58 protein-coding genes (1 of these 58 only partly in view) are annotated in these 56,901 nt (G+C 50.3%); 7 read left to right on the top strand and 51 right to left on the bottom strand.

All coding sequences use genetic code 11. The features are described from left to right. From PHE17_RS18225 to PHE17_RS18210, 4 genes are all read left to right on the top strand, one after another. A protein-coding gene (locus tag PHE17_RS18225) for a hypothetical protein (protein ID WP_301017342.1) crosses the window boundary here: on the top strand, positions 1–56 show its 3' portion. It extends 175 nt beyond the left edge of the window; the window shows 56 of its 231 coding nt (coding positions 176–231); the start codon falls outside the window, past its left edge; the stop codon is at positions 54–56. Next, positions 56–238: a hypothetical protein gene (locus tag PHE17_RS18220; protein WP_301017341.1), complete on the top strand. Its 183-nt coding sequence runs from the start codon at positions 56–58 to the stop codon at positions 236–238. Before PHE17_RS18225 ends, PHE17_RS18220 begins: the two co-directional genes overlap by 1 nt. A gap of 93 nt (positions 239–331) precedes the next feature. Beyond that, the gene (locus tag PHE17_RS18215) at positions 332–499 is read left to right on the top strand and encodes a hypothetical protein (RefSeq protein ID WP_301017340.1); all 168 of its coding nucleotides are present in this window, start codon (positions 332–334) and stop codon (positions 497–499) included. Continuing rightward, positions 493–780, top strand: a complete 288-nt coding sequence (locus tag PHE17_RS18210) for a hypothetical protein (protein WP_301017339.1) — start codon at positions 493–495, stop codon at positions 778–780. The genes PHE17_RS18215 and PHE17_RS18210 overlap by 7 nt, the downstream gene beginning before the upstream one ends. Positions 781–858: 78 nt before the next feature. On the opposite strand, the gene terL is transcribed toward PHE17_RS18210, so the two are convergent. From terL to PHE17_RS17955, 51 genes are all read right to left on the bottom strand, one after another. Continuing rightward, positions 859–3,033 (bottom strand): phage terminase large subunit, encoded by a 2,175-nt coding sequence (gene terL, locus PHE17_RS18205; RefSeq protein WP_301017338.1) that lies wholly within the window; start codon positions 3,031–3,033, stop codon positions 859–861. Next, positions 3,005–3,490, bottom strand: a complete 486-nt coding sequence (locus PHE17_RS18200; protein ID WP_301017337.1) for a hypothetical protein — start codon at positions 3,488–3,490, stop codon at positions 3,005–3,007. The genes terL and PHE17_RS18200 overlap by 29 nt, the downstream gene beginning before the upstream one ends. 41 nt (positions 3,491–3,531) lie before the next feature. Then, positions 3,532–6,489, bottom strand: a complete 2,958-nt coding sequence (locus tag PHE17_RS18195; RefSeq protein WP_301017336.1) for a hypothetical protein — start codon at positions 6,487–6,489, stop codon at positions 3,532–3,534. An 8-nt stretch (positions 6,490–6,497) separates the two neighbouring features. Next, on the bottom strand, positions 6,498–6,785 hold the full coding sequence (locus PHE17_RS18190) for a hypothetical protein (RefSeq protein ID WP_301017335.1): 288 nt from the start codon (positions 6,783–6,785) through the stop codon (positions 6,498–6,500). Continuing rightward, on the bottom strand, positions 6,752–6,940 hold the full coding sequence (locus tag PHE17_RS18185; protein ID WP_301017334.1) for a hypothetical protein: 189 nt from the start codon (positions 6,938–6,940) through the stop codon (positions 6,752–6,754). The genes PHE17_RS18190 and PHE17_RS18185 overlap by 34 nt, the downstream gene beginning before the upstream one ends. A gap of 159 nt (positions 6,941–7,099) precedes the next feature. Beyond that, the gene (locus PHE17_RS18180) at positions 7,100–7,750 is read right to left on the bottom strand and encodes a hypothetical protein (RefSeq protein WP_301017333.1); all 651 of its coding nucleotides are present in this window, start codon (positions 7,748–7,750) and stop codon (positions 7,100–7,102) included. Next, positions 7,747–8,010, bottom strand: coding sequence for a hypothetical protein (locus PHE17_RS18175; protein ID WP_301017332.1), 264 nt, complete (start codon positions 8,008–8,010; stop codon positions 7,747–7,749). Before PHE17_RS18175 ends, PHE17_RS18180 begins: the two co-directional genes overlap by 4 nt. A gap of 277 nt (positions 8,011–8,287) precedes the next feature. Further along, the gene (locus tag PHE17_RS18170; protein WP_301017331.1) at positions 8,288–8,779 is read right to left on the bottom strand and encodes a hypothetical protein; all 492 of its coding nucleotides are present in this window, start codon (positions 8,777–8,779) and stop codon (positions 8,288–8,290) included. Continuing rightward, complete coding sequence (locus PHE17_RS18165) at positions 8,776–9,195, bottom strand: hypothetical protein (RefSeq protein ID WP_301017330.1); 420 nt, start codon at positions 9,193–9,195, stop codon at positions 8,776–8,778. Before PHE17_RS18165 ends, PHE17_RS18170 begins: the two co-directional genes overlap by 4 nt. A 205-nt stretch (positions 9,196–9,400) precedes the next feature. Then, on the bottom strand, positions 9,401–10,258 hold the full coding sequence (locus PHE17_RS18160; protein ID WP_301017329.1) for a GNAT family N-acetyltransferase: 858 nt from the start codon (positions 10,256–10,258) through the stop codon (positions 9,401–9,403). Between the two features lie 38 nt (positions 10,259–10,296). Further along, positions 10,297–11,580: a hypothetical protein gene (locus PHE17_RS18155; RefSeq protein ID WP_301017328.1), complete on the bottom strand. Its 1,284-nt coding sequence runs from the start codon at positions 11,578–11,580 to the stop codon at positions 10,297–10,299. Then, on the bottom strand, positions 11,580–17,702 hold the full coding sequence (locus PHE17_RS18150; RefSeq protein ID WP_301017327.1) for a hypothetical protein: 6,123 nt from the start codon (positions 17,700–17,702) through the stop codon (positions 11,580–11,582). The genes PHE17_RS18155 and PHE17_RS18150 overlap by 1 nt, the downstream gene beginning before the upstream one ends. Beyond that, positions 17,702–19,369 (bottom strand): hypothetical protein, encoded by a 1,668-nt coding sequence (locus PHE17_RS18145; protein WP_301017326.1) that lies wholly within the window; start codon positions 19,367–19,369, stop codon positions 17,702–17,704. Before PHE17_RS18145 ends, PHE17_RS18150 begins: the two co-directional genes overlap by 1 nt. Positions 19,370–19,380: 11 nt before the next feature. Further along, positions 19,381–19,815 (bottom strand): hypothetical protein, encoded by a 435-nt coding sequence (locus PHE17_RS18140; RefSeq protein WP_301017325.1) that lies wholly within the window; start codon positions 19,813–19,815, stop codon positions 19,381–19,383. A gap of 9 nt (positions 19,816–19,824) precedes the next feature. Next, a complete protein-coding gene (locus PHE17_RS18135; protein ID WP_301017324.1) occupies positions 19,825–21,720 on the bottom strand; it encodes a hypothetical protein in 1,896 nt (631 codons plus the stop codon). An 18-nt stretch (positions 21,721–21,738) separates the two neighbouring features. Next, a complete protein-coding gene (locus PHE17_RS18130) occupies positions 21,739–22,617 on the bottom strand; it encodes a hypothetical protein (protein WP_301017323.1) in 879 nt (292 codons plus the stop codon). Positions 22,618–22,629: 12 nt separating this feature from the next. Beyond that, positions 22,630–23,262: a hypothetical protein gene (locus PHE17_RS18125; protein WP_301017322.1), complete on the bottom strand. Its 633-nt coding sequence runs from the start codon at positions 23,260–23,262 to the stop codon at positions 22,630–22,632. Positions 23,263–23,290: 28 nt separating this feature from the next. Then, positions 23,291–23,650: a hypothetical protein gene (locus PHE17_RS18120; protein WP_301017321.1), complete on the bottom strand. Its 360-nt coding sequence runs from the start codon at positions 23,648–23,650 to the stop codon at positions 23,291–23,293. After that, positions 23,620–24,462: a LamG-like jellyroll fold domain-containing protein gene (locus tag PHE17_RS18115; protein ID WP_301017320.1), complete on the bottom strand. Its 843-nt coding sequence runs from the start codon at positions 24,460–24,462 to the stop codon at positions 23,620–23,622. Before PHE17_RS18115 ends, PHE17_RS18120 begins: the two co-directional genes overlap by 31 nt. 3 nt (positions 24,463–24,465) lie before the next feature. Continuing rightward, positions 24,466–24,849 (bottom strand): hypothetical protein, encoded by a 384-nt coding sequence (locus PHE17_RS18110; RefSeq protein ID WP_301017319.1) that lies wholly within the window; start codon positions 24,847–24,849, stop codon positions 24,466–24,468. Further along, positions 24,846–28,517, bottom strand: a complete 3,672-nt coding sequence (locus PHE17_RS18105) for a hypothetical protein (RefSeq protein ID WP_301017318.1) — start codon at positions 28,515–28,517, stop codon at positions 24,846–24,848. The genes PHE17_RS18110 and PHE17_RS18105 overlap by 4 nt, the downstream gene beginning before the upstream one ends. Before the next feature lie 12 nt (positions 28,518–28,529). Next, positions 28,530–28,889 (bottom strand): hypothetical protein, encoded by a 360-nt coding sequence (locus PHE17_RS18100; protein ID WP_301017317.1) that lies wholly within the window; start codon positions 28,887–28,889, stop codon positions 28,530–28,532. Positions 28,890–28,899: 10 nt separating this feature from the next. Continuing rightward, positions 28,900–29,640, bottom strand: coding sequence for a hypothetical protein (locus tag PHE17_RS18095; RefSeq protein ID WP_301017316.1), 741 nt, complete (start codon positions 29,638–29,640; stop codon positions 28,900–28,902). After that, positions 29,637–30,743 (bottom strand): hypothetical protein, encoded by a 1,107-nt coding sequence (locus PHE17_RS18090; protein ID WP_301017315.1) that lies wholly within the window; start codon positions 30,741–30,743, stop codon positions 29,637–29,639. The genes PHE17_RS18095 and PHE17_RS18090 overlap by 4 nt, the downstream gene beginning before the upstream one ends. A 117-nt stretch (positions 30,744–30,860) precedes the next feature. Further along, positions 30,861–32,252, bottom strand: a complete 1,392-nt coding sequence (locus PHE17_RS18085; protein WP_301017314.1) for a hypothetical protein — start codon at positions 32,250–32,252, stop codon at positions 30,861–30,863. A 9-nt stretch (positions 32,253–32,261) separates the two neighbouring features. Then, positions 32,262–33,656 (bottom strand): hypothetical protein, encoded by a 1,395-nt coding sequence (locus PHE17_RS18080; RefSeq protein ID WP_301017313.1) that lies wholly within the window; start codon positions 33,654–33,656, stop codon positions 32,262–32,264. Next, entirely contained in the window at positions 33,649–35,829 is a 2,181-nt protein-coding gene (locus tag PHE17_RS18075) for a hypothetical protein (protein WP_301017312.1), read from the bottom strand. The genes PHE17_RS18080 and PHE17_RS18075 overlap by 8 nt, the downstream gene beginning before the upstream one ends. Positions 35,830–36,450: 621 nt before the next feature. After that, a complete protein-coding gene (locus tag PHE17_RS18070) occupies positions 36,451–36,651 on the bottom strand; it encodes a hypothetical protein (protein ID WP_301017311.1) in 201 nt (66 codons plus the stop codon). 15 nt (positions 36,652–36,666) lie between these two features. Next, positions 36,667–36,900 (bottom strand): hypothetical protein, encoded by a 234-nt coding sequence (locus tag PHE17_RS18065; RefSeq protein ID WP_301017310.1) that lies wholly within the window; start codon positions 36,898–36,900, stop codon positions 36,667–36,669. Positions 36,901–37,037: 137 nt separating this feature from the next. After that, a complete protein-coding gene (locus PHE17_RS18060) occupies positions 37,038–37,220 on the bottom strand; it encodes a hypothetical protein (protein ID WP_301017309.1) in 183 nt (60 codons plus the stop codon). A gap of 151 nt (positions 37,221–37,371) precedes the next feature. Next, complete coding sequence (locus PHE17_RS18055) at positions 37,372–37,914, bottom strand: class I SAM-dependent methyltransferase (RefSeq protein ID WP_301017308.1); 543 nt, start codon at positions 37,912–37,914, stop codon at positions 37,372–37,374. Then, positions 37,911–38,474, bottom strand: coding sequence for a class I SAM-dependent methyltransferase (locus PHE17_RS18050; RefSeq protein ID WP_301017307.1), 564 nt, complete (start codon positions 38,472–38,474; stop codon positions 37,911–37,913). Before PHE17_RS18050 ends, PHE17_RS18055 begins: the two co-directional genes overlap by 4 nt. Before the next feature lie 115 nt (positions 38,475–38,589). Next, the gene (locus PHE17_RS18045; protein WP_301017306.1) at positions 38,590–40,347 is read right to left on the bottom strand and encodes a hypothetical protein; all 1,758 of its coding nucleotides are present in this window, start codon (positions 40,345–40,347) and stop codon (positions 38,590–38,592) included. Then, on the bottom strand, positions 40,323–40,940 hold the full coding sequence (locus tag PHE17_RS18040; protein WP_301017305.1) for a hypothetical protein: 618 nt from the start codon (positions 40,938–40,940) through the stop codon (positions 40,323–40,325). Before PHE17_RS18040 ends, PHE17_RS18045 begins: the two co-directional genes overlap by 25 nt. A 138-nt stretch (positions 40,941–41,078) precedes the next feature. Further along, positions 41,079–41,837 carry a hypothetical protein gene (locus PHE17_RS18035; RefSeq protein ID WP_301017304.1) on the bottom strand — a complete coding sequence of 253 codons (759 nt, stop codon included), beginning with the start codon at positions 41,835–41,837 and terminating at the stop codon, positions 41,079–41,081. After that, complete coding sequence (locus tag PHE17_RS18030; RefSeq protein ID WP_301017303.1) at positions 41,834–42,184, bottom strand: hypothetical protein; 351 nt, start codon at positions 42,182–42,184, stop codon at positions 41,834–41,836. Before PHE17_RS18030 ends, PHE17_RS18035 begins: the two co-directional genes overlap by 4 nt. Positions 42,185–42,206: 22 nt before the next feature. Next, the gene (locus PHE17_RS18025) at positions 42,207–42,404 is read right to left on the bottom strand and encodes a hypothetical protein (protein ID WP_301017302.1); all 198 of its coding nucleotides are present in this window, start codon (positions 42,402–42,404) and stop codon (positions 42,207–42,209) included. Next, on the bottom strand, positions 42,405–43,412 hold the full coding sequence (locus PHE17_RS18020) for a radical SAM protein (protein ID WP_301017301.1): 1,008 nt from the start codon (positions 43,410–43,412) through the stop codon (positions 42,405–42,407). It lies immediately after the preceding gene. A gap of 501 nt (positions 43,413–43,913) precedes the next feature. Then, complete coding sequence (locus PHE17_RS18015; RefSeq protein ID WP_301017300.1) at positions 43,914–45,929, bottom strand: FkbM family methyltransferase; 2,016 nt, start codon at positions 45,927–45,929, stop codon at positions 43,914–43,916. Next, on the bottom strand, positions 45,926–46,066 hold the full coding sequence (locus PHE17_RS18010; RefSeq protein WP_301017299.1) for a hypothetical protein: 141 nt from the start codon (positions 46,064–46,066) through the stop codon (positions 45,926–45,928). The genes PHE17_RS18015 and PHE17_RS18010 overlap by 4 nt, the downstream gene beginning before the upstream one ends. A gap of 15 nt (positions 46,067–46,081) precedes the next feature. Next, the gene (locus PHE17_RS18005) at positions 46,082–46,588 is read right to left on the bottom strand and encodes a hypothetical protein (protein ID WP_301017298.1); all 507 of its coding nucleotides are present in this window, start codon (positions 46,586–46,588) and stop codon (positions 46,082–46,084) included. Continuing rightward, positions 46,585–46,818, bottom strand: coding sequence for a hypothetical protein (locus PHE17_RS18000; RefSeq protein ID WP_301017297.1), 234 nt, complete (start codon positions 46,816–46,818; stop codon positions 46,585–46,587). The genes PHE17_RS18005 and PHE17_RS18000 overlap by 4 nt, the downstream gene beginning before the upstream one ends. 2 nt (positions 46,819–46,820) lie before the next feature. Next, the gene (locus PHE17_RS17995; protein WP_301017296.1) at positions 46,821–47,090 is read right to left on the bottom strand and encodes a hypothetical protein; all 270 of its coding nucleotides are present in this window, start codon (positions 47,088–47,090) and stop codon (positions 46,821–46,823) included. Next, positions 47,087–47,437: a hypothetical protein gene (locus PHE17_RS17990; protein ID WP_301017295.1), complete on the bottom strand. Its 351-nt coding sequence runs from the start codon at positions 47,435–47,437 to the stop codon at positions 47,087–47,089. The genes PHE17_RS17995 and PHE17_RS17990 overlap by 4 nt, the downstream gene beginning before the upstream one ends. Before the next feature lie 210 nt (positions 47,438–47,647). Then, positions 47,648–48,991 carry a DnaB-like helicase C-terminal domain-containing protein gene (locus PHE17_RS17985; protein ID WP_301017294.1) on the bottom strand — a complete coding sequence of 448 codons (1,344 nt, stop codon included), beginning with the start codon at positions 48,989–48,991 and terminating at the stop codon, positions 47,648–47,650. Beyond that, positions 48,988–49,653, bottom strand: coding sequence for a hypothetical protein (locus PHE17_RS17980; RefSeq protein WP_301017293.1), 666 nt, complete (start codon positions 49,651–49,653; stop codon positions 48,988–48,990). The genes PHE17_RS17985 and PHE17_RS17980 overlap by 4 nt, the downstream gene beginning before the upstream one ends. 180 nt (positions 49,654–49,833) lie before the next feature. Next, on the bottom strand, positions 49,834–50,553 hold the full coding sequence (locus tag PHE17_RS17975; RefSeq protein WP_301017292.1) for a radical SAM protein: 720 nt from the start codon (positions 50,551–50,553) through the stop codon (positions 49,834–49,836). Positions 50,554–51,230: 677 nt separating this feature from the next. Further along, entirely contained in the window at positions 51,231–51,638 is a 408-nt protein-coding gene (locus PHE17_RS17970; protein ID WP_301017291.1) for a hypothetical protein, read from the bottom strand. After that, the gene (locus PHE17_RS17965) at positions 51,626–52,864 is read right to left on the bottom strand and encodes a DNA cytosine methyltransferase (protein ID WP_301017290.1); all 1,239 of its coding nucleotides are present in this window, start codon (positions 52,862–52,864) and stop codon (positions 51,626–51,628) included. Before PHE17_RS17965 ends, PHE17_RS17970 begins: the two co-directional genes overlap by 13 nt. Then, complete coding sequence (locus PHE17_RS17960; RefSeq protein WP_301017289.1) at positions 52,861–53,049, bottom strand: hypothetical protein; 189 nt, start codon at positions 53,047–53,049, stop codon at positions 52,861–52,863. The genes PHE17_RS17965 and PHE17_RS17960 overlap by 4 nt, the downstream gene beginning before the upstream one ends. Further along, complete coding sequence (locus PHE17_RS17955) at positions 53,049–55,061, bottom strand: hypothetical protein (protein WP_301017288.1); 2,013 nt, start codon at positions 55,059–55,061, stop codon at positions 53,049–53,051. Before PHE17_RS17955 ends, PHE17_RS17960 begins: the two co-directional genes overlap by 1 nt. A 135-nt stretch (positions 55,062–55,196) precedes the next feature. Here PHE17_RS17955 and PHE17_RS17950 point away from each other — a divergent pair, with 135 nt between their 5' ends. The 3 genes from PHE17_RS17950 to PHE17_RS17940 all read left to right on the top strand — a co-directional run bounded on the left by PHE17_RS17950 (position 55,197) and on the right by PHE17_RS17940 (position 56,653). Then, on the top strand, positions 55,197–55,382 hold the full coding sequence (locus PHE17_RS17950; protein WP_301017287.1) for a hypothetical protein: 186 nt from the start codon (positions 55,197–55,199) through the stop codon (positions 55,380–55,382). Between the two features lie 216 nt (positions 55,383–55,598). Then, on the top strand, positions 55,599–55,769 hold the full coding sequence (locus tag PHE17_RS17945; RefSeq protein ID WP_301017286.1) for a hypothetical protein: 171 nt from the start codon (positions 55,599–55,601) through the stop codon (positions 55,767–55,769). Between the two features lie 683 nt (positions 55,770–56,452). Continuing rightward, positions 56,453–56,653, top strand: coding sequence for a hypothetical protein (locus tag PHE17_RS17940; protein WP_301017285.1), 201 nt, complete (start codon positions 56,453–56,455; stop codon positions 56,651–56,653). Positions 56,654–56,901: the final 248 nt, after the last annotated feature.

Here is a 56,901-nt window from a genome sequence, read left to right as displayed (position 1 = left end):
AATGCGGTTGGCCGAGCGAGGCTCCGTTTTTTTGCATGTGCGAAGAGGTAAAATAATGCAAAAACCAAAAACAACAAACCAAACCGAGGTGGTAAAAATCCGCCTCGGTTGCGAAATAAAAGCAGAACTGCAAAAAATTGCAGAAAAAGAATACCGCACATTTTCCGATCAGTGCCGTATGGCGCTGGCCGAGTGGGTAGAAGAAAAAAACAAGAGGCGCGCAGGATCAAAAAATTAAGACCTAACAAGTTGGTTGGCTGGCCTGCCCGCGTAGGTCGCTTTTTATTTTGTCAATTATCTCATAGGGGAATAGTATACGGGGAGTAGAAAAATGCCTTACAAATCCGATGCACAAAGAAGGTTTTTTCATTCTGCCGGAGCGGCTAAGGCTGGCATTTCCAAGAAAACCGTAAAGGAATGGGATAAAGTTTCCAAAGGTAAGGCTCTTTCTCCCATCCGTCCGAAGAAGGCGCCGGAAAGAAAGGAAAAAAAATGCTAAGACTATTCAGGAAAAAACAGAAAAACATCTCGCCTTACATTTTGGAATTACCGGAGAATGCGGTTGAACAGTTTTATGTTCTAAAAGATGAATATGGATTATTAAAAGCCGGAACGGATTTTCATGCAAAATATCTTATGTGGAAATATATTGAAGATATATTTCCAGAAGTTAAAACGGGAGAATGGAGGCTCGACACGAGACATGCAACAAAAGTAAAAATAATAAGAGGCGCGCCGGATAATGAAGCCAATAAAACAAAAGAACCGGTTTCCGGATAACAAGGCGCTTCAACGCCGATTGAGAACCGCTACGGAGTAAGATTCGTATTTTAGGTTCTCAACGGGTTGAGCGCAACGTTAGAATTTCATCCATCCGTATTTATCCGGCATTCCCCCCTGCTTATTTTCTCCATAAACCGCCTGCGCTTCTCTGCTGTACGGCTTGATGAATTCCACCTTTTTTTTAATCTGCCCGCTTGTCCATATTGCCGCCACGGATAGGCATAGCGCCCGGCAGAATCCGCAACCTTCGGCGGTCCGATAGGTGTTTCCACTTTTCTCATACGTCCATGAAAGCATTTGCGATTTCAGGTTGTCGCAGCGCCGATGAACGGCAATGTTTTTCTGAACGAATAGCCTGCCGAGCCGGTTTATCGCGGTCGCTTCATCGTAATTCATTACTCGTTCGAGCCGTATTTTTTGAGCGGCATATTGCATTTGTATATTTCCAACGGCCTTCGAGTGCATGAGCTCGGAACCAAACCATTTTAAACTGCGGATGTCCTTAAAATCAACCTTTCCTATGGAGCGGAATATCAGGCCCATTGATCCGCGTATGGTTTCCGGAACTGATAACTCATTAAAATATTCCCCGAAAACATGGAGCTTGCCTTTATTCGGGTTCCAAAGAGACATTATGATACTGCTTTGCTGGTTCCTGTCCATCCATTGCGATACGATAATTTGAGATTCCCGGTCGAGGTTTTTCAGGCCGACTTCAAAGTTACTCGTTTCTCCACCATACTGAGAAAACACCCGCTTTGTCGAGAAGAAATAATTGATCGCCTGGCTCGTGGTGTCCACCCATTCGTCGTGCGTGCCGCGGTCGAATACGGCCATTTCCTCGATGTAATCTTTGATCCAAGGGCAGATGGATGGGTGAGGTAGATAGATGTTTCCGCTTTGCGCGAGCCGGGCGGCCGGGATTGCCCTAGTCTTTTTATCCCCCAAGGCGTTCTTTCCAATAATTCCCGGCTCCTTTGTTTGCAGATACCGTATGGTATCACTTCCTCCGGTAGCATCCTCAATGATGGTCGCCGAAGTATTTGGGTGCTTTCCTCGCAGTGCCAAAACTTCTTCTTCCTTCTGAAGCGCCGTATAAAGTCCACGATTCCCGTCCAGAAGGAAAAAATTGTTCGGCGTTCTCGTCCAATGCGCTCCAACACAAGGGTCGTTTTCGTCGCCTCCCTTGAGTCCCATGTCCCACGAGTCTATTTCGTCGTCAAAGGTTCCCGGCAGATCAATGGTCCGGCAGGTGTAGGGTTTTCCATCAACCTCAAGCATTACATCGGGCAAGTCGCTCCCCGCCGGTCGCCAAAAGCGCCACCAGTACCGCTTGAACATGCCGCCTTCCGGCGCCGTGGGCCGCTGGTTCACCTGGGCATGAAAATCATTGCCGAGAATGCCTTTGCGGGTTTCAATCTCTTCCTGATTCAACCTGGCTGGGAAAGCCAAGCCGTTCACGTAATGCTTTCGGAGTTCCGGAGGGCTGATATTGTCGCCCTCTTCACCGGGGATGCAGAACAGTTTGTAGTCGCCCGGATAATTCTTGAGAAGGTATCCCGAAAGATCATCCTCGTGAACCCGCTGCATAACTATCATGCGGAGGGCATAGGCATTGTTCACCGACTGCCAGATTGAGCGGGTGTACCACGAGATGCACTCCAAAAGCTTAACCTTGCTGCGCCCGGCGGCCTTCTCCGGGTCAATCGGGTCATCGATGATGATCCAATCACCCCCCTTGCCACCCCCGCCTCCACCGACCGCTGTAGTGATTCTATATCCGCCGGCAGAGTTCTTGTAGAGCGATTTTACGTTCTGGTCAATCTGCATCTCCCAATTTCGGCCCCAATGCATCTGATACCACCGGGATTGTATCACTGTCCGGGAGTCCAACGCGTGTTCAAGGGCCATCGGAAGGTCGTAGGAAGCCCCCACAAAGCGTTGTTCGGGGAACCTGGACCAAACGTAAGGAACGAGAAGCTTGTTATCGATGGTGGTCTTACCGGATCGCCGAAAGATATTTACGATGATATCGTACTCGCGCGGTTTCTTGGCGGCAATGCGCTCGGCCTGGTGCTGAAGCTCATCACAAAGTACATCGTAATGCCAGTTCCAGACAAGCGGCGTGGCAGGCTCAAGGATGGGCCAGGCATTGGCAAAAAAGGCCCGGTAATTTTTACAATCTTCTTTCTGGGCCTTTAATGCCTTTAGGAGAAATTCGTCACTTATTATTTTGGGTGATATAGGCATTCGCTATGCCCTCCAAAAGTTTGCGGCGTTCATCCTGCGGCATTGACCGCGGATCTTCATCTGCTTGTACCAACTTCATCCGCGTGGTTCCGTAGGCTCCGGCTCCTTTGAGTTTGAAAGCCATGATGAGGCCGCTGATGCAAGTCGAACTTTTTTTTATGTTTTTGACAACCATTTTAACGAGTTCCCGGTCGCCAAAACCCTGTTCGGCAAAAAGATCATCGTAGCTTCTCTTCAACGATTCTGCAATGGCTTTTTGAGAACGGTTTTTGTCCCACTTTTCTTTTGCGGCCCAATCCCTGATCGATTGAAGGCACGGGTATTCTAAAAAAGTAGTACGGGCCTTTTTGTAAAGAGCTTCAACTGAGGGGAATTCCCCGCTTTCGTACCATGCTTTAATCATGGTTTTTATACGGGGTGAACATTGCCTACGGTCGCCCTTTCTGAGCTTTGGCATACGAACCACCTTTCTTCGGTGTTTATTTTATTCCACCCCTTTTACCAGGGGTTGTTTTGAATAATCGGACGACATCTCCACCACAAAGTCGCGGAGTCGTTCGTGCCGCTTACTATTATCACTCTGTAAAGTCCGTTTATCGTATCAAACGGCATAAATTTCGCCTGCGTATCGGTATATCCGGCATCGATGGAACAGTTATGGCCGTTCTCGATTATATGCAGGCCGGAAGTGCCGAGGCCGGATGTTGCACGGGCATATATTTTGATATGTTTTCGAGATGAAACCGGATCAAGGCGAGCACCGACGATTGGAACAGACGCGCTTGTATACGTCCACGCCGCGCTCGCTGAATCCCCGACACTGTTATGCAGGCCCAAGATCGCCGCCCCTGCCGACCCCGCAGGGCTTACCGCGCTGGCTGAGTCCGCGGATATCCGTACCCATGAGGTAAGTGCCGATCCGCCAATGGAGCCGCCCGTGCCGGTGGCTGTGAGGCCGCCCGGCCAGTAGATATGTAAGACGGTTCCGACGGTGCCGGTGGCGGGGGAGGCGGTGCAGGTAGTTCCGGCATGTATAGTAATCGTATCCACCGCCGCACTATCGCAATATTTCGCCCCTCCGCTCTGGTTATAGGCATAGATTTTGTCAATGTATGTCCCTGCTGTTGTGGGAGTGCCGGTCCAAGCTCCGGTCGAAATCCCAAAGGATAAGCCCGCTATGGCTGCGCTCGCTTTCAGGGAGTCCGCCGTACAACCTGAATTTGTGCGGGTGTGTCCAGTGATTGCTTTGCCAACTGTATCGGTAATTATTTTTACGTGTGTGAATGGCCCAGTGACAGGATAGGATATAGTCTGGAATGTTGCATTGTTGTTGGTAGTAATTGTCGGGGAACAGGTAGTGGCCGCAATATAGGCTCCCGCGCCGTAGCCGAATTTAACCGTTGCTGCGCAAGAGAAATTGCCCGCAAACAGGATCACCGCGCCTGCTCCGAGTACCACGGAATCACCGGCATTATTAAACGTCGCGTCAGTTACCCGCGCCGTATCCCCCGCAGGCAGATAAAAATAGCCGCTCGTTACGGTGAGGTCGCCGGTGCCAGTATTGAGATTTCCAACCAGCGTCAGATTATTCGCCGCGCTTCCGGCAGTTTTTACTACGTCAACATCATAAACTGTTTTCCCAGACGGTGAGAATGTGCTGGTTCCGGTGCCGATAAATTGGATGTTGGTCGTTATGTGCGGTCGCGTCAACGCCCCGAAGGTCAGGTTGCCCGTAAGCTGCGCCTGGTGCGTAATATCAACTGAATCCAGCAGCCACGCATTCGCCGTGCGTATCCCGTAATTGGTTGAGAATGTCGCACTCGTAGTCGAATCCCGAATATCGGCGCAGTTGAGCGAGTCGCCCATCGTAGTAGACCCGGTGCCGGTTAAAAGAATATGCCCCATCGGTGCGGTTGAGGCAACAAACGCATGTGCATTCGTCCCGCAAAAATGCACAGTGCCGGTGTCCCATTTTTTAACCGCCGCGCCGTTGAATATCCCATTACCGGATATTTTCCGGGTGCCGTTTACGGTCTGAGTGTCGGTTGCATTGGTTGTACTGTCCCAATGATTAAGGCAACTGTCGCCATTATTACCATTAGTAAACTTTCCCTTTATTTTCAAGTTGTTGCAATACAGATCATTAACCTGCGTCAATAGTTTTCCTGCGGAAAGGGCAAAATCAATATCGAAATACAATTGTTTATGGGCTGCGCCTGTTTGCCCAGTTGTAAATGATTTTGCGGCAGTCCCCTCCATGTAAATATGCCCGGTGTGGTTTTTAATCGTATCCGTATTTAACATTTGCCAGTTACCGGTTACGTGTATGGCCGCACTCCCGAGCGAGTCTATTACCCCGCCGGTACTGGGGTTGTATTGACCCCAATCAGTAACATATACCGGGGCGGAATCCAGCGCCAATGTAAATGTCCCCGTCGCTACCGTATTACCATACTGAAACGATCCTCCGCGCATTTGATGTCCGTTCGTTTTAAACTTACAAACTTTCCCGGCTTTGGCATTTGTAGGCTCCCAGTTATTTATCCATGATATCGAGTCGTTAAGGATTATCGTATGTCCATAGGTGCTCGGAACGCTACTCCAATTAGTCGCTGCGGTGGGGTTATAATTTATCCATCCCATTGTTGTAACGGCGTTGTCGGTGTATGGATCAATATGAATTCCGCCCGCGCCCGCTCCAGTCCATACAAAATCTTTCGGCAGACTCCACAATGTTCTTGAACCATTCGGGCCAAAATTAAACCCAAGGTACGATTCATTTTGTATGGTATCCGACCCATAAGCAACCAGCATCGGGGAACTCGACATATTTTGCAAATACACACCCGAAGCCGTGCCGGTATAATAAGCATAAAAGTACGAGCTGCTATCCAAAACAACCTGATATAATTGCAACGTCTTAAATTGTTTATATGTAAAGTGCGTTTTGTGCAACCATAACGTCATTTTACTGCTGATCGTGCCATTATTCGCAGCGTTTATCAGCGTGGTATTTGCGCCTATAAAAACTATTTTCTGCGGATAATCGCATCCACCGGTTACGCTACTATCAATGTAGGCATAATACAAAGTGCAAAGTGGAGTTGTTTGACTACCCTGTGACCCGAAGAGATAATGCAGGCCGGTATACGACGGTTTGAACATTAATGCATAGGCCGTAAAAGATTGCCCATCACGGAAAACCACCTGACTTACAGAACTATCTCCGGTAAATATTAGCCAGTCGGTGGAATCGGTATTTGATCCACGGGGCGGAGAAAAATTGTCTATACGAGTGATGGTATCGCCGTAGGATGGTTTCCAATAATGGGTATCGGCATAGCATGGCGACAAACCCGGCCAATAGGTGTTGCTGCTGTGCATGGCGGGTTGTTGCCACACCAGCAAAAAGCAAAACAGATATAGCAGTACAATCGGTATGATAATTTTTTTCATGGTTTCCTCTATCGTTTACATTCCGTCCATTTCGTCGCAAGATCGAAACCCTCTTTCGCCTCCATGTATTTGCTGCCCCACAGAGAGTCATTGCGGAGCAATATCATTCGCACCCGATCCCCGGCGCGAACCGGCATACGGTTAATGTCCTGATGTCCGTATGTGGTTTGCACAGTGTCAACAATTTTTCCCGGACGCGCTATTTGCTGCGCGGGATGCCCGTTGATGAGTACCGCTATTGTTGCCGCCGCAACCGCGCCGACTATGCCGCCCGGAAAATGTTTTTTAACGTCCATCGTTTTTTCCTTTCGCCCCAATAGTTGTATCTGTAAAAGCCGCCTCGTGTCGCCCATGCATAGCCGCATACCGCAACAATCACCACCGCCAGCGTGTAGGGTATCATGCCGATAATCCGGCACAAGTCCAAAGTTTTAAGCAGAAGTGTTTTCATGTTAATACCTATTATTGCGCGGATGCCGGATCAAAACGCCTCCTTCGCGCTCCCCGGCCCGCTCGTATAAACCGATTCCACGATTGCATTTGCAATAAGCGCCGCGTAAGTCCGCCATTCAAGGCAATCGCATTGTTTACATTTCGTAAATGGCATTCTTCACGCCTCAATTTCCGTTGTCTGGTAATCGTCCGGCACTTCCCGGCAAAACGGAACGCCCCACCTCATTGCCGCGCCCCACGCCTGAATATCCAGCGGGGAGACGTTCCAATCCGTGACCCATGATTTTGGGTAAACAAAACTGTAATCATCACTAACACCGCCGCCGCTCATGCCCCGGATAAACATAGCGGCGAACATGGAGCAAACGGGCCGCGCCGGGTCGCAGGGAATTTTGAATAGGTCACGAAATAAGTTTTCGACACCGTATTGGAAATGTTCTTTCTGTTGTTCTCGCAACCAGTCCCGCGCTGCTATTTGCATAAACTCGCTTGCAATAAGATCAGGATTCGTCAGAATCCCTACCAAATGGCTTTTGCTCCACTCCAGGCAGTCGGTTGTTAATTCCTCCGCATAATAATATTCTCCGTATGGTGTGCGCGGCCAGCTCATGCCATGCCGCATTATGATACCGCTGTCCTTGACCTCCAATATGTCAACGTGGCTTGGCGTCGTGTGGAATGAATCCGGGCCGGGATGCAGCGCGTCCTCGGCCGCCGCGATTGCTCCGCTTATCACATCCCACGGCGCGCCCTTCCAGAGAGCGATGGAGCCGGTGACAATTCGGGAAGCATCAAAAATCGTTTTCATGGTTTTGCGTCCGGTATCTTATTCGGATCAATCGCGGAGCTTCCCAATAATTTCAGCTTCCCGGAATAAATTGCCGCCACGGCAATCAGCCCCTTGAGCGTCTCCCCGAGAGCCACAGCCAAGGCCGCAGTGATCTGTGCCGATGTCGGCAGGTGGCCGGCAGACAGCACCGGAAGGAGCGGCCCGGCGAAAGCTATGAGGCCGAGCAGGAGCGCGGACCCGGCCGCCATGAGAATGATATGCAAAACGGTTTTGTTCATAAATCCCCCTATTGTTTAGATGTTTTCTCATCATCCATTTTTAGCATGAAAAGCCGGTGAGTGCAGGTATTTACATTGCGCCGCATGGAAACCGGAATGTCATCAAAAGCCAATTCACAATTTCCATTTACGTTTCTCTGGCAATCATTGATTGCGCAAGATACCATTATTCACCTCCATAATAAATTGACAGAATGAAATAGAACCATAAGGCCGAAGCCCAAGATAAGAAAAAAAGTAGCGATAAGCAATAACACAGTTCGATCATATTTAGACCTCATGCGTGCAACCCCAGATAAAGCCGTGTCCCGCGAACGATCACCGTTACATCCTCCAATAACTCAACGGCTGACATCGCGCGCGCGTGAGCGTCCGCCGGCGCGGTGAAGCAGCCCCGGCTCCCGCGCCATTCCGGCGAGCTGTGCAAGCCCCCCGGATGGAAATAAACGCCGTTTAAAATAAACTGCCATTCGTGATTGCTGTTCGGCCAGACACTCGGAAGCGTTTCGCCATTGTTAAGCAAAAGGCATTTCCCATACTCGGGATGTTGCACGCACCGCGCCGCATACTGTCCGAGTTCTACCCCGGCATAGGCCGCGTAGTACGGCACTCCGTCAGCCGGCCGCGTCGGATTCGGCCAGGTTGAGCAGGGTAGACCCGCCATGATTATTTTTTCCGGCGACAACGGACCGCTTTCGAGCACCTTGAGTTCGTCCTGGTATCCCGGTTCGTTCGGGAGTGATTGCCGGAGGAAATCAAAGATTTTCACGGTTGACCTCCCATTTTCAACATCGCCTCAATTTTAAGTGAGTCATTGCGGAAAGCCGCGTCCGCCGCGTCCACCATACCCTTTGTCAATGTTTGTTGCTGTCGTTTCTCTATGCGCATTGCGGTAAACATCATCGAGCGGTTTATTATCCGCTGCGATTTAAATAAAGGCCCATTTACGGAATCGTTCATTTTTTCAAAACATTTCAGGTGATATGGATATGTTACCCGCTGCTCGTAAGAATCCCGAGCCTGAATCACCGACAAATAAGAAACCGCGATAAATCCGACTCCAAGAATAATCCCGTAGATTTTACGCGGCCAAGTCCACCATTCAGGATTGAAAAGGAAATGGCGACTGCGTTCGCTTCGGTGTTCCGCTGTGCGCCGCTCCGGACCCTTGTAGTGGTCGCTCATTTCCCCGCCTCCTGCAAAGCCGCTTCCGGTTTAAACCGCTGCGAGATAATCTCCCACCGTGGCAACTCCCCCGCTATTACGGCCGTCACGTTCTTACCATAAACACATATCGGCGGCTGCCCTTCGCCGTTGTCGTTGACAATGACAATGCAAATCTTCGGCGGACAGGCCATGCAGCGGTATCGGGTCTCGTAAGGGGTCATACTCATAGGAGATATAACCCCCACCGTTTTCCGTACCGCTTACTATGCCAGTTCTTTTCAAAGTCTTTCCGCCTTACCGTTACGGCCTTCCCCACCCAAGGGTCGAGCATTGAAACGGTTCTCCGGGTCGAATGAATGATGACAGAATAATGTTCGTCTTTGTCATCCATGTATCGAACCAACATTGGCCGATGATTCGTAAGTTTCTGGTGATTTCCGAAAGCGAACGATATCCGATTTCTCCTCATAAAATAAACGATGCTCTCGCATCCGGTTCCATCTCTTTGCGCCGGCTTCAGATAAGCCGAAATGTACTTTTCGGTAAATACCGGAGAAAGGTTTTCAATCAGGTACAGAAGCGCGAACACGCCGCAATTATAATCGGTCGTCTGCTTGTATCGAAGCGTGTTGAACATCCTGATTTCGCAGAACCGGGCCGTGCGCTTCGTGCCGTACCAATTCTTATGAACGCCATCTTCGGTGAATAGTGCTCCGAAGTCATGGCATAGTGCCTCCATTCCAGGCGCCGTGCAATGACTCACCACGAGCGGGTATCCCTTGGAGGTCAAATAGCCCAGGTGATAGGCAAAAAGCAGCTTGCCAAGCCCCTTGCCTTGGTATGCGGGGAGCGTGGTGAACGAGTAAAGATAGGAGGTTTTTTCGGTGAGGTAGCGCGGATCATCGATGTCCGCCATTTCATCCTCTTCCATGTCGCAAAGTTTTTTTACTTCGATGGATTGCGCTTCCCCGGCCAAATTGCCATTGACGAAGAGCCACGAGGTATCACCTTCACGCAACATTTCGGCCTTATCCTTCAGGTCCGAGCGAAGGTCCGGTTCATAAACACCCTCAAAGATCATGGACTCTTTGGAAGTAACGTCGTGTCGAAAGGTGATTATCATACCATGCTCATTCCCATTTTATCAGCCTTCTCAAGCTCTTCCTCGATCTCCTGCACGATATTTTTAACGTCTATTTCCAAGGATTGCCCCTCAATACTCTTTGCCGCTTCCTTCACCATTTTCGCGGCATCGTCTATTGAACTACCCCACCCCACCACCGCGCCGGCCGTTTCATCGCCGTCGTAGTCCAACGGCAGAACCGTATACGTTCCGTCGATTTTAACGCAGGAATGCAGCTTGATATTTTTCCGATGTTCCTCCGGGAAATAAATGGCCTGCGGTTCCTTAAAGAGCAACCTTTCCGATGTCATCATGATTTCGATACCGTACTTGGCAACCGGTTTCATATCAACCAGAACACCGTTCGCACCTTGCCATACCCGTTCGGCTATGTTGGTATCCATCTCCTGAAGCAACTCGCCCGGCGGGACTCCTTGGCGCATCGTGAGGTCAATCAAATAGGGCTTCCCGTCTTTCCCAACCCGGACCTCGGTACAGAAATCTCCGCGCATGTCATAGTCCTTCAAAACGGGAGCGAGCTTGTCGTTGACTTCCTGCAATGGCTTCGGAATGTTTTTGTATTCCCGGATTTTCGTGAAGTATCCGCGGTTCTTTATTTCAAGGCCGCAACTCACAAACTTCGCATATTTTCCGTCAACGACGGACGGGTCGGTTCCGATTTCAACTTTGTCCTTCAGCCGCTCTTCTACGAGGAACGGGATAACAGTTTTCAGCGGGCCGAGCTTGTAGGCGACGGCATCAAGGATAAGGTCACTGTTCTTTATGTTGAACGAGCGGAAGGTTTCGATCAGCCCGCGCCACTTGCTCACCTTGATATAGACTTCCTTATGGTCAACAAGGTACTTCCGCAGAGCATCTACACCGACAACAGGCTTCGACGGTGCCGTGGGTAGGCCGATCTCTTTGAAGACCCCAATGGCCTTCTCCCGGTTCAATTCCAGTTCTTCCGCAAGCCCGGTTCCCCAAGTGGCCTTCCCGTATTTGTGCTGCGCTTCCCACTGGTAATAGCCAAGGCCCACGCTTGGGTAGCAGATTAAATCCACCGCGTCAAAATGGTCGCCGTGGTAAGAATGTACCACTTCGATTTCATCCATGCCGTACCCGATGTAAGAAGGCTGCGGCATCGGCGCGGAATCCTCGTTGAACAGGTGGTAGTACACCTTCTTGAAGTCGCGGGCCAGGCGAAGGGCGTATTCCAAGAATAGGCCGGAATTGTCCACGACCATGCAGATTACATCGGACGTCTTCTTGAGCGCCATTATTTTTTACCCTTCGGAATGTAGCGTTTGCGTGGGGAGGAAGGTTTATATTTGTTATTGGTCAATTGGTCAAATTCATCATACCCTCCGGAAAGCGCCATGTGAGCGACATTTCTAATGTGCCCCGGTTCCATCGCATCAATTTCTTTTGACGTATAATTTGATCCGTAGTAATCATTGTATGCCATGTAAACATCTTGAGGGTATTTCTTGCCGCTTCCAATAGATTCTGATTTCCCTTTATATTGAATCTCTCCATTCACCACTTGGACATCTGATATGGGCAATTCTATTCGTATTACATTTTTCCCATATCCCGCAGCACCTTCATTACCAGTAACATCTTGGCCTCTTTGAGTTGTAGAAAGGAAATCACCGTATCGAAGTTTTTTAAGTATTCTTTTATCAATATTACCCCCTCGGTAAAGAACAACCATATCACCTTTTATTTCTGCTCCGGCATTTATTAAATCTACTTTTGCCGAACTACCCCTACTGAATTCCGCCATATCCCCAGCGAGTTGCCGGGCCTGCTCGTCGCCGAATTGACGCTTCTGAATCTGCCTGTAAACCTCCCGCCAGCGATTATTAATGTCTTGGGCGTCTTTATAATGGTGGCTATTGTCGAATTTCCTAAGTTTCATTTCGTCAAGGAACTTGGTTGTATAGGAAATCATGTACTGAATAATTTTCTTAACCGTTTCGGGAGCTTTTTCGTAAAGCGATTGCCACCATTCGGGATGAGACATTTGATAAGCACAATGGTCAACAAGGTGTTCCTTTACGGCATTCTCAAAATCGGCCTGCGTAGCATCACCGGTTCCCTTGGCACGCTCGTCCCTTGCCCGGCTCCACGCCGCCGCTTCCCCTTCGGGGGTAAGATTATCAATAACATGGCGCTCAAAGGGTTTCATAAGATCCATGTTGCCCCTTCGCAACGCCTCTATTGACTCGTGCAATCCGGTTACAATATAGGGGTGCGGAAGGTCAACATTGACAAATATTCTATTCATGTCCTGAACGCCGTAAAACTCACCTTGACCTTTTTTCATTTCATCACTGAATTTAAGAAATGTTACTCTCTGCTTCGTAATTGAACGGACAGCGTGGGCCATTCCACTTGCATCTGGTGACGTCGGTTCCACAGCTTCCATATCGCCAGGCGCATAATCCACACCAATACGAACACCGGCTCTTTTCGCCAGAGCTTTAGTAGCCGCCTGGTCAGCCACACTCGCTGATCGTAGGCGCTTTTCCGGTTGATCTGGATTTCCTCGTTCGGGTCGAACTCCTGCTTCGGCATCAAGGCCGCTTCGAGCCTGGCCTCCTCCATCCATTTTTTGTTCTCTTCTTCCGACATTACCGGGATCTCTTTCTGTATTTCCTGGTTCATTCGGGGTTCCTTTCTGGAACAACGGTTGACCTTCGGTGAGTACGGATTCACGCATTTCGGGGGTAATGGGGATGCTCATTTGATGGGATATTTCATCAGACCCATGATAACCCTTTTCTCCGGGATTGTCTATTGAAACTTCTTCTATCTTTGCGTTCCACTTCTTCCCGTACTTCGATAGGAACTGCGGAACCTTGACATTATACAAATTGTGCGCCCATTCCCCGCCGACCCTAAGATTTTCGCCCTTAAGTTCCTGTTCTATTACACCAAGATTTCTTTGAACAATTCTCTCTGCTTGATTTTTAGTTCCGATAAAACGAGATCCACCTGTCTCATAATAGGAGCCGTTTGGTTTTTTAACCGCGTAGGCATCTTCACCTTGAAAAGTTGTTTTCTCAATTGTCCATGCACGATTTTCCCCAGAGGGTTTTTCAAGTAACTTTCTCGCCGGTTCCTTACCTATATAACCTTCTATTTTCTCCGGCATGACATCGCCTTCGTCAATTACTTGTTTACCATCAAGATCGTAAGCAAGCAACCTTTTGTTTCCCGGTTGATAAACTACTCTTGATATTTGCTTCGATAGATCATACCTTGCCGCCGTCTGCTCCCCGTTGATCCACGCCACCCGGTCGTATCCCTCTTCTGCGGCCATGCGGAGAACGCGTTTCAATGCCAATTCAACAGCCTTTCCAGAACCACCAAAGGGCGTTTTCTCTTTTAAAAACCGTTCAGCATTGTCACCTTCGGAAGATATGGGTTGCACCTCTTCAACAAACAGCACCTTCTCACCGTTCGGCCCGGTGCGGTCGTCAAGGCGGACGTGGGCAAGGACGTTCGGTTCGGACCAGTGGGAGGATTTATAGAGTCCCGGAACATCGGCAGGGCTCTCTCTTGTCCTAGCAGCCACCATATTCCTAACGTCTTGTTGCTGTTCTTTGGTCAATTCCGCGTATGGAGAAGAATATTCGTATTGAGCCATTTTATTATAAAGATTGCCCTTATCGGTAGGCAACGTCAGCAGCACCTCCCGGTAATTTTCTCCGCCGGGGAGTTTCCATTGGGAGTATTTGGTTCCCCCTGCAATTTCGTCGGTTCCAACATAATCTTCTTTCGTGAACCCATACTCTTCTGCGGCCTCCTTGATTGTTGAGTTGGTATTCATCACATCGCCACGCTCATTAAATAACGTCCATTCTCCTTGCGCGTTATCTATTGTAAAAACATTTCCGTCCTCATCTTTAAAATTAAACCGCATGCCCGTCGGGGTATCTTCAGACGGTGTTTCCCAATACTTGTCTATATCCTCATGCCCACCTTTTTTAACCTCCTCCACCCTCACCTGATTCTGCGCCACGAAGTCTGCAATTTCCTGCTTCGTCACGCTCGGTTTGTCCTTCAGAAAATCGTCCAGGCCCATCCACTTCCACTCGGCTTCTTTCACGCCGGGGGTCTTGGTAATCATATTGAACATCTGTTCCCCGGTCCCGCGCTCCTGCTTCAATCCTTGAACAGCCTTGAGCGTGGGGGAATAGAAGGGGTCAGCGGCTTTGCGGGAGAAACCTAAATCACTGCCCTTCCCCGCAATAAGGCTGATGTCGCCGAAGGATTCAAAGGGAATATCCTTTTTCGTTACCGCGACACTCGGCATTGCGAGGCCGCCAAGTTCGTCGGCGTGAGCAAGTTTTGAATCGGTTATGTTGTGAAGTGCGACGAGATTTTTGTCCTCCGGTTGCGGCCCCTTCCTCGAAAACTCTAATTCCATCTGGTTCCCGTGTATGTCCGCGTTCTTGAACAACGGCAGGCCACCCAAGTCCTCTTCCCCGCCCTTCTGCTCTTCCTGCCTGCGCTTCACTTCAGCCCGGTCGAGTCGGGCCTTCTCCTCCGCTTCGAGTTGTTCAACCGGCTTCGAGCCGCCGAAAAGATCGGTCTGCTCAAGGCGCGGGGAAGGGGCGGACGGCTCGGCAGATTCGGCAGGGGCGCCGGAGAAGAGATCGGCTTGGCCGGGGGAGGGCTTACGTTGGAACATCGGCTTCCCGTTCTCGTCGAGGGGCGGCTCTTCCTCATCCGCTCCCGGTTCCCGTGGAGGCTGCTCCGGGCGGGTGTCGGGTTCAATCTGCTCTTCGGGCGGCTTCACTGTTTCGAACGGATGCGGGGCTTCCTGCGCTTGCCGTCCGACATCCTCGAAATCGGCAAAAGGATTTTCGGACATCCCGATACTGGTGAGAAAGTCCCGGCCCTCTTCGGTATTGTGATAATCGAACTCGTCTTTTAAAACGGCCTTTGTCTTATCGGAAAGGTGGATCAATTCGCCGCGGGAGTTGCGGATTTTCTTACCCATAACGTAATCCCACTGCTCTTGTCCGCCGGGCTGGTCGAGAATGGATTTTCTAATGCCGGACTTTACATCACGGAGAAATATTTGCTTGTTTACTACGGGGTCGTCGCCGTAAGGCTGATTTAGATTTCGTTCGGGGCGCTTCGGAGCATTCTTACCATAGTCTGCACCGCCGGGTCCTGGTGTTGGAACTTCTGCGGCTGCGCCCCCTGCGACGGGCTGTTCTGGAACCTTTGGGGCGATGGGCGCTGTTGGTTCTGCGGGTTCGGGCGGTCGGCCGGGAGGTTGGGTGCTTGACTCTGGGATATTGCCGCTTTGAACTTGTTCAACCGGTCTTGAAGCTGTTTCCTCGTCTCGGATAGCGGCAAGTCTGTCCTTATACCATGTCTCTTCAGGAGAGCCTCGCTTAACATACCTTCCCTCCTCTATCGGAAGACCTTCAGTATAATAATACTCATTTCCGAATTGTTTTTCAAGAGAATTAATTTCTTCCGATATTTTATCCGCATAGGTCAATTCTGATTGCCGCTTTTTTTCGGTCGCTTCCGCAACAAGACGATCTCTAATCTTGTCCCGAAGAGCTACATTCGCCGCAATATCTTCGGCTGGTATCGTGGCCGCACCACCACCGGGAGGGGTCGGCGGCTTTCCACCGGGAAGCTGGACGTATCCGCCATCACCGAGCGGGCCGGGTTTCGGCGGAGGGACCGGAGCGCCGCCCGGAGCCGGGGGCGGGGGTTCGGGGGGCTTGAGTCCGCGTTTCGCATCTTCGAGCTTATATGCGCGGTCCATCATCCTTTCAATGTATCTGTCGGGATTGTTCAGCCATTTGTACCAAGATTTTATCCCGAATCCGGTTGCACCTTTCAAAATCATCCCCGGATGTCCGGTGAGTAATCCACCTATCATTTCCCCGCCGGTAAAAATATCGGTGAGATCGGCAATGTTTTTCTTTGCACGACGGGCATTGACAAGAGCGCGTTTATTCACTTCCTTCTCAATAGCCTTCAATGCGCCGTATTTGTTTTTAAGTTGCTGATACCCTGGCCCGGTCGCTCGTGTTATTCCTTGATCAAGCTCTTCCCTTAAAGCCTGCGCGACCGAAGCGTCTACCTGTGCTTTCGCTGCTGTAACTCTGTCGGGATTTGCGTAAAAAGCCTTCAGGGATTGGTTGAGTTCGGTAATGCGGGCCTCGATGACTTCAGGTGATTGGCCGTGAAGCTCCCGAATGTCGTTTATCAGCGACTTCGCATAATCCCTGATCTGAGGAGAATGCTTGAGATCGGGTTTAATTACCCAAGATTTTCCATCTTCACTTCTTACTCCGGTTATATTTTCAAGTTTGTCAACAATAGGTTTTGCGTTAAAATTTGCTCCGCTTTCTCCGGCGGCTGTCGCCATAGAATGATACTGGCTGTAAATGTTTTTCTTCGCTTGGTCAATGGCTTGCGCCAATTCCGCCGAAGATCGGGGGTGATGGATTGCTTCACCATTTTCGTCAGTAATTTTTATCGCGTCTTTATGTTCGGCAATCGTCTGAGCGGCATTGCTTACGTTCTGATAAAAACCCTCCATCTTTTTGAGTGTAGGCTTTCCGATTACCGTGGGCTTTATTCCCTTACTCGTACCCTCCTCGGCGGCCTTGGAAAAAGCGGACGCTGCTTTCGCAGCAATGGCTTCGGGGGGCGGATTGATTACGTCTTCTATTTTTCCGGCAATTGCTTTCCCGGCACCGCCGACAGCTTTCTCTATCGGTTTTCCGATAATCGGAATAGGCGCGGCCATCATTGCAGCTTTGCCCGCGCTCTCGGCACCCGAAAGGTTCGCCTGCCCGGCCGGGGTCTGTGTGGCCTTGTACTGTTCATATACGGTTTGTGCTTTTTTAATAGGTTCAATGATCGGCCTTAATTCTTGAACGGGCGAAACAAGCGGCTCTTCGCCAATGGCTGAACGAATTGGATTTACTACCGATTCTATTCCGTGATATACTCCTCTGGCAGCACTCGTCGCTCCCCTGAAAATTGGTGCTACGGCTTCCCCGGCAATGTCCGCAGCGGTTCCAAGTGTTCCAGCGGCAAAGCGGGCTGCACGTTCCGGGATTCCAGCGTAGAGTTCTCCGGTCGAGCCAGGTTGAAGGTGAAGAATGTCGGTTCCAAGAACTGTCGGGGCGGCGACATTTTCTACCATTTGTCGCTTTGCACCTTCACCGATACGGCTTTCAGCATCTCGAACGTATTGATCGACACGACCGATAAGGCCGGGCTTCGGCGCTGGCGCGCTTCCTTGGTGCTGTGCGATCAGGGCATCAACATCATCACCCGCCGGGGATTCCGGCTCTGCAACGGCGGTTCCCTGGTGCTGCGCTATGAGTTTGTCGATGTCATCCATTACCACGGAATTCCTTGGGATTTAAGATAGTCCTGCGCCTTCACGTTCCCGCCGCGGGCCTTTTCGATAAGCGCATTCTCGGCGTTTTGCTTTGCTTCGGATGCCTCCGGTGTCTGTGCATCGGACTTAACGACCGCGCTTATCGGTTTATGTCCCTCATTTTTCCATTTCTGGAAATCGTCATAGTCGATGCCGTTGCTTTCAAGAACATTTTTAAACTCATCAGGCATACCTTTTTCAACATCGGCATATTTTGCAATGCGAGCGTATTGGTTTCTCTGAATCTGTTTTATGAAGGTTTGCTTTTCCCGCTCAATCGTTTCTCCCATTCTTTTTGTAAAATTCTGCTGATCGAGTCCGGTGGGGTTATTTGTCACCCATTCAACTATTTTTTTGGCGTTGCCCCACATTGTCTGAGGAACAAGGGCTTTAACCTGCTCCTGTGCTGATTGGTTTGCCCCTTGAAGCAGAGAATTGAGGCCGATAGCAAGCTCTTCTGTCTGCCTTCTGTCGAGATTAGGAAATTGATAAAAAAGTGACTGTAACCTTTCTGCGCGGTCGAACCCCAATTTTGATACTCCCATGGCTGTCCTTACAGTAGCGGCGGGGTCAATATCGGTTCCGAGCTTTGTAAGTCGGTCGTAAAGACGTTGATCCACCTGCTGCATTCTACCGTAAATGTTGGGGTGCTGCGCTTTATATCTATCAATTTCCTCCATGGCCTTGTTGTGCCGAGCCGTTTCATCCCGCTCCTGCTGTGTCATGCCGGCCGTCTGCTGCTTCTCAGCGGTATCAACAACCGGCTTTGCCACGGCCTCCGGCAGCCCTGCCTGCCCGGCTTGAGCCTGAACCGTTAATGGAGTAGCGCCCGGAGCCTGAGCGGCCTCTGCGGCCTGCCGCTGTGCGATAGGCGTGGTAATTCCGGCCTGCATCTCTTCGGGTACGTTACCCTGCTTCACGACATCCTGCGCCCGCTGATAGGTGTAAGGCTGGTATCCGCCGACTCCAGTGGGCTGGTCATCCGCCTTCATCTGCGCTATTTTTGCCGCGGTATCTGCCGGTTTCCCGTATTTGACATCGGTTCCGAACGTTGGCAAGGGTTCTACCTGGCCCGAAGGCTCCTGAATCCCCTGCATTTTCTGGAACTGCTCTTCTGTGTAGTTTTTGCCATACTTTTGATTGAACTGAGCGAGAGTCATGTTGCCGGACTGAAGATCGGCGTTCATATCCGGAGCCATCCCCCCGGCAATCTTTGTCTGCGCCTGCTGTGCGCTGAACCGGTCGATAAACCCTTTCACCTGTTCCCACGTCACTCCGGGTTGACCCAAAAAACGCTTGAGAGCGTGGGGATTCATGCCGCTCTTAGCAAGTTCATCCATGATCGCGGGCATTTGCGCCCCCAATCGGTGCGAATACTTATCACTCGGCTCGTCCTTCTGCGGTGCTAACGTATCCAAATCCACGTTCGCCGGTCCCGCCAGATGCCCGAAGGCATCCTTCAACTGCGCGTAGGCCACGCCGTTCTGGTAGTTGTTGTTGTGCCGGGCAACCATCGGGTCAATCACCGCTTGCGCCATCGCTCCGGTGTCTTGGGCAATGCCGGAAATGTCGCGGGTGATCGGCGCAGCTGCGCGAAGATAATCCATCGTTTCAAGCTGTGGAGGCATAGTTGATTCCTTTATACCTGAAATTTCTTCTGTTGCGAACCCGTGAAAGCACTCATAGCCGCGAGCCGGTCGATCCCGGATTGCCGGTCGCGCTGTTGTCTGGTATCGGCCTGCTGAAAAGCCACGTCCCTGCGCTTATCCGCATACTCCCGGTTGTAATACGCTTCCTGTTTCGCATTCGCGGCATCGGTAGCCTTCTGCTGTTTGCTCATCGCCCAGAGGTTCACCCCGGTATTGATGATGCCTCCTAAGAGGCCGAGGCCAGCGCCGATAACCGTCCCGAGGCCGGGGGTTATCATCGAGCTGGGCGAAGTCCCGGTTCCTACTGCCGATGCAACCCCGCCACCCGCTTCACTTACAAACCCGCTCGCACTATCGGGCATGGATAAAGCCGGAGAATACGCTGAACCGCCAGATACGCCTATTCCAAACATTCCATCTGCCATAGAGTGTCCTTATTGAGTTATTGTCTCATTTGTCGGCTTACCATTTGCATCAAGTACAACCCATCTATGATTTCCATCGGCCATTTGAATAGTTTTACCCGTTGTTAAATCGGTAAATACTTGTCCCGGTAACGTTCCAGGTTCTGATCCGCCAGAATATCCTTGCCAAGCAACTAAAATATTTTTTCCATTAACATTAACTCTCAATGGAGAATTGTTATTAAGTGCCTGAGCACCTTCTGGTGAATTATTTAGATCTGATATTTGTTTCTGGTTAAGTACCGGCATATTGGCGACTAGTTTATTGACAGCGGCAATATCCGATGGATTGCTTTTCAGCATTGATTCTATTTCGTTGGCATTAACTTGAGAAATATCAGTTACTTGTTTTGGAACTCCACCGACGTTTTGATATAGATTTCCCTTTGCGCTTGTAAATAGTCCATTTGCCGAACTTCCCGGTCCGCTTGTCGGAACACTTACTGTACCTCCACCGACATCTGTTACCGTATTGCCTTTACCTGCGGCATTTGCTATTATATCCTGAACAAAATTTCCTCCGGCCGTTGCTGCGTTTAGTGCCGAAAGATCATCCCCCTGTGTTTCCAGCATCGCCGTCAGGGTAGCTGCACTTAGATTGGGATTATTAGTCATCAGGGTAGCTATATCATTCATTGTTTTAAGCGCGTTCTGTGACTTTCCAAGCGCCATAACCTGCGCTGTGGTCATCTGTGTTCCTAATCCTTGGCTCATCAGACCGGCAATCTGTCCGGCATTCTGCGGCGTGATCCCCTGATTGATAAGCACCTGAGCCGCATTCAGCGCATCGGCTTTTATCGTTTCGCCTTGGTTGAATTGCTGTCCTTGGCTTTGAAGTCCGAGGCTTGCCGCTTGCTGTGCCGCCGTCTGCGCGTTCGCCTGTTCACTGGCAGCAATCTTTCCCTGAAGGTCGCTGCGTTGCCCGCGGACTCCGCTCTGTTCCTGGGCGAGCATGGATTCCTTCACGTTGGCCGGCACGTCGTTACCGAGGGCTGCGATCTGCTGTGCGCCCTGCTGAAGTCCGGTTGCCGCCTGTGTGTCGAACTGCCGGACCTGCCCAGCCGCGATGTTCTGGTCGGCCTTGCTGTTCCCCGCCGCAATCTGATCGATCCGGGAAATGTTCGCCTTGGCAATGTTCTGTTGATTCTGCCCCACGATAGGCTGCGGAACGTAAGGGTTTGGTGCCGCCGCGGTCGTGGTCGCCGGAGCCGCAGGAGCGGGCTGGTACGTGCTCATCACGTCCGCTTTCGCCTTTGGGAGAGGCCCGGCGGCCGCCACGGTCGAGGCTGAAGGGGTTCCAGTCGCTCCGGTCGTCGCCACGGATGGAAGTTTCGTCCCAGAAAAACCATAATCCGGCATGGAATATGGTGTCTTAAAGGTGCTGGCGAATCCAGCATCCAATGCTTTTGGAGTAGTCTGGTTGAACTTAGTGTCCACCGCCTGCCCGCCGGTTCCCGCCGCGAATCCCGGCTTCTCCGGTATTTTCAATGCCTGCCGCAGCGCGTTTGTATCAATCGTTCCCTCTTCAGCCTGCTTACTCAACTCCACGCGGATGTCTTCGGGAAGGTTCTGCGTCGCCTGTGCGCTCAAAACGGTTTCCCCTTCATGCACGTCGCCCGCCACGCGGTCGGGTTGCACTTCACCGTCCGGCCCGGCGCCAGTGTCCCTGCTCATCCCCGCGAGCATTTTCCCGCCGATAGGGGCAACCCCAGCCGACTCTTCCGGCGTATCGTCCACGGTTCCCTGCTTGCCGATAGGAGCGCGAAGCTTTGCGGTCCCGGTACGCAAGGGCGAGGCCGTTACAATAGTGATCTGGTCCTTGACCGGCTTTTTCATTTCAGCAACCCATGAGGGATGAGTCAACATAGTGTGTTCCTTATCAAATTAAAATGGAGTCGATACCGTATTTTGTGCCCCGTCGATTTTCCACCAGACGCGAATTGCAGAGCCCAGTCTGTTCTTTATTGACAATATCGCCGAGTTCGGCGGAGTCTGTTGCGTCGTAATGATACAAAATTTGTTGTCGCTAGAGGGGTCATTTGCAAGTGTACTTCCGATATAGGCGAGATCCCCATTGTACTCCGTATCGTGAAGCGGTTGAACGTAAAACTCCGTGTTGCCATAATAAAACACAAAGTCGGCAAAAACAACCGCCCCACATAAACTTCCGGTATCGACAATTATGGTTCCTCGTCCCATGAATGCGCCATTGTAATTCGCCTTGAAAAGCAACTCAAGCTCTTCATCATCGACAAGCGATTTTGCACCCTCGATATTGAACGGCCCGAACCGGGGGTCTCCGGCATCGACTGCCGCCCCTATCTGCGCGGGGTTATGAGCATCAACTATATGGGAACCGACAGACCGGACGCTTACCCATCCGTACCCATCGAAAACGAAATGCGTTTTCAGGTTGCCGACATAGACCACATTGCCTTTTGCGGGAGATATTTCCGTCCATGACAGGGTGGCGGAAACGTATTGGTAAATCTTGGTTATGCTCCACCCGTAGGCCGTTGCAAGGGCAATATACCTGTCACCATTCGCAGGAGCTCCCAATACCCCGCTCGTCGGATCATAAAACGCCAGCACCGGGGCGAGGAGCAGGCCGGTATCCAACGCCTGCCCGTCGGGTGCGCCGATCTTGTCAATCATGGCTTTCCAGTTCGCCACTTCCCGCGCACCGCATCCAATGTCCGCTTCAGTTGCCACAAACGGATCGCCGACGCTGTTTAATGTCCAACCCTTGTATGATTCCGGCATGTTCTTTCTCCTTTAATTCATTATCCCATGTAAATACATAAACCGTGGCACTCCGTTCTCGTCCTTTTTCACCCCGTAGTCTTGGCAATAAATGGATTCCATCGCTCCGCTCTCGATATGGCCGAGACAAAGGTGCCGGAAATATCCCGGCGGGATGAGATAAATTTTGTCGATCATCCCCCGAAGAAATCCCTGTGCCCACTCGATCTTTTTCATCGTCCGAACACGGTCTTCGTTGCCAAGATAACGGGCGAGTAGTTCCTTGAAAAACTCCGGGCAATCGTTCACGTAGAAAATGGACAGGTCCGGGTATCCCCGCGTGGTGCCGAAGTACGGTTTTCCTTTGAGCGGGAAGTCGTACCATTTATCAATAACCGTGTCCGTGTCCACCTTTAACATCTGCGGCCTCTCCGTGGCGAGCTTGAGTGATACCAGGTCCGCCGCCTGAATCATCGAATACGACTGCCGCTTCCCGAACTCCTTGTCGCCCCTGTCAATCGTATCGTCGATGGAAAGCGGGTCAATGGGAAACTCGTCGTGAAACTCGTATTCCACTTCGGGCGGCACTTTCGAGCGCACCTGATCGATGCACGTCTCCCGGAGGGGAGTGAGGGTTGCGGCGGTATGGTATTGGAGAAGGGTCATGTTACATTCCAACTTTGCAAAAGTCCTTTTATTGATCTGCTATCGGTAAAAATTTCCATGTTTTTGCACCGATTGTTATTGACAATGTATCATTCGCTCCATCAATCATTTTTATTGTATCGATTACCGAGCCGGTTGCTCCACCAACAAGGAGCTTTTTAATCCTTATCGAATCAAGATTGTTTTTCCTCAAGGTATCGGCCAAGTGACACTTACCCGAACTGTCCGCCGTCCCCGTAAGCGTTCCTATAAGACGAGTTATTCGAGACGTGTCGCCATAATATCTTTTTGCATAGTTTCCCCCTGTTATCGTGACGGTATCGGTTTTTGATCCGGCAAAAACCAATCCAACAATAATCAGGCAGTAATACGGTATTTTTCCACCCATAAACTACTTTCTAATCTGCAAAAGACAAGAGCGGTTCCGTAAACGGCTATTTTCCACGAACCATTAGTTGTCTGGTCGCCTATAAAAATTCTCTTATCAAAATTTCCACCGGATTGAGTGACCGCCTGTATTAATCCCTTAACGACACCCAAAACCGTTATCTGTCCATTTAATTGCGAACTTCCCGCAAGGTCATTGTTAGAAGGGGTAATTACTTCATCATAAAACTTCAATTCATCCATGTCACCGGCAAAATAATTTCGAGGATCAAAGCCGCCATCCTGTCCCCCAATAACATAATAAGTCTGTGGCGTTCCTATTACTTTTCCGGTCGTTGAATAAACAGAAATACCATTTATAAAAAATTCCCATGCTCCATTGTTATACGTTATCAACCAATCAGCCCACGTATCCAGGGCAAGGGATGCTATTGATCCGGTATTAAAATTACCTAAATAATAATTTACATATATTATTCCATTTTGCAATCCAATTATCCAACTCGCATTCGGATATGAATAATCAGCAAGAATAAAAGCATAATCGGTCCAGAGGTGAGGGCGCAGCCAAAATCGAATAGAAAACTTATTTGTACTAATGAATTTCAACGGATCAATATTTGAAAATCTTATTATTTTAGCCGTATATGGATTTGATCCGTTATAAGGAAAATGAAAGGCGTTTCCGACAACTCCGGCAACGTATTCTCCTGTTGTTGATCCGGTATAATTGCCCCAACCTCCGACAATGTTATTCCCCATGCTGTCAAGCACATTGTTTTCTGCTTTTAACCATGCAACAGGGGCGGTCATAAATTATCCTAAAATCGTTATAGGTTCTGTCAACCCTATCGTCTCCGCGCTTATCTGCTGGCCGGAAATTGACATATCCACCGTTGTTGTATCTGCCACCGTCACCGGCGGGTGCTCGTCGGCGATTACCCCGGCAATGCTTTTTTTGAGTTCCCGGTGCGTCGCATACCTCGCATCGTGGTCCGCATTGTCCGCCTTGTAGTCCGGCATCACGGAAGTATGCGTGAATGTCTGAACCGAACGCTTTGCCAGAATTTTATTGATTTCCGAGACCTTTAGAATCAAGTCGTTCACCCTGCTCTTCAGCCAGTTAATATCGTCCTGGTGCCCGTCCACCTTTTCGGGAAGGGGCTGTTTGTTGCTGTCAACTTTGTCAATCTCGCTCATGGCAACACGATCTTTCCCGAATTGTTTTTCACATCGTTATAGAAATAATCGGTCGCGTCATCGCTGATATTCGTACTGTAAAACCGGGCGTGGGCGATGTACCTGTTCGGCCCGCCGGGAGTGAAAATAATGTCGCCTGCGACTGAGGTGATGAATGCCCGATAGAGCGTCCACGACCCGGATGTCCCGATAACATGAAGTGTCTGCACCGCGCCGCCGATGGAGAGGACCACGGCCCCGAGCGACCAGAACAGGCAGCTCCCGTTTTGTCCGGCCCCGATGTCCAACGGCGCTGAAATACGAATCGCGCACGATTTCCGGGCTTCCGGTCCTTGGGCCGGGCGAGCATCATCGGAAGCTATCGTCTGAGCATTGTACCGGTTCAAAAGGGTGCCGCTGATAAAGTCCGGGTAGAGGTAGTATCCTGCGAGTTCCTTCTGTAATTCGAGTTCATAGGAAAGTCGCTTGTCCGGTTCCACCGCCCGCTTCGAGTTGTCATAGTACGACTGCCGATTCATTATCAGGTGGTCACCATCGCTCGAAATGAGCTCAAGGGCGATACGGTGAGCATCGACTTTCTTGTCGGTCTTCACCACGCCGTCGAACGGAATCTTGAGTGCCGTGGCCGCCGGCAGGAGTTCGCCGTTTTTATACAGGTTCAGGTCCACGGAAAGGTCCGTAGGATACCCGGCGGCATCGTAGCCGGTAGCTCCCTCATGGCTTTGGAGGTACGGCCGGAAATACGCCATGGCCTGAAGTATTCGGATAAACTCATGCTCGAAGGTTCCCCGGTCATCTCCAAATTTCACCAGCCGGCCGAAGGCATTGCCGCTCTTACCAGTCCAAACCTTCGACATATCCGTGCCCACGGCCCCGTCTCTGGTCGAAACGTCCCACCAGAACATATCCGTGGCATCGTAAACGAGCGAATGCGACTGCCCGTTTTTGTCGAACACTTCCAGCGCCCCGGCGCCGCCATTCCGCGGCATAGGCATATCCGCGGCTGGAACCTCATAGAACCCTATCCCCTGGTCCGGGTTGATCGCATGGCGCAGGCAAAGGTCTGTCCCTCCCGGCGCCGCTGACGGCACGAGCAGGCCGTCTTTGTAGAGCCCGGTGCCGTAGGCCATTTTTCCGTATGCCCCGGTGAACGTATCGTCGCCATCCGCAGCAACGCCGCCCGTTGTGGAGCCGTAGATCGTAATGCCATTGAACGGGTCGTACCCAATGGTGATGTCGGGGATAATGGTCTTCAGGATGTTCACACAGCGGTCTTTGGCAAGGTTATCGGTGAAGGTGGTGCCGTCGCATATCCTCACCCCGGGCTCGTTCGTGAAGACCCAATCCTGGCCGTTTGGGAGCTTCTTCACGCTCGAATAGGTGCGAACCCCGATGCCATCATTCCACTTGATGTCGTAGAGAATCGAAATATGGATTGATAGATTCACGTCGAACGTCAAAACCGAGGCCGAGTTCAGTGAGTACCATGAGTGTTTGCAATAAATAGCGCATTTCGAGGGGAACACGGAAACTTCCATTATGGTGTCCTTGAGCGGCAACACTTGGCGCGGATTGTAATAGCCGACCTGATATTCCTTCCCGGCAAAGACCTGTTGATAATAAAGGTTCGTTTCCCCACGAATTGCGGCGTAGAGAAATCCGGCATCGAATCGGCCGACGCTGCATTCCGGGAGAGGATCGTTGAACCGTTGCCAGAGCGAATAGTTCACCACACGCTGCCGGAGAATATCATCCGTGATCGTGTCGTTCCAGTTCCGGCACTGCGGGTCAAGAGCCCCAGGAATGCCGTCCGCCGTCGTGGTTCCCGCTTCAGCAACCGTAAGATGGTCAGCATCCACGTATCCGGTAACGCGCAAATAATAATAATCCGGCAGGAAAATGGTCTTCCCGACATCATCGGGAATAAACTCATCCCCGGCAATCCGGGTAATGGTTTTCATGGCCTGAGTAAATCGAAATACGCGAATGGCCTTTCCCAAAGTCTCATCCCCGCCGATTGCGCAGGGCTGCGAGGCAATGGTCGTTCCGCCTCCGGTCACGTATCCGAGATTGCTGGTTGAATACCCGGTAATCGTGACCTCGGTGCCGTCCAAAAACCGGAGCCGGGAGCCGATATCGCCGATGTCAATTGATCCGCTGGAAATGATAAGATTTTTCGCGTATCCAATGGTTTTCACTTCGGCTACCAAAACCTTTGCCGCCGCCGGCTCACCCGCAAGCATGAACTGTTCCTCGTTGTTGCCCTTGAGAATACCGTCATCGCCGAAGTCCAAGGACCGGTACACTGGTAGGTGCGTTACTTGGCGTTCAGGCTTTCCGGTAACCGGGTCTGTGGGAACGAAAAGCACCTGATCGTAACTCTCTCCTCCAAGTCCAACCGGTGAGTAATAATACTGGCTGGTAACGGTATCCAACTTCAAAATCGGCTGAAGGTCAACGCCCGCGGTGCCGGAGGTAGCTGCTTCGAGTTCCCCGCCATCGTTCGGGTTTGTCATCACGAAATGGTCGGTATCATAAATGAATGTGATGTATGGATTATAGCCCCGGAGCGCGAGTTCAATCAGGCGGGCGACATCGGCCATGCTCGATACGCCGGAAAAGTCTACGGCAATACAGCACGGATTTCCGTCGATGTTGATGTTGAATTGTCCGTTGGTAATAGCCGGGACTCCAACTGTCCCGCCCCATCCCGTCGGAATCTGATACCCGGCATCGAGCGTGCCACCGATAATCTGGTCGTAAGTGTCTTCCGAACTCGCCACGCCTACGGGCCGCTCGCTGTATTTCGTTCCGTAATCTACGAGCTTGTTATCAATGCCGTTCGCCGCGGTCTCATGGTCAATCGGATAAACCGTTCTGTCTTTCCCGTAAATCCGCGCACCGGTATAAAGATATTTGTATTTGAAGGTGGTCTTCGGCGTTGCGGTTCCATCGGGAACCCTCGTTGATGGAATTGCAATGTTGCATTTCCAATAGGTAACGAAACTCCAATCAACGAGGTTTATTCTGAATATCCCCCCGGAAACGCCTATCTGTTTGCAAAACAGAAAGGCGAAATCTCCCTGCTCTTCCACCACGGAAATGTCGTCTGAAAGTCCGCGATTGGAAAGGCAGAGACATTCCGTATAAGACTTCATGTAAACGTCGGAAATGTAAAGTCTGTTGCCTATATGGTGAAGAACCTTGTTGCTTTTCTTATGGAGAGTGGAGGAATTGAGTTGCCCGGTGGTCCAGCCGTTCAGAGTATCTTCAGGGGCCGATACGACGCTATCTACCTGGACGGTATTTTCGTTGATCCAGTTTTTTATTCGAGCGGGAATACCGGAATCGTTGACAACATAGTTTCCGATCTCATCTGGAGAGAACGTGCCATCTATTAAGACAATTTCATCGGATGTTTGTACAAACTCTATCCCGCTGCGGAATTGCGGGAACTGAACATTCGACCAGAGGGCGCACCCGCCGCAAGGTTCGAGCTTCCGGTCGAAAGGGATGTATCCGTTACTGAAGGCAATGGCATCGTTGGGAATTACGGGAATGTCGTTGAACATCCCGGACGAAAACCGCTTCCCCGTTTTTGAACTTCCCTGTTCGCGGGTAATAAGGTTCTCGTCTTGCAGAACCGTTCGTGGTGCGAACTGCTGCATGAAACGGGTTCCTTATCGGTGGAGTTTTATGCCATTGACCAATGATCCGTCCGCCATTGCCACCTGCGCCGCGGTGAGTCCGCCTCCCGGAGCTGCCCACGATACGATTTTCCGTATGTGGTACTCGGCCCCGGCAACCAGATACTTTGTCTCGATGGTCGATGCCGTTCCATAGGGGTTTACATAGGTAATAGTGGCGAACCCGTCAACATCAACGGAAATAGATTTGGCGTTCTGAATGATCTGAGGCATGAGATTTCCCGAATACAACATTTCGGTCTGCGTGTATCCGAGCAGGTGCGCGAGATACCACTCCATCGATTTGTTTTTGCCGACTTCGAGACCGGCAATTTCATCGCTTTCGACGCTCATTAAAAGCCTCCTACCAGTAAAGGGGTTCCGTGAATTTTTGGGCCGCATTCGCACCGCGGCGATACTCTCTCTGAAACTTCGGAATCCAGAAATTTTCAAACTTGGTCGCAAGGTCGCTGTCCGCCCCGTGTTCGCTCGCCTGTAATTGCGCTCGAACGAAATCCCGCAGCGCGTCTTCAAAGTCTTCGGGAATCATCAAGGGAATGTTTTCACTGATGAGCCGCGGGGGGAGAAAATTGAACTGGCAAAAGTAAATATCGGTCGAATCGCCCGGATCATCCTTGAAAGTGATATGCGGAGGTGTGCTTTCGAGCGCCGGGCTGCTGTCCACCGGAATGTCGCGGACGAACATCCTGTTGTTTCCCATGTAATACGGGTTCTGCTCTCCGTAAAGATAGGGCTCACCCATATACAGCATGTTAAGACCGTAATCTTCGGTCGAATCGACAAAAATCTTCAACACGGTATCCGGAGTGACTGCGTATACTGTTCCACCAATGGTCTTTTGAGGAGTTCCGCAGCCAAGGTTTGCAGCGATAATGTCGTAATCGTAAGTCCCGGCAACGGTTTTCAGATACGGCTCGAATCCCTTGTTTTCGGTGCCGTGAAATATGCGCTTGTAGCCAAGGCTTTTCCAAAGCCGATCTTGGCCTTTTTGGATGAACGAAAGCAAAGACCGGCTGCCCGTTGAGCGGGACCAGCCGGCCGGAAGGTCAATTTCAAGAAGGTCGAGTAATGAAGCTGTGCTCACGTAACGACCTCTGCGGTTTCAGGTTTCTTGGGCGCCGGGCCTACGGGTATTTTGGTTTCCCCATTCTGCGCCACCACTATCGCTTCGATCAGGGCTTCACGGTTCGGCAGAGCTTCGGGACTCTCGATGCCGAGTTCGTTTGCCCGTGCGATAAGAATTTGCTTGTTGAGATAATCGCCCCGGTGCGGAGACCGCATGTCTACGAGCTTCCGGGTATCCGCCGGTTCGGTTTGCACCTGATTTTCTTGGCGAGCCGCCGAAGCCGGGGGGACCGTCGGGCCGAGCTGGGCTTCCCGCAGCGCGGCCTTCATCTCCGGGCTCATGTTTTTTATCTCGTCCATGGTACGCGGAACAGCGATATCGGATGAACCGGTTTCCATCATGCTCTCCGCAATCGCCTTCTCGATCTCCGGGCGGATCTTGAAACGGAATTCAGTTGAGGAAGTCCAACCATGCTGAATGTTCCGGTTCTCCCTGATTATCCGTTCGCACTCTTCCGTCTTGTCCCACACGTTGTCGGTAAAAATCGTCGCGCGCGGGTAGAGTTTCTTCCCGGTGTCTTCGTCCGTTGAATTCATGAACTCTACGGCAGCATCATGGTTCCGGTAGCTGGTTCCTACTTCCCGGCCATCGCTTCTGATCACGCGGTAAAGCGGAAACTCTTTCCATAACCGGTCCCGGATGCAATCGAACCACGGACGAATTGACGATGCCGGCAGAACTCCGGTGGCGGAATGATAGGCGACCACTTCGTAAACCGAATTCAGGGGATCAGCGATAAGGACCCGGTTATACCATCCATCATCGTCAACGATGAATGCCACGGACAGGCTGCTTTTGGGGGAAACAGGCTCAAATCGTATCCCTGGCCTGTTGCTGTCGGTGATCCACTCAACCTTGTACCGCGGACCTTCCACGGAGGCCATGGGCGAGTCTTTATCCATGTCGGTGACACGGACATCGAACGGGCCGCGAAGTGTCTGGCCCCATTTGTGTTTGAACCTCAGACGGCACTCAAAAAAGGAAATGCCGTAATTGATGGCATCCTGGTACTGGTCAGGAACCGTAGCGAACTGTCCGAAAGTCCTTGTTTTCTCTTCCATAATTCCCTCTTACGCCGAGGTCCGCGGCGCTGCGGTGTTATTGGGTTATGCCCTTACTGCGGGCTTTGGAAAAGGGAGGGGAATTTCACCCCTCCCGATTATTTCACTGTGAAACGGCTACGATACGATGTTGAACGGCTGCACCCTGCCGACGGGAACGACGAAGCTGCCGCGGTGGATAAGCGTCGCGCTTGCTCCATCCGCTGCGCTGGCCTCGTCGAGGTCCCATCGCGGAATCTGCATACCCGAACCCTCATACGACCCAAGCCCCTTGATCTGCTTGTAGTTGTAGAACTCCGAGAGGTCGGTGTTGAGCGGGTCAACCAGATACTCCGCGAGCCCGTTGCCTCCGAGACCGATGATACAGTCGAAACTGTAGTTCGTCGCCCCGGAAGTGTTCGCCCATGCGCTCACGTTCTGCATGTTGTAATTACCCGGATACTGATAACCCGGAGTAACCGCATACGAACCGTTGGAACCGCTGATGGTCAACGTGACGTACCGCGTATCCTTGATGAGAAGGATGCTGTCTTTTATCCGGCCAACTTCGCCGGGGAAGCACTCGCGGTTCTTCGTCATGTAAACATCGGGCTTGTGCAGGTTCCCGATAATGTTGCCGCTGCTGTTGTTCGACGGGTTCATCGCCCAGTCGATGATATGCGGCGGGCAGAGCAGGAGCACCGTCGGAATACCGTCGATTTCGACTTTCTCGAACATCTGGACGTTCTCGGTGTACCATGCGATCATCGCCCACAGGTCCTGATTCGGCAGGCACAGCGGGGTCGATCCGGTGCCATTGGCCGCCATGAGAGCTTCCACCACGTCTTCAACGTAGCTTCCGCCTCCGGCGAAACTGCCGCTGGAATACCAGCCTTTTGAATCAGCCGCGCCGGTCGTTTTGGTCGGAGCGGTCTTGTTCCACAGAACCCGCGGAAGTGCCCGGTTCGGGATCAGGAAATGCGGGTTGAGCGTCTGGCTGAGACTCGTCGGGGCCGTGCAAAGCGCGTCCTCGGAAGTCATGACAAGCGCCTGGTGGCAGCGGAGGTCGAACAGTTCCGCCCAATACCGTTTGAGCGCCTGCGGGTTGCCGCTGTTCAGGTCGAGGTACTTGGTCTCGTTGCTGTAAAGGCCGTATTCCCACTGCTTCACGGCTTTTTTGATTTCCTGGTAGTAGAACTTCGCATACCGGAGATCACGGTCTTCCTCGTTGTTGAGGAGGATTGCGCCGGGACCGACGACCGGTGCTTGGTTGAGCGGCAGCGCCATGGTCATGATTACCGACTGGTCCGGCCCTTTGGACCCGCTGCCGGGAATCTGCATGATGCAGCCGAGATTTTCGACATCGATTTCCTTGCGCCTGTTAATGCGATACGACGTGGGAACGCGGCAAAATACGGAATCCTTTACCTTGTCCTCACGAAGCCGTTTTTCGTAGCCGATCTTACCGATTCCGGTTACGCCCAGGGAGGTAATATTCCTTGGGGTGCCTACTGCTACTGCGGTTGTCATAACTACTCCTCACTTTGGTTTACGAGGTGGAATGATCTGTTTTATTTCCTCTTCCGAATAATGCTCTTTCCTCATGGCCTGCTTGAGAATTTCGACTTCTCCGTCGGTCATCTCGGCATAAGATTTTCTATTCATAATCTCCAATGCCTGCGTAGCCAGTTGGTCATCATCCATCTGTCCCGCGCCCTGTCCTGCGGGAACTTCAACGGCTTTACCCCTGCGCTGGTCGAGAGCGGCTTCGAACTTCTGCCTGTCGCTTACGGCCTGCTGCAAGGGGTTTGCGTCGTTGAAAAATTCCGGGTATCGGGACTTCGCAATGGTAGCGGCAACATCGTAGGGTATTTCTACGAACTTACCATCTTTACGCACGCGGGTACACTCCTTGACGAGATAGATTCTCCGAAGAGCGTCCATCTCTTCCGGCGGTTTCACGTTGGCCTGCTCGGCTCGCGCTTTCATGCCGGTGGTGTCCGACGGATTGAAGTACGACAACACAACATCGTTGACGGGCTTCGTAAGGTTTCCGCTGGTGGTGTAAATGTCCCTGATCCCGCAGAGTCCGGCCAGCTTCTCAACAAAATCCGAATACTGAGCGTTAAGCGTCTCAATATCGGTTTTGGTAAGCAATTGGTTTGCGAACTGTGGATTGACCTGAAGCATACGAATTTCGTTGAATTCGTTTTGCACGGCCTGGTCAATTTCCTGCCGCGGGGCCGATTGTGGCGTTGCCGGGGGGGCGGGCGGTTGTGGCTGCGCTGCTTCTTTCTTCGCGGTGAGTATTTTTTCAAACGCCTCATCGCGGGCTGCCATGATTTTCTGATGCTCTTCGTTGAAGGGGTCGTAGTTCTCCGGGCGTTTCGGAATAACGATTTCTTCCGCCACCGGTTGTGCCGGGGGCTGCGGTTGTGCCGCTCTTTTTTCCAGTTCCGCCTTGAGCCTTGCGTTGTCCTCTTCGAGCGCCTTTGTTCGGACAGAGGAAGCTTCTATCGTCTGTCTCAACGAAGGAAGCTGGTGGTCCTTGAGGATCTTGATTGTCTGATCCTTGATTGGATAGCCCTTGACCATTTCGCGGATAGCGTCGGCCATCGTCCGGTCTTTCGGAGCGTAGTCGCCGAGATCCTTACGGCGCAGTTTAATATGGACTTCCTCTTCAGCATCCTCGGTTCCCGGTTGTGCCGGTGTTCCGGGTGCCGCCGGAGGTGTTCGTCCAGCTGCTCGATCCAGGCTATTTTTCTTCTGTGCCTCCGCGATTTCGTCAATGGTTTTCGAGTCCAGCGTATCGGAAACCTTGAGCGCAAGGGCCGGGTCTGTCCCGATTCTCGCGTCAAAATCCTCGACCGTTAAACCCTTAAGCTCGTTGGCGAATTCTACGGCGGTCTGCGGCGTTGCTGTCGCGTTATCCATGTGATCCTCCGGCCGCTTGTGGCGGCTTGGGCAGTGGCCTTTGTGGGGCCGGTTTTATATTCGCTGGCATCGGCGCTTGTGGCGGCTTCGGTGCCGGGATTTTCGGTTGTACGGGCGCGGCAGAAGGCGGAACAGCTTGCGGTGGCTGCGAAGGCATGGCGGAGCCTGCCGGTGCAGCTTCTTGCGGCATCCCCGGAGCTCCGGATGGCATTCCGCCCGGCTGCGGTTGCGGGTTCATCGCCTGCTTCTGCTGGTTCAGCTTAATCATGAGATCATTCGTCACCGCTTCGAGTTCCATTTCTCCCAACGCTTCGGCTTTCATCTTTTCGTCCGGGGAGAGCTGGTCAATCTTCGTGGTCAATGTGTTGAGCAGGAAAACAATGCTCGGCGAACTCGGTGGGACTTCCACGCGGGCCTTGATAAGATTGTTCAACACGGAAATGTCCGCAGCACGGCTCGTGGGCGTATTCTGCTTCTCGCTGATTATCACCATGCAGCGCATATCCTTGAGGGCCGACATATCGTTTTTGATGCCCTGGCTGCCGTCTTCGAGAGTCACGCGCTCGTTGAGCGTAATCGTGTCCTCAGAGTCATGACGATAGAACTGCCGCGGGATACTCATGAGCGAATACTGCTGTCCGGACTGAACGGCGTAATCAACGTAAGTCTCATGCCAGAAATTACGGAGGCGCCATATGGCGATGAACAATCCCATTTCTGCCTGGTTGACTTTGGAATCATGCAGACGCCCGCTTTCCGATTTACCTTCCGAGCGCCCAGACATTGCCGGGACGTTCCGGCTCACCAAGGGCCACATGCGATCAACAATATTTTCAAGTTCCTGAAATGCTTCGCTTGCGGCTGGACTTGGAGAGGAAAGGTCTTGAATCGCTTTGCCCTGGTACCCGGGAATGACCTCGAATGGCTCCGCGCCGGCGTCGTTATGTTGTTTCTTCGCGCGTTCAGCCTCTTCAGGAGAAGCAAACGCACCGGGGTCAATCTGTTTCGCCCCACCGAATCCTTCCATCTGAAGCCGAAACTGCTTCATCGACATCATGTAATTGACGTTTACCTGCATGTCCTTGACAGAATCGACTATTGCGTAAGGCTCGCCGTTCACCCGGTCATAAGAATAAACTTCAAAGGGCGGGTGCCCGACCTGAACTTCGCACTCTTCCTCGTCAAGAACTTCCTGAACGCTTATCCGCGGGCAAATGGTGGTTTTCATGCAGATGTTGTCGTAATCCGGCTTCTCGAATACCTGGTCCGGTTGCCAGCCGCTTTGTCCGAGCTTTTGATTGAGCCAGTTTATTTTATCATCCGGGTATTCGAGTTTCTTGGGTATGCGAACATCTCCTTTGTCCGTAATTACAAACTCGTATTTCGTGGGCTTTCGAATCATCCGGTACTCGTGAATCACCCGCTGCGCGTTGCCCCACGAATCACCCTGAACGTCAAACGGAACCGCACCGGTGGGCATACCGTAGGAGCCGGAGCCGCTCATAAACTGTTCGAGATCGAGCTTGAACCGCGGATTTCGGTCGCCCCATTTTTCATACATTGTGTCGGGGGTCAAAAACTGCTCGTGCCAGCAAATGCGCAGGTCTTTCATGTTCGTGGTTTTCCACATCGGATCACCGTACCACGAGTTCGGCAGGCACATCGAGAAACCGATATTTCCGAGCGGGTCCCACGTATCGTCAATGTCTATCCGCATCACCCCTTGAAATACAAGGCCCGCGATAATCATTTCTAAGAAGGTGTTATCCCAACTGCACCGCTCTTTATCGCAGTACATGATCTTTTTCAGGGCTTCGGTCAGGGTATTCGGCTCATCATCGACCGGAAGAAAATCCGGGTCATGCGGGGTCTGCGCGAGCGATGAAGCAAGGCGTTCGATGCTTACCTTGGCAAGATTGTACGTGAAAATATGGCGCCGCTTCGACAACATGAACCGTACCGCTTCCGCCGGCCACTGTCCAAGGCCGTATTCCGCATCGAGGCCGAGATACATGTGCCAGTTCTCAATGCTGCGGTCGAAATACCGCTGGTGAAACGCTTTGGCTCGCAAGGAACGCTCATAGACACGGTTGACCTCACGCGATATTTCCCCCTTATCGCGGAGCTTTTGAAGCTCGTCCATCGAGGTCTGTATCTGGGCCATTACCGGCATATTTTCACCACCATCGGAGTCTCATACCGTATCATACGCTTTTTCTTTTTTGAACTGATGACCTTTGAACTGATGATCCCGCCCGGCCCGGTTCTGAACTCCCACAGCGTTCTGCACGATCCACAGAAGTGTTGACTCGAATTCGGTGCGTCGATCTGGTGTCCACCGAGATAGGGTTTACCGGGGCAGGAGCATTCGACGCGAAGGAATTTCATTGCCCAACCACCGGAGCAGGCGCCCTCGCCGGAATCCCGCCTTTTGGTATCTGCGGGCCTATCGGAGCGAGACCGTATCCGTGCGCCATGCCGTATTTTTTCTTTTTCTTTTTGGTCTTCACTTGTGCGCCTTCTTCGGACGGATGGGAGAAAGAGCCTTACCTTTGGAAACTTTATTCCATTCCCCTATGAGATGATTGACAAAATAAAAAAGGCCCTACGTGTTTGCGCACGCAGAGCCTTTAGCGAAGAAGCCGTCCCATGAAGACGGATTTCTGGTATAATTGACATTGTTAGTTCATACCGTTCCTCCGCCCATTCATGGTTAGCCCTTCGCTAAAAGGACAAAATACTACCTGTTGCGTATATTATATAATTAAACGCAAGGGAATGTCAATACCAAAAATTAAAGCAGTAATCTTTCGGGGAAAAATTCAGCGAACATGGCAAACGGCTCTTCACAAGATTCGGGGTCGTATCCCATTCCGGTCGCCCATGCCTGGAAATCAAGCAGAGTCAAAAACGTCGGCGGGTCGATGCAGTTTCCCCAGAGCAGGAGTTGGAAAAGACGGGAAAGAGATTGATTCTTATCTTCGGTGTCTTCCATTGAATAGCTTTCTTGTTAAATTGGTTTCCAAGAAAATAGAGAGAGAAAGAAGTCACCGGAACAAAGAGAGAGAAAAAGAAAGCCCTGGGCAGAAAGAAAAATCCCTTGCTTTAACAGTCGGGGGTTGCCGGGGCACAAAAAGAATCGGCCTTCCTTGCCGATCTTTTCACTCCACTCTACACGCTTCCGGACGAGTAGAGGGAAGAAGTTGGCAAAAGAAGGCCGATTTTCCCGCACGCCGGAAGACATGCGATACTCTATTTTACTCTTTACTCCTTCAATATACCACAAAAACATTTAATTTGCAAGATATTTTTTATTCTCTCATAATCCAGTACAACCGACCGCATAAAGAACATTCATATCCGTCGTAGGTATGCCATCGCTCACTCGGCATCATCGTCTTCCGGATGGGTGTCAATGGTGTCCGGCTGCCCCACGACCGGCGATGGATGCCCGAAAATTCGCTGGTACTCCTCTTCCTCCATGCGCAGAAAACTTTTCCCTGCCGGTGCTTTCAGCGGCGGCGGGTTGGAGGAAGAGCCTTGGTTGATGTAGACTTGTCCCATTTTTTATCCTTTCGTTTTCTCCGGCACAAACTTTTCATAAGCCGGGCAATCATGTTCCCTATCCACCGGTTTAATCCCGCTGCAATTAGAAAAAAAAGGAGTCTTGCCACGGTTGAGCCATTGACAATTTTCACATTTCATAGAAGCTCCTTCACGCTACCCAACTGAAATCCGAATAAACTTTCCTCGGTTTCCCGAAGCAAGCATTCACCGCTTCGATGATACCAAAATTATATTTTGGCCGGGCGATATAGTCATGCCCGCACATCCAGCCGTCCGGTTTAAGCTTCGGCAGCCAGCGTAAAATATCATCTCTCACCGACTCAAAATGGTGGTCACCGTCAATGTAAACACCGTCAACCGAGCCGTTCTGAATCGTCCTGCAAACCACTGCGCTCTTGTCAAAACACTGCGTTATTTTGTCCGGGTAGCGCCTGCAAACCTTTATGGCCGCATCCCGCCACCGTTCGCTGCCGGGGAAATATGGGTCTATGGTGATTACGCGGCCTACGGTGAGAGCAAAGACTTCCGTGGATACTCCCATTCCGGTCCCGATCTCCACGACAAGAGAAGAGGGGTTGAAACAGTCGTGGATGAGATCGAGGAGCCCGGCGATACGGTTATGACCGTCATCGAGGACATCTGCCGGGAGTTCGACCCGCGGAAGGTCTTTCATTTCTTCGAGGCGAGTCATCCAACCTCCACGAGCCAGCACTGGTTAGAAACCAGCTTCACATTTGAACCGAATATTTCATCAACTGCCTTTTTTACTCCCTCGCTGTGTTCGGCGTAATCGTGTCCGCCGATGTAACCACCGGATTTTATTTTAGGCAACCACGCGGCGATGTCCTTTTTTACCGCCTCGTAAGAATGGTCGGCATCAACGAAAACGAATTGGAACGACCCGTCCCGAAACCCCTCTGCCGTTCCGGCGGAGTCGCCCGCGTAGATCGTGACTCGATCATAAATGCCATATCTTTTGAGGTTTTCGGTGAAGGCGTTGAGAATGCTTCCCCCGTGTTCCCGCACCACCTTGGAAACGTCCTCATTATTGCCGGACCCGCAAAAGTTGTCCACGGCCACGATGTTTAGCTTTTTCGCTTCGGCTATTGAGGCGAGATACACTAGGCTCCGGCCGAGGAACACACCCACCTCGACCATGGTGTCGCCAGGAGCGGCTTTCTCAACCATGAGGTCGTAAAGATCCGCGAAGTCGAACCAGCCGGGAATGTCTTCGCCGGGGATTTCGGTCATGCCCTTGCTCCCATTGCGTAAGGGGTGATCGTGTTCTTGGAAACGTGCCGATGCTTGCCGCCTATGTGGTTCCCGTGGATCCGGGAAAGCTGCGGGGAATGCGAATTCATGAAGTTCATATTTTCCTCCAAAGCTCGATTGTCTCCTTCAGCCCTTCCAGGTGTTCCCCGCACGCAGCCGCGAGGTCCATCCATTCCTTGTCGGCGAGCAGCTTGCGGATATATGACTGCTCGAATCCGTTGACCTGTGAATACCGCTCCTTGTTCTTTACCCGCATCCGCCAATCGCCGAGATGTATCCCATGGTGAGCCCAAAGATTCGGTTGCTTCGGCGGTTCGGGGAGACCGGATTCCTTGATGATTTTATATATCAGTGATTCATCGTACCACCATGCAGGGGAACCTTTTTCCATCAGTTCTTTGGCGTATTTCTCCCTGACCAAGCGCGTAATGTCCCACCATTCGCGGGTAACGAAATGGCACCCCGGACAGCGCGGATATCCCTCGGTGATGGACGAAACGTAGTTGTCGTAAGTTCGCAGGCCGTTCTTTGCCATAGATCGAAGGTGTTGCGTGATAATCGGTGTTTCCTCGGCCATGAGCAGCATATCGATGTCGGTGATGAGAACAGCGTCGAAATCTTTTGCGTTCGGTGGTTCATAGACGAAACGAAGGGCGGCGGTTGTGTAGCCATTGTCCGGGTATTTCAATAACCCCGAATCGGTAATATACTGCCCACATTCCGAATCCTTATCGGCGTTTCGCACAATAATAATCGGTTCTACCCCCGGCAATTCCTTCTTCACCCGATTCAAGAACAGCGGCGCATACCACTGGTAATTTCCCGAAACAATGGTCATTATCGCCAGTTTTTGCGGCTCCGGTGGTGCATCCATGCTCAGTTGGCGCAATTCTTCCTGATACGCCGCCCACTTATACCGTCTGGATGGCATGGCCTTGTAATCCGGGTGGTCCGGGGTGAACCCCGCCGGCAGGCCGTGTTTGCGTAGAAGATCGGCATTGCTCGCCACCTGTTCCGGCTTCTTAATCTCGACCCGGATCAAGGGTTTCGGATATTTCAGCCATGCCTTCACGATAGGGTTCTCGTGGAGTTCCTTGGGCAGCTCTTCCAGCCCGACTTCCCGGCAACCTTTCCACGCACCCCGAAATTGGGCCGCATAATGCAGGTCGTGGGCATAGGGCAGCTTATTCCAGACCTGGGCTACCCAGATAGCCTTCGGAACCGTATCGAGCTTCTCGGCCTTGCAGGACGCCTCTACCTTGGTCCAGACATCGGTGAGGGACCGGCGTACGGCCGTAAAATGCAGGAGCGGCGCCGGAACGTACTGTTTCCGTAGAATGTCGATTCCGCGAATGCTTTTCCCGATCTCTCCCGCCGCGTCCCGGTGGATGAATACCGTGGGGTGATAATCCGAATTGGGAGACACCCAATAGAACGGACTTTTGAGCGCGGCAATCCAATCGGTCGTGTAGCCGCGGGCCGGGTACTTCACCTTCAGGTTTTCATCCAGGATAGGCAACATGGTTTTCCAAAAGCCTTTGCCGGGAACTTCGTCGGTATCGATCACCATGATGTAGTCGAAGGGAATATTCTTTTCCTCAAGCCATTGGACTCCCTGCGCCCGCTGCTTGTTCTGGTCGGTGGAGTCGAAAATAATGTGGTGAATCTTCGGGTTCTGCTCACCGAATTCCTTGAGGAGCTTCGGGTAGACCGTATTTCCGGTTTCCCCGTTCCAGCCGACTTCCGAATGTACGAAAACCGCATGTTCCACGTGAAACAGAATGGAGCGGAGAGATTCGATTACGAATTCGTCGCCCCGAAAAGTAATTACCACCGCGCAGATTTTGGACATAGCTTTTTAATTTTCTCCCAAAGCGATTTTTTAGGGGGATGATGGGTTTTTAGATGAAAATTTTCTTCATCCTTTATAAAATTCTTTAATTCATCAATTGCCACATTAACAGCATCAAGGATTTTATTATCAATATGCTCTTTGATTTCTTTTTTGAAACAAAACATTTCCTCGGCAATCTTGGATCGAACTTCATCCGCTGGCATAAACGCACCATCTATCTTTTCCAAAAAACACTTGTCCCTTGCTTCTAATGCTAAAAATTTATTTTTAAACTTCTCAAAATTATTAGCACTACACCGGCTCGCCTTCCCACAAAATTCATAGAGCGAGTCAATCCTATCATTGGCCCGTTCAGCCTTGTTAGTATTATTATCAAGCCTGTCGTCTATGTGGTCTTCAAAATCGGCCACTTGCTTAATCACCATTGTTTCAATCGTCTGTTTTAATTTATTAATTGAATCTTTAGAAGATGCCGTTTTTTCATCAACATAATCTTTAACTTCATTCTTAAAAGCAACCAGTTCTGCGGCAACCTTTGCCCTGACTTCGCCGATAGGGACAATTAACTTTAAATTAATTTTTTTATTCATATTTACCCTTTCTTACTTGTAAAAACCCCCGCCGCCTGCAATCTCGTTTTCGTAGCAGAGAACTAACCCCATCATCATCACACACATCCATCTTTCGTGGCGAGTTCCCAGGCGAATTATGAGCCAGGGGGTTATTTTTTATCGCAGTCCGTTGCTCTGGTATTTCCAGCTATTATCCTGCTTGTGAAGGTCGAGGGAACCCCAATATTTATTACCTGTGTATTCCGACAGGGCTTCTTCAATGATTTCCTTCTGTCTTTCCCGGAGTTCTACTTCGATTGCCGGATTTCTAAGTGTGAAGGAAATATCAACGCAATCCTCGCGCTCGGAATAATCCATGCGAACGCCGAATTTTATTTCGATGAGGTCCGGCAAGAAAGAGAACACGGGAACCTTAAAAGAAATCTCCGGTGGAAACGCTTCGTTCTCCTTCGCTCCCTTGCGAGTCATGATGAATGAGAAATTTCCTTGGTTGTCTTCGGTGCGCTCCACGCTCGTTACCTTTTGCAAAACGAATTTCTTACTTTTCTCATGAAGCGTTTTGCATTTCGCGTCACCCCAAAAGCTCCGAAGATCGAAAAGGAGCGCCTCAAAGGCTTTGATCCCAAGGGGTTTTCCGTTCACCCCAAGAAGAATGTTGAGGAAAGGAGAGTTTTCGAGGGCGCACACCGCAGCGAGAACGGTTTGATGATCCAAGATGCCGGGTATTGCCTTTATATATTTTTCGTCATAGTAAAGGCAAAGCATCGTTTCCGACAGCTTCACATACCTTAAAAAATCCGATACGATGCAGGTGTTGAATGTCTCTTTGGTATGGTCTTCCAATACATGAAAATCATTCCCGACCCTCACCGGGCCGCCATCTTTGCCAACCGCCACGACCTTGATGTCACTCATTGCGCCGCCTTTTCAAAAGGTCTCGTATTTTCAGCCATCGGCAGTTCAAGCTCGGTCTGCAAAAGGTCGAGCATACTGTCGCCGGTATTGATGATAACGCCATCCTTGAGTTCGGTGGTGTAGTCCATCGACTTATGCGGCGGCACCTTCAGGAGCGTCGAGAACGATACCTTGCCGAAGCGAACATCAGACGCTTCGGGAGGATCGACAAAAATCTTGAGTTCGACACTCACGCCCTGGTTTCTTTCCCTCGCCTCGATCTGCGCCTGCTCGAAAAGAGCCTGCACTTCCGAAGCGAGCTTACCTTGCCCGATTTCGTAAAACCCCAACTTCTTCACTTCGCTCATGGACGATCCTTTCGCTGGTGGTTCATTTAATTCTTGGAAAAGGTGGTGACTCATGTTTATTAAAATCATCAATAAATCGTTTGAGTCGGTTTATCGAAGCGTCAAGCTCTCTTTGTGCGGCATCTCTCTTTCGCTTCCCGGCCTTATATAATCGCGTTTCCACCACCACCCCGGCCATGAAGGAAAAGAAAACGAGAGCGGCGATAAGGAGAATTGACATTCAGTACCACCCCTTCTCATGCGTCGCCGGGTTTTGATCGAACAGCCAACCGGGTATTTTTGGAATATTTTCATCTTCTATCGCGCATATTCCCATATCAGGAAACATGGCAAACATTGTTCGGTTATAGGAACCACAGTGTATTTGCAGATCGCACGACGCACATGGTTCCCCCTGAATACCCACACTGTCGCCAAAGTCCTTTGCTCGTGTCCAAAGAGCTTCAGGCGACAAGTGTGAGCTTTGATATTCCCATTCCCAAGGATCATAAACGACGTATCGGGCATTTGTCACGTATTTCCAATATTGCTTCGGCAGTAGACACATAGGAGCATACCGGATTGTGAACGTCACACCTTCTTGGCTTTCCATTATTCCCGCCAGTTCCGAAATGTACGGGCTGCTCTCTTTCGGGTCAACTATAACTTGGCGTGCGCGGTCGAAGTCGGCGGCCCAGCCGTAGAGTGGGAGAAATCCAAGGGAAACAATGTGGCGGCATCCGTAATTGAAACACTTCAAGGCTGTCCCTATGATTGAATCGTATGTTCCCTTCATGATCGTCATGTTTGCCCGCCAAGCCCATTTCTCCTTGCCAAGCCATTCCACCACGGCCTGCTGTCGCTGCGTCGCCCCCTTCTGGCCCATCACGATGTCCGCGTTAAAGCCATTGTGAATTGATAAATGCAAGTGATTCATCCCCGCTTCGCGCACCTTCTCGTAAGTCGAAACCGGGAGCGTGGCGTTGGAAATCATGGAAGAGCTTAAACCCATGCGAGTAAATTCCCGTATCGCATCAAGGAGATGGGGCCATATTCCAGGTTCCCCGGAACCGACTATTACGACATGATCGCAGCCCCGGCGCTGACCATCGGCAGCTTCGGCAAGAACCTCGGCAAGGGTTTTATCGCCGCGGGCTTTTACTTCGGGCGACCAGCGGTGAAAGCAAGAAACGCAGTTTGCATTACAGCGGCCGGTGACTTCTATTCCGACTCTGGTACAGGGTTTCATCGTCCGCATTCCTTTTTAATTTGGTTGCGTAAATTTCTCAACTCTCTGTATGCGGACGGCCTTTGTGGCTTCATATAACCAAATGTCAAAGTATAGCCCTTGGTAATTTTTGTTATTCCGAATCTTGGGTCGCCTTTTATAATTATTCCCCGTTTTCTTGCATACCGCTTCATCCATGGCGTAACGGTCCTGAATATTTTGTTCTGGACAAGAAGGATATTCCCCTTTGGGTTAGAATCCTTGTTTTTTAAAAGGGTAGATCGGCAATTGAGAATAAGCTGTTTTGTGATTTTCATGATAACTCATTCCCCTGTCTGCGGTTAGAAAAAAAATCTTCCACCCTGCACTTCCTCCAACCAGATGGCCCCCGAAGAATAGAAAAAACGCACTTTCCATTAAAGGTACAATTCGAGACCTTTGCGCCCGCAACATAGGGGTGTGGGATTAAAAACGATCTTTTCCTGCAATGTCGCTTTAATGCCATGTAAAGCTGTTCCGCCGTCACGTTTTTTCCCTCCACTTCCTCACCGGCCAAATATCCGGTACTTCGGTCGTGGAATACATGGCGTAGTGTATTGCCCACCCGCCGATTTCTTTGACCTCTTTGATCCGCTCTTCGGAAGCCAGAATTGCCATGACATTCTTTCTGCACTTCTCCGGGTCCGTAGAGTAGCAGGCGTGAATTTTTGACAGGTCAACGCGGAAGAATAGTTCCGGGTGTCGCTTGAATGCCTCCGATGTGTTCCAGATGCCGTAGTCCCAATAGCCGGGGGCCGCCGTCTTGAACGCCGGATGCTCCATGTGTTCAAGGGTAATTTCGATGATCTTTGTCAAGCCCGGATCACCCCTCCGGCACCCCAGGAACCCGTTGGCGGCAAGCTCGTTGTCGTGCCGGACAAACAGCGGCATTTTGCCGTTCGGCAACTCCATTTCGGCGCACATTTCCTTAATGGATACCAAGGGCCAGATGTCGCAATCGTTAAACCATCCCCCGTCCTTGTTGAGAACGGAGAGACGTATCAAGTCGGACCGGCTGGCCTGAACTCTGCCCACGGAACCTATTTTTTTGTATGCCTCTGCAAACATCGGATCAAGGTCGGACTCGCCGCACATGCGGACCTCGAAATCAGGATTGAGTGCCTTAAATTCGGCAATGTTCGCCTTTGCAAATTCCGGCAATTCCCCGCCGAGCCAGATGTAATTCATTATTCGGGGGATGTTCCAATATCCGCCCACGTTTCCCCTGGTATGTCGGACGGACGGGCGCTTGCGATAAATCTCACTCACCCCAAGCTCGGCAACCTTGACATAATCATTGGAATTCATCAGGAGTTCTATGGGATACGTGCCGAAATTATTCTCGATACAAAATACCTCAATGTCAAATTCTTTGAACGGGAACGCTTTCAACACCCGGAACTCGGCGCCTTCAATGTCGAGCGTGAGAAAGTCCACTTTTGACAGTTCGTGCTTTCGTAGCATGTCAGCCAAGGTCGTGCAAGAAACGGTGATTTTATACCTGTCGCCCTTGGAAATGTTTTTCTCTATCCGGGCACCGTGTTCCGATTCAATCGTTTCGGTGATACCTCCCCACCCCGTAAGCCCTCCCTCGACGGCCAGAAATTCTTTCTTGCACTCGGAGTCCCAAAGCCCGCGATTGTCAACCTTGCAAGAACGGTTCCTTTTCAGTTCGGCAAAGCGGGCAAGATTGGCCTCAACGCAAAGCCCGGTCCAGCCCAAGGAACGCTCGAAAAACAGGCTGTTGCTGCAAATAATTCCGTCAATGGCCCCGGCCTCGAAAAAGGTTCCGCCGCGCTTGCCCTTGAAAATGTTCTCGTTGGCCCACCGGTCCTCACCGTATTCGGAAAAGTAAACTCGCTTGCGGGTGCGCTTCGTGCCATCGGGAGATTCGTCCCAAATGGAATGAAAGAGTTTAAAGTTTTTGTCCCACGCTTGGCCTTGCCCTTTTTTTTCATTGATGTGAATGAGATGGCATTTATTGTTTATCACGATTCGGCCGCGCGGATTAAGCTCTTGCATTTCGGCTACAAAGGAATCGTCCTCAAATCCTGACAATTGATAACCTTCAGGATACCCGGCCTTTTGGGCTTCGACATCATCGAAAAACCGGAGATTGTTTCTTCGGAAAGCAATGGCCGCCGTGGGAACGCGGGGAACATCGGAAAGATCGCCATGAGAATTGCCTTGGTACATCATCAGCCCTTGGCTCCCGTCGGGATTGAGCAGGCGTGCGCTGGTGATAAGAACAGATGGGTCATTGAGCGGAGCAATCATGTCCTCAACCCATCCTTGGTAAAAAGCTGCAATATCATCATCCACCATCAGAACAATTTCCCCGCTCGTATTATCAAGGCAATCATTCCTATTCGCTGCGGCAGATTGCTTTTTGCAAGAGGCATAGACCTCGTGGTTTTCGCAAAAACCTTCGAGACAATTCATCAAGGGAGCGATTTCGTCGGCTGTTTGGCACGTGGGTATGCAGATGGAAATGGTCATTTCACCGCTCCACGCTTCGCCTCGTTGACGATTGCCTGTGCGATAAACCGTGGCCTTGTGGTGTTCAGCTTATCCGCCGCCCGCTTTGCCAGCTTCCAGACAGAATCCTTGAATTGAACCGTTTTCTGTTTCTTCATAAAGTTAATATACCGTTATGCCGATTCGATGTCAAATACTTTTTTCACTTTCTCCACCACCGCTCCGAATTCTTTCAACACCGCAAGTATTTCATCCGGCGATCGGGCGATTTTCCACCCCTCGGCCTTGGCGAAAACCTTCTGGCGACCGTGGAGAGCGCCCACCGCTCGTCCCTTTTTGTCCTGTGTTTTCATTTCAAGTTTCAGCGAAAGGAAAATTCCCGGCGCGACCTGGGCCATCACCAGATTGTCCGGCAGGCGGCCGCCGACGATTCCGAAAAACATCTTCTGAATCCATGGGGGTGCGTTGAACTTCATCCAACCTAACAGGGCATCCGGGAACCGCAGCGAGTCCCAACCGAACAAGTCAATGGCGCCGTCGGCAAAGAACTGAAGCGCGGACTCCGGTATCTCCGCCCGCTTCGTGGGGGATTTCTGCGGCTCGAACCAGATTTTTTTAGGGATTGCCGTGGGGAACTTGATACGGTACTCTTCAATGGTCATCTGGTTGTCGGGCTTCATGGTTTCACCTTTTTCCCCTCCGTCGGCACGCTCGGTATGTACCCCGGTGCATTTTTAAGTTCTTCGGGAATGCCAAACTTCTCCTGCGCCTCCACCGGCTCAAGGGTAACTCTCGAAATAAGCCGGAGAGCTTCGTCGGCCAGTTTCTTTTCCTCTTTATCAAGTCTCAAGCTGGCCCGGCGGGAAAGGTCGTCGAGCCAGTTCAAGACATCCCTGGTAAGGTCATTCACTGTTAATCCCCGTCGTAGTCGGGTTCACGATCTTCTACTATTCCTTCGAGAATCTCTTCCTCAATGGCCGTAATCTGATCGTGGTCAAAAAGCTCGATGACATCCGCGCCGTTGAGTTTTATAGATTCGATCTCCACCTGCTCCGGCTCGTCCGGCTCAAGCGCAGGCCCGAAGCGCCCGTCTCGCGCACCACGATAGGCCTTTGAATAGGTGTATTCGATCTGGCACTCAGCCTCAACGGTAAGTGTTTTGGTGATGGTTTTTGAAGTCATACCACTGCCTCCTCTTCCCACCAGTACCCGGTCTCAGAAAGCAGTTCCACGCGGGCCTTCAGTGGGATGTTGTGATTGTACCGTACCCGGCCATGGAAATGAACCTTCGCCTCGAAGAGTCGCGCCCACAAAACACTATCGTCCGGCAGAGACGCTTCAAACTGAACGAAATCTTTGTGCTGAATGCGCTCCTCCGGGGTCAACTCGAACTCGTGGACCGGGAAGCTGCCCCGCACTGCCGGCCGAGTCGCCGCCGCCACCGCCCGCGGGATCTGCGTCGCCACCTTCAGCCAATCAATTTCCGTTACTGGTTTCTGCGCCCACTGCTCGATGAATGATTTTGACATATCCTGCTCCTTCGCTTGAGAGGTTTATGTGTTTTGACGGTGAATATTAGACCTTCAATATCCCCGCCAGTTTTATAATCGCTTCTTCATACTCCGCTGCCGACTCCGCCCGCTTGTCGATCAGAAATTTATACATTTCGTAAACCTTTAAATCTCGGCAGTTATGATAATATCGGTGGGCTTCGGAAAGGACTGCTTTTATTTTTGGATTCATATATTATTTTGCCATGCCCTTGCATCGTCCAGAGTATAAAAGTTTCCACTATCCCGATCATATTGCAAAATATCAAGCCCGACTTTTCCATGAATTTTATATTTAATTTTTTGAACGTGAATAGTAATCTGGTTTTTCTCAAAGTCCCGGTGAATCGTTAAACCGTTATCCGCCTTATTATACCAGTGCGCGGACCCGGCAAGATCGTAAAGTGTCGGTACGTTGTAAATCTGTGCATCTTTGTCCTTATACATTTTTGCAGGATGAGCGACAATAAAAATCGCTATGTTGTTTCTTCTGCCAAAACGCCGGAGCCGGGAAAGAGAACGGCCTATATAATCGGTTTCTTTTTCATCAGCAAGGTTTATGTCCAATTCGTTCCACGGATCAATTACGAGCGCGTCAAACTCCCCGTTTTTTACCGGCGCATATATAAGGCTCATAAGGTCATTCAATCCGTGCCTATCTTCGGATAATTTTACAAATCTGAAATATCCCTCAAGCCAGCTTATTGCTTCGTCTATTTCTTCGGCTGTCATGTTATAAATGCTTTTACTTAAATATTTTTCGGCAAGTTTTTGAAGATGTAGCTCTGTCGGGTAGTTTTCCGGTGAAAACATACACCATTTCCAGCCGTGATCTTTTGCTATATTCAGAGCAATAGCATCCATCAATTCAGATTTTCCATGACCGGGAATGCCATTAATAATATTCAGGGTCCCTTTTGCCGGTTTATAAAACTCGTCAAGGCTTTTAAATCCTGTCGAAACTCCGCGCGCGCGAAATTTATCTGAATTAAATTCCCGCATATTTTCCAGGCGCGAAAGCGGGGAAATCAATTCCGGCCTGTTTTTTTCTTCCGAAAGCCCATTAATACGCCCAGATATATCAAGATAAAAGTTTTCGGTTTTTGAGTGTAAATCAGCAAGAGAAACGTCATCATTAAAAGAATCGTTTATTATTTTTGTCGCTTCCTCGATTGTTTTTCTGCGGATAGAAGCGTCCATTATCAATTTGGCATGGATTGGTATATTTTTTTCATGGCAGGGACAAATACCGCCCGATTCCGTATCAAAGATAACGGTATAATCTATAAATTCATTTTCTGTAAATATTTTTCTTGAAACTATTTCCCTCATCAAAAGATCGTAGTCAAAGGGCTTTTGGGTCTGAAACATTTCCGTCAAAACTATAAAAATATCACGATTGTCCGTTGAATAAAAATCTTCCGGTTTTAATCCTGTGTCCAGGGCAATCTTGAGCAATCCATAACCGCGCAGGCAGGTAGAAATAATAATATTTTCTTCGCTGGCTACTGAGGGGGGAATTCGGTCAATCATAAAACAAGCCCGCCCATGTATTGTTTTTTAGGTTCTAATTTTGTTGGCTCATCCAGCCACGCTTGCGCGTTTAAATAAGAGGAAGGATACGGAATATACTGGCCGTTATCTTTTATCCATTGATCGGATTTCATTTGCCATTGAAGAGCAGTTTTAATTAATTCAATGGTGGCAGCCGGTTCTTTTATTTTAATCCATGCTTTTGCAGCATCGCCTTTATTTTTTTTCTTTGGATAAAGAGCCCAGAAAGATAAGAAAGAAGAAGAGTCCTTTTCCTTTTCCTTTTCCTTTTCCTTTTCCTTTTCCTTTTCCTGTACCCTATCAATAGGGTATTTATAGGGTATTAATAGTCTATCGGCAAGGGCAATGACTGGGCGGTGTGCTGGACACTCTTTAGTAAGGTTTCCGTATTGATATTCGATGAATTTTGTTAGGTAAAATTTGCCGGTCTGAATTTCTTTTATACGTTCTCCGAAGGATTTTAAATCATCAATTAAAACTGTTTCGCCTATTTGAAAAGAAGCTAATTCCATATCCGGTTCAATAACTCCGGCAATATTGCATTGAGTATAAAGCCAGTCCCAAAGACATTTTAATTTCGGTGATAATTTTCTAAACCATGGATCTGACCATTTTTCGGTGGAAGTAAATCTTTTTGACATATTTTTTTTTGATAGAAAAAAGCCAGCCCGTTTCTTCTGGACGGAAGAAAAACGGCTATGCGTCCGGGGCCTTGCGGCGCTCCGAAACTGGCTATATTTTTTTAGTCGTGAATCCGTCCAGATTCTGCATGCCATAAATAATAAATTACGAAAACGAAAAGGTCAAGAAAATAATTATTTTTATTTCCCCGCCTCCACCAAGTCGTTTTTTATAAAATAATTTTGCCCGTTATCGTCCAAAATCTTTCGTGCCTTTTGTAAATAGTCCTTCCAATCAATGTCGCTTTTCTCATAGTTGAGCTTGCCGAGTTTCCAGAATTGCGGGCGGGTGTATTCGTGGAATAAAAGGTGTTCGATAATCCAGAGCGTTTCTTTTGGGTCAAGCACGGGTTCAAGGGAAACCCAGGTATAAATATTCATCGCGTTCGCCATGACAAGGGAATCCACACGGCTTGCAAACGACGCGGTATTCGGCTCCCAATTCAAGCGGATTTGCTCGGAAACACAGGTGAGGGAGGAACCGTATTTCCACCCGTATTTTTTAAGGAGATCGAAGTCGGCCGTCGCCCGCATCCCGGCCTTACTCAAAATCTGGACTCCCCACCCGCATTTTCCCAGAATTTCCAACGCGGGCCGGGTAATAGATTCTGAGGCGGGAATCAACGGATAGGGATCTGAAGTGAAGCATAAAAGCACTTCGCGCTTATCCTTCGGTCCTTTCGACGCGGCCTTTTCGAGCGCAGGCAGCAGGCCCAGCCGCGCGCGGCACGGTTGAGGCTTGTACCATGGTGTTTTGGAATTGAAGCAATATTTGCACGAAAGGTTACACGCCGTGTAAAGATTCAGCGCAAGGCCGGAAAACTCGGCGGCCCGGCCGGAGGGCTCATAAATGGTTCTCATGGGTTTCCCTTTTTCTGCAATGAATTCCATTTTTCAACAAGACATTGTTTCTCAAAGCCAAAAATTATTGCAGTATTATATCTGCTCCGAGATGTGGGAGGCATGTCTCGTCGATCTGGAAAAATGTAATTTCCACAATGCAAACATCCAAGTTTTTGCTTAAACATCCATCCGCCTAATAATGGTGGTGGGTTGTTACAAAAATCAAGATTAACAAAAACCGGTTTTGATCCGCATGAACACAATACCGGATCTATAAAATCAAGATCAGTTATCATTTAATTTCCTTTTCACGAAGCGGCAATAAAACCGGTTCTCTCTTGGCCCACGGTCGCAAAACCCTTCACGAACGCAACCGTCGCAAATAGTTCTGTCTTGGGAAAGGGTATGGATCAGCAGGTAGACAAAGGCCGCTCCGCAGCAAAGGGAAAAGCAAAGCAGGCCAAGATAGAATAGTTCCGGTGCGCCCATTTATTTTTCCCCCTCCACGAAAACAGCGATAAGCGGTCTGTTCCACACTCCATCCTTGTACCGGGCGCATGGATACCGATAGGCCGATTCCCGTATCTCCCCGCTCTTTCTGAGACACCTGTAAAGGCGGGACAATTCCCGTTCACACCATTTCCGGTTCTCCGGCAGATCGGGGAGCCATTTCGTAATTTGGATCATCGTGTCCTCTACGAATATTCGGCGTAAAACTGATCGAATCCCTGCTCTTCGGGCAAGGGAAGGGATATGTTCATTTCCTGCATCGCTTCGAGCCTGACTGCTTCGAGGAAATAGTGCATTTGTTTCGTGTCTAAGTCAGCCTTTGAAACCGGCACCTCAAACTCTTTCCCGCGGAAGGTCTTTATCTCTTTGCCGAGGTACTTGTCTTTGAAATAGCAATCCAGAGTTTTAATGTCGGTTTCGGTGTCGTCCTCGATGCACTTCAGCCAGAGGAAATAGAGGCGAAGCTGCGGGACAGACTTCGGCTTCCGCACCGGCTCGAAAGAGAGCAGCCATTCCTTGCCGGCCAGATCGAGCTTGGAAATAAAGTCGAAAAAAACCGGGAGGTCGGCGGGGGAGCGGATTATTTGGCGCATAGATCCTCGACCATTTGTATTCTTTTGCCTATCCACCTTATTACTGGCACTGCCATTGAATTTCCGAGAGCCTTGTATCTCGGTCCATCTGCCGCCTGTTTTCCGCGAAAATCAACCAAAGTATAATCATCAGCAAAACCCTGTAACCTTTCGCATTCTCGCGGCGTGAGTCTCCGAACCTGCATACCACTTTGAATGCCATGTTGATCTCGCGCTGTGCAGGAATACATTACATCATCGGAGGAAACACCGATTGCCGGATATCCGCTTCCGGGTTTCCCGCCAGCAACCGCTAATGTCGGCATTGTTTCGCTTACCCGAATTTCCCCGCGCTGGTTTTCCGCGATAGAAACAATTAAATGACCCGGCTTTGTATCTGAATCCGCCCCTTTCGCGTCCCGCTCTTGGAGACATCCAGCAACAAGCGATGTTCCCCGGCCGGCTCCATCATCGGAAGCATCAAACCCTTCGGAGTTAAGAGAATGTGCTATGATATTTTCTTGACCGCTATTTCTTCCTTCCGCAAAGGCAACTTCCGAGGTACACGGGTCTTGTGTTCCATGAAGAGCAATCACGGGATCTTGTCCTCTGCTTTCTCCTGTTCGCTCAACCCCCCGGCCACTGCCCGTAAGGCTTGGAGCAACATTGGCGGCAATGCTTTCCCCCGCTTTTCTGCTCGGCGGAGTATGCCCTTCGAAGCTGTGGCGCTCAAAAAGTACCGCTGCGGCACATTGCCAACTTCCAAGACATCCGATAACGAAGACACGACGGCGCCGCTGTGGTACTCCGGCGTATTGAGCGTCCAGAACTCGGTAGGCGAACCCATACCCGAATTGCCCCAACCCCCCAAGGAAGGCTCCAAACGCTCCGGTTTTATCAGACAGGACACCGGGAACGTTCTCCCATACCATCCACCGGGGGCGATAGCGTTGAAGGATTCCAAGGTAAACGAGGGTAAGGTTGCCACGCGGATCATCCAAGCCCTTTCGGAGGCCAGCGACACTGAATGACTGGCAGGGTGTTCCTCCGCAAATAAGGTCAATTGCATAATCCGGCCATCCTTGGAATTTTTTCATATCTCCAAGATTCGGTATTTTTGGATAATAGTGTTTTAAAACGGCACATGGGAACGGCTCTATTTCGGAAAAGAAAACAGGATTCCAACCGAGACCATGCCACGCCACAGAGGGGGCCTCTATTCCACTGCAAACAGTGGCATAATTCACGACTTCACCTTCTCCGTTGGCCGGTAGATACCCAAAAGCTCCTCCCCGGCAATCCGATGGATCTCCCCGACCTGAAATCCCACAAGGAACACAATAGGCACAAGTTTTTGATTCCCCCGAATTTGGAGCAAATCACCATCGGAAGTGACCTGCTCCGGCTTGAGACGTTCGGCGCGGACCTTCATCAATCGACTCCAGGTTCACGGGGAAGCAGGGATGGTTTTTCGGCTACTTTGAAACTTTTTATTACTTCGGGATTGTGCTTTAAAACGTCCAGAATCGCGTTATATTCGGCCGTTTTTATTCCGGCCGATGTTGTTACCCCAATTTTGTTAAAAAGCCAACCCTGCCACTGTTTCGACAGTATCCCCACTTTTTTAATGAGAGTATTCAATTCTTGCCTCTCAGGCAGGCCGATTAAGGGCTCCTTGGCTGCCAACGGAGTCTGTGGGGCTACAGAAGCGGGGGGAGGGGGCAGTGTCGGAGCCACTACGGGTTGAACCTCGGCTACAACGGCCTCCTCGGCGTTCACAATGGCATTTTCTTGGAAGAGCAGGTCTTCCTTGTCCGGTTCCGGCGCCGGGAGTTCAAGTAGTATCTTTGTCGCGTCGATCATGGCAAGCCGCTGAATCTCTGAAAGAGCGATACTCATGCTGATGTGCAGGATGTAGTGTTCCCGCGCCATGCCATCATGGGTAATGGTCTGCGCGCGCCGCTCAAGCGTCAGGGGGACCATGTGACACCGCTGAGCCACAGCGGTAATGTAATCGATGCAGGAGTTGATGTTGACGATGCTGTGGAAGGATGATGTGATGATCTCCCAAACCCCGGCGCCAGGCAGGTCCGGCAGCAACACAAAGAGCGATGCCGACTCCTTACATTTTTTTGCCTTGTAGTACGGGCATTTCTGGCCCCGACATTCGACGTTCACCCCGCCGAGTTCTGCAGGTCCGGTTATTTTCAGCCCTTCGGCGAACTCCTTGGAAATGCAGGTCGCAGTTTCTCCGTCACCCTTGCATTTCAAGACCGAGCCACCGTATCGCTTGAAAAACTGCGGGAAAAATACCCGCGGGTCCGGTAGGGGGAGCATGATTTTAATGGTCTTTGGCTTTTCCCCGTAAAGTCGCTGGAACTCTTCGATCAACCGCTTGTTTTCCAGTTCGGACGGTGTTTTCGGATCGAGCTTGAAGTAATCGAGTTCGGCAGGGTATTCCTTTCCGCCGGCCGTTACTCTTTTTTCCCCAAGCCGGATTTTTCCGAGCCGGGGGAGCCGTCGCACTTCAGAAAGTCCTTTGATTGGCATATCCTCAATTCTCCTCTCTTCTAAAAGGTATTTGCCGAACGAGCAAAATTCGGCTACTTCACAATATTTCGAGCACTTCAGGCCATCCCAATTTTCCTTGCCCGAACAGACATTCGGGCAATATCCATCTTCAATGGCATCGAGCAACGCCATTTTCTTTCGTTCAAAATACGTGGTTACTTCAGCATCGGGAAGAATTTTAACATTGAAAAGATAGATGTTGCGAAACACACCGCGACTACGGGCGATATAGGTATTCCCGTCACGGACAAGCGCCTGAATTTTCAGTTCGTCTATTTTAACCCCTTTCCACTCGGCTTTCATACGGTATTGGTTGAGCTGTAATTCTACTTCCCAAAGATCGACCGCGCTTTCATCGCGCACCAGAACGTCCCTGGTTTTCGGCCCCCCCTTGCGTTTCCCTGATTTAAAAATTTCCCCGGTTTGTTCCTTGACAATCTTAAAACCAAGGGCTTTTGCTACTTTGAACGAACCCCAGGTTTTATAATCAGTCAAGATTGTCTTACCATTCTCCGTTTCGATTACGTCGGATATGCCGGTAATATTATCACCGTTTGAATCGAATTTCATTTCCAGTACAGAGAGCTCGTCCTCGCTATTTTCAAGCACGGAATGAACCTTCGTTCCGTTTACCATGAAAGCGCTTTTATAAGGAGAACGACAATAGCCATGCTTGATTTTGAGGAAAGAACACATTGTTCCTTGAATGAGTTGCGTCGTACTTGGCTTACCGGTCCAAGGGCGGTCGCGGGAAACGAGCTGAAGATAACTGCGGGTTGCGCACCGGCAGGGCATGCGGCAACCGCCTTCCTTCAGGCAGTCGGTTACATCAATGCGCAGGCCGTCGGGGCATTCAAAAGTTTTAAGGGGCATGAAATCTCCTTCGCTTATCCATAATTATAACCAATGCCGCAAAAGATGTCAACAACTAAATAATAACTATCTAATAATTATTTTCTTGACTTTCATTTTTGCCGCGATATATAATTAGAAGTGAAAGGGAAAATCATGGTAAAGCAAAAGCAGATTACGGTAAGGGAGGAAACGGCGAAACGCTTTGTGGATTATAAGCGGTCTGCCGGGGGAAAATTGACAAACGACGATGCGCTTAATGGCCTGATGAAAAATACTAAAGTAAAGAAAATTGAATCTCTTTTTGTAGCTCGCCCAAGTCATCGTGGCGGAGGTCGGTGAAAAAAGCGATAAGCCGAACACGATTTTACTGAAGGAATGCAAGGTAATGAAGAGTTATGAGGAAAATAAAAAGCCGGAGTTGTTGTAGTTTTCTCGGAAATGAGAACTAATTGACCTATTAACTATAACCCATGCGGAATATCCGCATGTTATTTGCGCATGTCAAACCGAATAAATAATTAAACGGTAGGCCAGCGCCGAAGAAAGGAAAAGAAAATGGAAACCGAAGTTTGTAACCTGCAATTGCCAGCCAAATGCACCAGGGTACAGTTGTTGCACGAAGTACCGTTTGCAGTAAGCAAAGAATGCAAGAAATGCATATTTAAGGCAGAGGCAAAAATTGAAATCGACGATTCAAACTCTTTGCAATTCATGCAGCAGAAATAAATATTGCAATATGGTAGAGGCATTGCGGGGATGCAAAGTAAAAGAATGTACAGAATATCAAGAAATAAAAACCAAGACGGCGCTGGCAATGGAGGCGCAAATAACAATGCGCTCAAGCGGACTGTTACCGCGAATGCCATAGGAAAAAGGGTATTATAAAGCGGTACAGCGGCTTATCGCAACGTTAGGCTACACCAATCGCCTCATCGTGCGGCGCGAAAGAAAAAATGGAAATAAATCTTCGTTTCAAAATTGATTCTTTAACGTGGAAGCAACCTGTTCACGAAAATTTACAAGATTTAGAATGCTCTGTTTGCGGAGATGGTCTTGGAAATAGGAAATGGGCGCATGCCTGGGTTACAAAATTAAGATGGAGTGGTCAAGCTTCTTCCGGTGCAAGATTGTGCGAAAGGTGCGCTACAGAAGCAGAACAAAGCGCCGTCCAGGCGCAAGGGGTGTAGCCTAACAACCGGTTGTAGCTGACCCTACCGCCCGAGTTCGCACGGCGGTGCCTTTGCAAGCAGGAACTATGGTTTTTATAGTTTTTAAAATTAGGAATAACAAACACTGTCCCGGTTTCCAACAATTGCGGTAGGGCCGCTAAACCGGGGCGTTATGTTGCAAAAGTGAAGAGAAAGCCGCATCGTGCGGCTTAATATAAAACAATAAACAAAGGAGAAATAATGCAAGGATTAATTCAGGCACCCCAAATGTGCGAGACAAAATCTCTCCGTAACTTGGGTGTTATGGAACAACTGAATATACGGAAAGAAAAAGCGACGCAGGAATTAGATGAAATAAACAAGACAATCGAAATGTTCTCCGCGCATCCGGAGTTCGAGCAATGCTTAAGCCAGCTTGCGCGGGTAGGCATTTACAGATAAACGGCTTATGGCACGTCCTATGCCAAAGCCGTTCACTTTTGCAACATAACAACCGCTTCAACGCTGACTGTACCTGCACGGCCATCGGAAGCGGATAATATTATAGCAGGTACAGCAGGTTAACCCGCACGTTCGGTTGACATGGCGGCATAGCATACGGCAGCCCAAGATAAAAGAGAATTAAGAAAAAGAAATCGCGCCGCAGGAAAGAAAGAAGAATATTATGAATAACAACGAAAACAGATCAG

It is taken from the genome of Thiothrix sp., assembly GCF_028714775.1.
Classification (GTDB): domain Bacteria; phylum Pseudomonadota; class Gammaproteobacteria; order Thiotrichales; family Thiotrichaceae; genus Thiothrix.
The sequence above is the reverse complement of the archived record's forward strand: the minus strand, read 5'-3'. Positions and strand labels throughout refer to the sequence as shown.

What these genes read in the sequence shown, in the direction of transcription:
- PHE17_RS18130 (WP_301017323.1), bottom strand. Translation starts at nt 22,617, where the DNA reads ATGCCGGAATCATACAAGGGTTGGACATTAAACAGCGTCGGCGATCCG.
- PHE17_RS18150 (WP_301017327.1), bottom strand. Translation starts at nt 17,702, where the DNA reads ATGGATGACATCGACAAACTCATAGCGCAGCACCAGGGAACCGCCGTT.
- PHE17_RS18070 (WP_301017311.1), bottom strand. Translation starts at nt 36,651, where the DNA reads ATGGAAGACACCGAAGATAAGAATCAATCTCTTTCCCGTCTTTTCCAA.
- PHE17_RS18080 (WP_301017313.1), bottom strand. Translation starts at nt 33,656, where the DNA reads ATGGATAACGCGACAGCAACGCCGCAGACCGCCGTAGAATTCGCCAAC.
- PHE17_RS18210 (WP_301017339.1), top strand. Translation starts at nt 493, where the DNA reads ATGCTAAGACTATTCAGGAAAAAACAGAAAAACATCTCGCCTTACATT.
- PHE17_RS18085 (WP_301017314.1), bottom strand. Translation starts at nt 32,252, where the DNA reads ATGACAACCGCAGTAGCAGTAGGCACCCCAAGGAATATTACCTCCCTG.
- PHE17_RS18025 (WP_301017302.1), bottom strand. Translation starts at nt 42,404, where the DNA reads ATGTCAATTCTCCTTATCGCCGCTCTCGTTTTCTTTTCCTTCATGGCC.
- PHE17_RS17955 (WP_301017288.1), bottom strand. Translation starts at nt 55,061, where the DNA reads ATGCCCCTTAAAACTTTTGAATGCCCCGACGGCCTGCGCATTGATGTA.
- PHE17_RS18195 (WP_301017336.1), bottom strand. Translation starts at nt 6,489, where the DNA reads ATGAAAAAAATTATCATACCGATTGTACTGCTATATCTGTTTTGCTTT.
- PHE17_RS18220 (WP_301017341.1), top strand. Translation starts at nt 56, where the DNA reads ATGCAAAAACCAAAAACAACAAACCAAACCGAGGTGGTAAAAATCCGC.
- PHE17_RS18065 (WP_301017310.1), bottom strand. Translation starts at nt 36,900, where the DNA reads ATGTCTTCCGGCGTGCGGGAAAATCGGCCTTCTTTTGCCAACTTCTTC.
- PHE17_RS17970 (WP_301017291.1), bottom strand. Translation starts at nt 51,638, where the DNA reads ATGCGCCAAATAATCCGCTCCCCCGCCGACCTCCCGGTTTTTTTCGAC.
- PHE17_RS17990 (WP_301017295.1), bottom strand. Translation starts at nt 47,437, where the DNA reads ATGTCAAAATCATTCATCGAGCAGTGGGCGCAGAAACCAGTAACGGAA.
- PHE17_RS18200 (WP_301017337.1), bottom strand. Translation starts at nt 3,490, where the DNA reads ATGCCAAAGCTCAGAAAGGGCGACCGTAGGCAATGTTCACCCCGTATA.
- PHE17_RS18010 (WP_301017299.1), bottom strand. Translation starts at nt 46,066, where the DNA reads ATGAAGAAACAGAAAACGGTTCAATTCAAGGATTCTGTCTGGAAGCTG.
- PHE17_RS18155 (WP_301017328.1), bottom strand. Translation starts at nt 11,580, where the DNA reads ATGGCGCTCAAGAAGACGTCCGATGTAATCTGCATGGTCGTGGACAAT.
- PHE17_RS17940 (WP_301017285.1), top strand. Translation starts at nt 56,453, where the DNA reads ATGCAAGGATTAATTCAGGCACCCCAAATGTGCGAGACAAAATCTCTC.
- PHE17_RS17945 (WP_301017286.1), top strand. Translation starts at nt 55,599, where the DNA reads ATGGAAACCGAAGTTTGTAACCTGCAATTGCCAGCCAAATGCACCAGG.
- PHE17_RS18120 (WP_301017321.1), bottom strand. Translation starts at nt 23,650, where the DNA reads ATGGGTGGAAAAATACCGTATTACTGCCTGATTATTGTTGGATTGGTT.
- terL (WP_301017338.1), bottom strand. Translation starts at nt 3,033, where the DNA reads ATGCCTATATCACCCAAAATAATAAGTGACGAATTTCTCCTAAAGGCA.
- PHE17_RS18175 (WP_301017332.1), bottom strand. Translation starts at nt 8,010, where the DNA reads ATGAACAAAACCGTTTTGCATATCATTCTCATGGCGGCCGGGTCCGCG.
- PHE17_RS18100 (WP_301017317.1), bottom strand. Translation starts at nt 28,889, where the DNA reads ATGAGCGTCGAAAGCGATGAAATTGCCGGTCTCGAAGTCGGCAAAAAC.
- PHE17_RS18165 (WP_301017330.1), bottom strand. Translation starts at nt 9,195, where the DNA reads ATGAGCGACCACTACAAGGGTCCGGAGCGGCGCACAGCGGAACACCGA.
- PHE17_RS17995 (WP_301017296.1), bottom strand. Translation starts at nt 47,090, where the DNA reads ATGACTTCAAAAACCATCACCAAAACACTTACCGTTGAGGCTGAGTGC.
- PHE17_RS18035 (WP_301017304.1), bottom strand. Translation starts at nt 41,837, where the DNA reads ATGAGTGACATCAAGGTCGTGGCGGTTGGCAAAGATGGCGGCCCGGTG.
- PHE17_RS18140 (WP_301017325.1), bottom strand. Translation starts at nt 19,815, where the DNA reads ATGGCAGATGGAATGTTTGGAATAGGCGTATCTGGCGGTTCAGCGTAT.
- PHE17_RS18050 (WP_301017307.1), bottom strand. Translation starts at nt 38,474, where the DNA reads ATGACCGAAATCCCCGGCGAAGACATTCCCGGCTGGTTCGACTTCGCG.
- PHE17_RS18020 (WP_301017301.1), bottom strand. Translation starts at nt 43,412, where the DNA reads ATGAAACCCTGTACCAGAGTCGGAATAGAAGTCACCGGCCGCTGTAAT.
- PHE17_RS17975 (WP_301017292.1), bottom strand. Translation starts at nt 50,553, where the DNA reads ATGAGAACCATTTATGAGCCCTCCGGCCGGGCCGCCGAGTTTTCCGGC.
- PHE17_RS18125 (WP_301017322.1), bottom strand. Translation starts at nt 23,262, where the DNA reads ATGACCCTTCTCCAATACCATACCGCCGCAACCCTCACTCCCCTCCGG.
- PHE17_RS17985 (WP_301017294.1), bottom strand. Translation starts at nt 48,991, where the DNA reads ATGATTGACCGAATTCCCCCCTCAGTAGCCAGCGAAGAAAATATTATT.
- PHE17_RS18115 (WP_301017320.1), bottom strand. Translation starts at nt 24,462, where the DNA reads ATGACCGCCCCTGTTGCATGGTTAAAAGCAGAAAACAATGTGCTTGAC.
- PHE17_RS18015 (WP_301017300.1), bottom strand. Translation starts at nt 45,929, where the DNA reads ATGACCATTTCCATCTGCATACCCACGTGCCAAACAGCCGACGAAATC.
- PHE17_RS18045 (WP_301017306.1), bottom strand. Translation starts at nt 40,347, where the DNA reads ATGTCCAAAATCTGCGCGGTGGTAATTACTTTTCGGGGCGACGAATTC.
- PHE17_RS17950 (WP_301017287.1), top strand. Translation starts at nt 55,197, where the DNA reads ATGGTAAAGCAAAAGCAGATTACGGTAAGGGAGGAAACGGCGAAACGC.
- PHE17_RS18075 (WP_301017312.1), bottom strand. Translation starts at nt 35,829, where the DNA reads ATGCCGGTAATGGCCCAGATACAGACCTCGATGGACGAGCTTCAAAAG.
- PHE17_RS18110 (WP_301017319.1), bottom strand. Translation starts at nt 24,849, where the DNA reads ATGAGCGAGATTGACAAAGTTGACAGCAACAAACAGCCCCTTCCCGAA.
- PHE17_RS17960 (WP_301017289.1), bottom strand. Translation starts at nt 53,049, where the DNA reads ATGAAGGTCCGCGCCGAACGTCTCAAGCCGGAGCAGGTCACTTCCGAT.
- PHE17_RS18060 (WP_301017309.1), bottom strand. Translation starts at nt 37,220, where the DNA reads ATGGGACAAGTCTACATCAACCAAGGCTCTTCCTCCAACCCGCCGCCG.
- PHE17_RS18185 (WP_301017334.1), bottom strand. Translation starts at nt 6,940, where the DNA reads ATGAAAACACTTCTGCTTAAAACTTTGGACTTGTGCCGGATTATCGGC.
- PHE17_RS17980 (WP_301017293.1), bottom strand. Translation starts at nt 49,653, where the DNA reads ATGTCAAAAAGATTTACTTCCACCGAAAAATGGTCAGATCCATGGTTT.
- PHE17_RS18090 (WP_301017315.1), bottom strand. Translation starts at nt 30,743, where the DNA reads ATGGAAGAGAAAACAAGGACTTTCGGACAGTTCGCTACGGTTCCTGAC.
- PHE17_RS18030 (WP_301017303.1), bottom strand. Translation starts at nt 42,184, where the DNA reads ATGAGCGAAGTGAAGAAGTTGGGGTTTTACGAAATCGGGCAAGGTAAG.
- PHE17_RS18145 (WP_301017326.1), bottom strand. Translation starts at nt 19,369, where the DNA reads ATGCCTCCACAGCTTGAAACGATGGATTATCTTCGCGCAGCTGCGCCG.
- PHE17_RS18005 (WP_301017298.1), bottom strand. Translation starts at nt 46,588, where the DNA reads ATGAAGCCCGACAACCAGATGACCATTGAAGAGTACCGTATCAAGTTC.
- PHE17_RS18040 (WP_301017305.1), bottom strand. Translation starts at nt 40,940, where the DNA reads ATGAATAAAAAAATTAATTTAAAGTTAATTGTCCCTATCGGCGAAGTC.
- PHE17_RS18190 (WP_301017335.1), bottom strand. Translation starts at nt 6,785, where the DNA reads ATGGACGTTAAAAAACATTTTCCGGGCGGCATAGTCGGCGCGGTTGCG.
- PHE17_RS18105 (WP_301017318.1), bottom strand. Translation starts at nt 28,517, where the DNA reads ATGCAGCAGTTCGCACCACGAACGGTTCTGCAAGACGAGAACCTTATT.
- PHE17_RS18160 (WP_301017329.1), bottom strand. Translation starts at nt 10,258, where the DNA reads ATGATCTTTGAGGGTGTTTATGAACCGGACCTTCGCTCGGACCTGAAG.
- PHE17_RS18055 (WP_301017308.1), bottom strand. Translation starts at nt 37,914, where the DNA reads ATGACTCGCCTCGAAGAAATGAAAGACCTTCCGCGGGTCGAACTCCCG.
- PHE17_RS18135 (WP_301017324.1), bottom strand. Translation starts at nt 21,720, where the DNA reads ATGTTGACTCATCCCTCATGGGTTGCTGAAATGAAAAAGCCGGTCAAG.
- PHE17_RS18180 (WP_301017333.1), bottom strand. Translation starts at nt 7,750, where the DNA reads ATGAAAACGATTTTTGATGCTTCCCGAATTGTCACCGGCTCCATCGCT.
- PHE17_RS18215 (WP_301017340.1), top strand. Translation starts at nt 332, where the DNA reads ATGCCTTACAAATCCGATGCACAAAGAAGGTTTTTTCATTCTGCCGGA.